This is a genomic window from Dictyobacter kobayashii, assembly GCF_003967555.1.
GTDB lineage: Bacteria > Chloroflexota > Ktedonobacteria > Ktedonobacterales > Ktedonobacteraceae > Dictyobacter > Dictyobacter kobayashii.
The window spans coordinates 2,133,067-2,190,737 of record NZ_BIFS01000001.1 but is presented as its reverse complement, the minus strand read 5'-3'; the positions used below and the strand labels follow the sequence as shown (position 1 = coordinate 2,190,737).

Annotated in this window: 48 protein-coding genes (2 of these 48 only partly in view); 22 read left to right on the top strand and 26 right to left on the bottom strand. The window is 49.7% G+C overall.

The features are described from left to right. Positions 1-654 carry the 5' portion of an AAA family ATPase gene (locus EL645_RS09585; RefSeq protein WP_126549815.1) on the bottom strand. It extends 1,281 nt beyond the left edge of the window, so the window shows 654 of its 1,935 coding nt (coding positions 1-654); the start codon lies at positions 652-654; the stop codon falls past the left edge of the window. A gap of 125 nt (positions 655-779) precedes the next feature. Continuing rightward, a complete protein-coding gene (locus EL645_RS09580) occupies positions 780-1,478 on the bottom strand; it encodes a hypothetical protein (RefSeq protein WP_126549814.1) in 699 nt (232 codons plus the stop codon). A 351-nt stretch (positions 1,479-1,829) separates the two neighbouring features. On the opposite strand from EL645_RS09580, the gene EL645_RS09575 reads away from it, so the two are divergent. The 3 genes from EL645_RS09575 to EL645_RS09565 all read left to right on the top strand — a co-directional run bounded on the left by EL645_RS09575 (position 1,830) and on the right by EL645_RS09565 (position 3,656). Then, entirely contained in the window at positions 1,830-2,207 is a 378-nt protein-coding gene (locus EL645_RS09575) for a hypothetical protein (RefSeq protein ID WP_126549813.1), read from the top strand. 79 nt (positions 2,208-2,286) lie between these two features. Next, positions 2,287-3,027, top strand: a complete 741-nt coding sequence (locus tag EL645_RS09570) for a hypothetical protein (protein WP_126549812.1) — start codon at positions 2,287-2,289, stop codon at positions 3,025-3,027. Then, positions 3,027-3,656: an RsmD family RNA methyltransferase gene (locus EL645_RS09565; RefSeq protein ID WP_126549811.1), complete on the top strand. Its 630-nt coding sequence runs from the start codon at positions 3,027-3,029 to the stop codon at positions 3,654-3,656. Before EL645_RS09570 ends, EL645_RS09565 begins: the two co-directional genes overlap by 1 nt. On the opposite strand, the gene EL645_RS09560 is transcribed toward EL645_RS09565, so the two are convergent. Further along, complete coding sequence (locus EL645_RS09560; RefSeq protein ID WP_126549810.1) at positions 3,644-4,843, bottom strand: sensor histidine kinase; 1,200 nt, start codon at positions 4,841-4,843, stop codon at positions 3,644-3,646. The genes EL645_RS09565 and EL645_RS09560 overlap by 13 nt on opposite strands. 233 nt (positions 4,844-5,076) lie before the next feature. Here EL645_RS09560 and EL645_RS09555 point away from each other — a divergent pair, with 233 nt between their 5' ends. Then, complete coding sequence (locus tag EL645_RS09555) at positions 5,077-5,562, top strand: helix-turn-helix domain-containing protein (RefSeq protein WP_126549809.1); 486 nt, start codon at positions 5,077-5,079, stop codon at positions 5,560-5,562. A gap of 18 nt (positions 5,563-5,580) precedes the next feature. Here EL645_RS09555 and EL645_RS09550 read toward each other — a convergent pair whose 3' ends face one another. Then, positions 5,581-5,898, bottom strand: coding sequence for a type II toxin-antitoxin system Phd/YefM family antitoxin (locus EL645_RS09550; protein ID WP_161977266.1), 318 nt, complete (start codon positions 5,896-5,898; stop codon positions 5,581-5,583). Positions 5,899-6,474: 576 nt separating this feature from the next. Between EL645_RS09550 and EL645_RS09545 the strand changes: the two genes are divergently transcribed. Continuing rightward, positions 6,475-6,789, top strand: coding sequence for a hypothetical protein (locus tag EL645_RS09545; RefSeq protein ID WP_126549807.1), 315 nt, complete (start codon positions 6,475-6,477; stop codon positions 6,787-6,789). 123 nt (positions 6,790-6,912) lie between these two features. On the opposite strand, the gene EL645_RS09540 is transcribed toward EL645_RS09545, so the two are convergent. Beyond that, the gene (locus EL645_RS09540) at positions 6,913-8,571 is read right to left on the bottom strand and encodes a peptide ABC transporter substrate-binding protein (protein WP_246035323.1); all 1,659 of its coding nucleotides are present in this window, start codon (positions 8,569-8,571) and stop codon (positions 6,913-6,915) included. Positions 8,572-8,980: 409 nt separating this feature from the next. Here EL645_RS09540 and EL645_RS09535 point away from each other — a divergent pair, with 409 nt between their 5' ends. Next, a complete protein-coding gene (locus tag EL645_RS09535; protein ID WP_126549805.1) occupies positions 8,981-10,468 on the top strand; it encodes an aldehyde dehydrogenase family protein in 1,488 nt (495 codons plus the stop codon). Positions 10,469-10,827: 359 nt separating this feature from the next. Further along, entirely contained in the window at positions 10,828-12,615 is a 1,788-nt protein-coding gene (locus EL645_RS09530) for an erythromycin esterase family protein (RefSeq protein ID WP_126549804.1), read from the top strand. 13 nt (positions 12,616-12,628) lie between these two features. Here the strand turns inward: EL645_RS09530 and EL645_RS09525 are convergent, their stop codons facing one another. The 3 genes from EL645_RS09525 to EL645_RS09515 form a co-directional block, all read right to left on the bottom strand. Next, positions 12,629-13,891: a DUF4388 domain-containing protein gene (locus EL645_RS09525; protein WP_161977265.1), complete on the bottom strand. Its 1,263-nt coding sequence runs from the start codon at positions 13,889-13,891 to the stop codon at positions 12,629-12,631. A 133-nt stretch (positions 13,892-14,024) separates the two neighbouring features. Continuing rightward, positions 14,025-15,524, bottom strand: a complete 1,500-nt coding sequence (locus EL645_RS09520) for a sensor histidine kinase (protein ID WP_126549802.1) — start codon at positions 15,522-15,524, stop codon at positions 14,025-14,027. Then, complete coding sequence (locus EL645_RS09515; RefSeq protein WP_126549801.1) at positions 15,521-16,198, bottom strand: response regulator transcription factor; 678 nt, start codon at positions 16,196-16,198, stop codon at positions 15,521-15,523. Before EL645_RS09515 ends, EL645_RS09520 begins: the two co-directional genes overlap by 4 nt. Positions 16,199-16,445: 247 nt before the next feature. Between EL645_RS09515 and EL645_RS09510 the strand changes: the two genes are divergently transcribed. The 6 genes from EL645_RS09510 (at position 16,446) to EL645_RS09485 (ending at position 20,534) form a co-directional block, all read left to right on the top strand. Then, positions 16,446-16,694, top strand: a complete 249-nt coding sequence (locus EL645_RS09510) for a hypothetical protein (protein WP_126549800.1) — start codon at positions 16,446-16,448, stop codon at positions 16,692-16,694. Next, complete coding sequence (locus EL645_RS09505; RefSeq protein WP_126549799.1) at positions 16,691-17,566, top strand: undecaprenyl-diphosphate phosphatase; 876 nt, start codon at positions 16,691-16,693, stop codon at positions 17,564-17,566. The genes EL645_RS09510 and EL645_RS09505 overlap by 4 nt, the downstream gene beginning before the upstream one ends. 126 nt (positions 17,567-17,692) lie before the next feature. Beyond that, complete coding sequence (locus EL645_RS09500; RefSeq protein ID WP_161977264.1) at positions 17,693-18,400, top strand: SDR family NAD(P)-dependent oxidoreductase; 708 nt, start codon at positions 17,693-17,695, stop codon at positions 18,398-18,400. A 603-nt stretch (positions 18,401-19,003) separates the two neighbouring features. Next, positions 19,004-19,441 (top strand): 6-carboxytetrahydropterin synthase, encoded by a 438-nt coding sequence (locus EL645_RS09495; RefSeq protein ID WP_126549797.1) that lies wholly within the window; start codon positions 19,004-19,006, stop codon positions 19,439-19,441. Continuing rightward, positions 19,438-19,800, top strand: a complete 363-nt coding sequence (locus EL645_RS09490; RefSeq protein WP_126549796.1) for a glycosyltransferase — start codon at positions 19,438-19,440, stop codon at positions 19,798-19,800. The genes EL645_RS09495 and EL645_RS09490 overlap by 4 nt, the downstream gene beginning before the upstream one ends. 14 nt (positions 19,801-19,814) lie before the next feature. After that, complete coding sequence (locus tag EL645_RS09485) at positions 19,815-20,534, top strand: glycosyltransferase (protein ID WP_161977263.1); 720 nt, start codon at positions 19,815-19,817, stop codon at positions 20,532-20,534. 473 nt (positions 20,535-21,007) lie between these two features. Here EL645_RS09485 and EL645_RS09480 read toward each other — a convergent pair whose 3' ends face one another. The 9 genes from EL645_RS09480 to EL645_RS09440 all read right to left on the bottom strand — a co-directional run bounded on the left by EL645_RS09480 (position 21,008) and on the right by EL645_RS09440 (position 34,611). Then, on the bottom strand, positions 21,008-22,408 hold the full coding sequence (locus tag EL645_RS09480; RefSeq protein WP_126549794.1) for a glutamine synthetase family protein: 1,401 nt from the start codon (positions 22,406-22,408) through the stop codon (positions 21,008-21,010). A gap of 408 nt (positions 22,409-22,816) precedes the next feature. After that, the gene (locus tag EL645_RS09475; RefSeq protein ID WP_126549793.1) at positions 22,817-23,719 is read right to left on the bottom strand and encodes an aldo/keto reductase; all 903 of its coding nucleotides are present in this window, start codon (positions 23,717-23,719) and stop codon (positions 22,817-22,819) included. A gap of 431 nt (positions 23,720-24,150) precedes the next feature. Beyond that, complete coding sequence (locus EL645_RS09470) at positions 24,151-25,431, bottom strand: M16 family metallopeptidase (protein ID WP_126549792.1); 1,281 nt, start codon at positions 25,429-25,431, stop codon at positions 24,151-24,153. 186 nt (positions 25,432-25,617) lie between these two features. Then, a complete protein-coding gene (locus EL645_RS09465) occupies positions 25,618-26,313 on the bottom strand; it encodes a fused MFS/spermidine synthase (protein ID WP_126549791.1) in 696 nt (231 codons plus the stop codon). 49 nt (positions 26,314-26,362) lie between these two features. After that, positions 26,363-28,564: a tetratricopeptide repeat protein gene (locus EL645_RS09460; protein WP_161977262.1), complete on the bottom strand. Its 2,202-nt coding sequence runs from the start codon at positions 28,562-28,564 to the stop codon at positions 26,363-26,365. A gap of 334 nt (positions 28,565-28,898) precedes the next feature. Beyond that, positions 28,899-29,483 (bottom strand): DUF4388 domain-containing protein, encoded by a 585-nt coding sequence (locus EL645_RS09455; protein ID WP_126549789.1) that lies wholly within the window; start codon positions 29,481-29,483, stop codon positions 28,899-28,901. Between the two features lie 234 nt (positions 29,484-29,717). Next, on the bottom strand, positions 29,718-31,907 hold the full coding sequence (locus EL645_RS09450) for a HAMP domain-containing methyl-accepting chemotaxis protein (protein ID WP_126549788.1): 2,190 nt from the start codon (positions 31,905-31,907) through the stop codon (positions 29,718-29,720). Positions 31,908-32,054: 147 nt separating this feature from the next. Next, the gene (locus EL645_RS09445; protein WP_161977261.1) at positions 32,055-33,296 is read right to left on the bottom strand and encodes an amino acid ABC transporter substrate-binding protein; all 1,242 of its coding nucleotides are present in this window, start codon (positions 33,294-33,296) and stop codon (positions 32,055-32,057) included. 253 nt (positions 33,297-33,549) lie between these two features. Next, the gene (locus EL645_RS09440) at positions 33,550-34,611 is read right to left on the bottom strand and encodes an ABC transporter substrate-binding protein (RefSeq protein WP_161977260.1); all 1,062 of its coding nucleotides are present in this window, start codon (positions 34,609-34,611) and stop codon (positions 33,550-33,552) included. A gap of 604 nt (positions 34,612-35,215) precedes the next feature. On the opposite strand from EL645_RS09440, the gene fmt reads away from it, so the two are divergent. Together fmt and EL645_RS09430 are read left to right on the top strand one after the other, a co-directional pair. Next, positions 35,216-36,190 (top strand): methionyl-tRNA formyltransferase, encoded by a 975-nt coding sequence (gene fmt / locus EL645_RS09435; protein WP_126549785.1) that lies wholly within the window; start codon positions 35,216-35,218, stop codon positions 36,188-36,190. 454 nt (positions 36,191-36,644) lie between these two features. Further along, complete coding sequence (locus tag EL645_RS09430; protein WP_161977259.1) at positions 36,645-37,925, top strand: MFS transporter; 1,281 nt, start codon at positions 36,645-36,647, stop codon at positions 37,923-37,925. Positions 37,926-38,138: 213 nt separating this feature from the next. Here EL645_RS09430 and EL645_RS09425 read toward each other — a convergent pair whose 3' ends face one another. From EL645_RS09425 to EL645_RS42505, 8 genes are all read right to left on the bottom strand, one after another. Then, positions 38,139-39,044 (bottom strand): undecaprenyl-diphosphate phosphatase, encoded by a 906-nt coding sequence (locus EL645_RS09425; protein ID WP_126549783.1) that lies wholly within the window; start codon positions 39,042-39,044, stop codon positions 38,139-38,141. Between the two features lie 34 nt (positions 39,045-39,078). Then, positions 39,079-40,176, bottom strand: a complete 1,098-nt coding sequence (gene mltG, locus EL645_RS09420; protein ID WP_126549782.1) for an endolytic transglycosylase MltG — start codon at positions 40,174-40,176, stop codon at positions 39,079-39,081. Between the two features lie 20 nt (positions 40,177-40,196). Next, on the bottom strand, positions 40,197-40,676 hold the full coding sequence (gene ruvX, locus EL645_RS09415; protein WP_126549781.1) for a Holliday junction resolvase RuvX: 480 nt from the start codon (positions 40,674-40,676) through the stop codon (positions 40,197-40,199). A 477-nt stretch (positions 40,677-41,153) separates the two neighbouring features. After that, positions 41,154-43,751, bottom strand: coding sequence for a baseplate J/gp47 family protein (locus EL645_RS09410; RefSeq protein ID WP_126549780.1), 2,598 nt, complete (start codon positions 43,749-43,751; stop codon positions 41,154-41,156). Positions 43,752-44,129: 378 nt separating this feature from the next. Then, positions 44,130-45,485 (bottom strand): cell division FtsA domain-containing protein, encoded by a 1,356-nt coding sequence (locus EL645_RS09405; RefSeq protein WP_126549779.1) that lies wholly within the window; start codon positions 45,483-45,485, stop codon positions 44,130-44,132. Positions 45,486-45,836: 351 nt separating this feature from the next. Continuing rightward, complete coding sequence (alaS, locus tag EL645_RS09400; RefSeq protein WP_126549778.1) at positions 45,837-48,485, bottom strand: alanine--tRNA ligase; 2,649 nt, start codon at positions 48,483-48,485, stop codon at positions 45,837-45,839. Between the two features lie 348 nt (positions 48,486-48,833). Then, entirely contained in the window at positions 48,834-49,388 is a 555-nt protein-coding gene (locus tag EL645_RS09395; RefSeq protein ID WP_126549777.1) for a C39 family peptidase, read from the bottom strand. Continuing rightward, positions 49,271-50,221, bottom strand: a complete 951-nt coding sequence (locus EL645_RS42505) for a hypothetical protein (RefSeq protein ID WP_246035322.1) — start codon at positions 50,219-50,221, stop codon at positions 49,271-49,273. Before EL645_RS42505 ends, EL645_RS09395 begins: the two co-directional genes overlap by 118 nt. Positions 50,222-50,537: 316 nt before the next feature. Between EL645_RS42505 and EL645_RS09385 the strand changes: the two genes are divergently transcribed. From EL645_RS09385 to EL645_RS09355, 7 genes are all read left to right on the top strand, one after another. Further along, positions 50,538-51,113, top strand: coding sequence for an AAA family ATPase (locus tag EL645_RS09385; protein ID WP_161977258.1), 576 nt, complete (start codon positions 50,538-50,540; stop codon positions 51,111-51,113). Positions 51,114-51,322: 209 nt separating this feature from the next. After that, positions 51,323-52,222, top strand: coding sequence for an ABC transporter substrate-binding protein (locus EL645_RS09380; RefSeq protein ID WP_126549774.1), 900 nt, complete (start codon positions 51,323-51,325; stop codon positions 52,220-52,222). A 183-nt stretch (positions 52,223-52,405) separates the two neighbouring features. Next, positions 52,406-53,290, top strand: a complete 885-nt coding sequence (locus tag EL645_RS09375; RefSeq protein ID WP_126549773.1) for an ABC transporter substrate-binding protein — start codon at positions 52,406-52,408, stop codon at positions 53,288-53,290. Positions 53,291-53,613: 323 nt separating this feature from the next. Then, a complete protein-coding gene (locus EL645_RS09370) occupies positions 53,614-54,528 on the top strand; it encodes an ABC transporter substrate-binding protein (protein WP_126549772.1) in 915 nt (304 codons plus the stop codon). Between the two features lie 108 nt (positions 54,529-54,636). Next, positions 54,637-55,389 carry an amino acid ABC transporter permease gene (locus EL645_RS09365; protein WP_126549771.1) on the top strand — a complete coding sequence of 251 codons (753 nt, stop codon included), beginning with the start codon at positions 54,637-54,639 and terminating at the stop codon, positions 55,387-55,389. Between the two features lie 17 nt (positions 55,390-55,406). Then, positions 55,407-56,210 carry an amino acid ABC transporter ATP-binding protein gene (locus tag EL645_RS09360; protein WP_307720556.1) on the top strand — a complete coding sequence of 268 codons (804 nt, stop codon included), beginning with the start codon at positions 55,407-55,409 and terminating at the stop codon, positions 56,208-56,210. A gap of 225 nt (positions 56,211-56,435) precedes the next feature. Then, positions 56,436-57,410 carry an HAD family hydrolase gene (locus EL645_RS09355; RefSeq protein ID WP_126549770.1) on the top strand — a complete coding sequence of 325 codons (975 nt, stop codon included), beginning with the start codon at positions 56,436-56,438 and terminating at the stop codon, positions 57,408-57,410. Positions 57,411-57,517: 107 nt separating this feature from the next. On the opposite strand, the gene EL645_RS09350 is transcribed toward EL645_RS09355, so the two are convergent. After that, positions 57,518-57,671: the final stretch of a sensor histidine kinase gene (locus EL645_RS09350; RefSeq protein WP_126549769.1), read on the bottom strand. 689 nt of this gene lie beyond the right edge of the window; the window shows 154 of its 843 coding nt (coding positions 690-843); its start codon lies off the right edge, out of view; it ends in the stop codon at positions 57,518-57,520.

Here is a 57,671-nt window from a genome sequence, read left to right as displayed (position 1 = left end):
ATTACCACGCGATCCACCGATGGCGTCGACTTCATCCATAAATATGACGCAGCCGCCGTACTCACGGGCCAGGCGGCGAGCTTTGCGGTAGAGATTGCTGATCATCAGGACATCGATACCCATGAACATGGCGCGGAAACTGGCGGCACTGGCATAGGCGAAGGGGACACCCGCCTCGGTACTCATACACTGTGCCAGATAACTCTTACCGGTTCCGGGAGGTCCTGAGAGAAGAAGACCACGTACAGGATTGCCGCCCATGGCCTGGAATTCTTTAACTCCGCGCAGCAGGGCTACAATACGGCGTGCGGCTTCCAATACCTCTGGATTACCTTTGTAATCGTCAAAGGTGACGCCAGTCTCACCCGGCATGACCCAGTAGAGGCGCGGGCGGGCCAGGAACCAGAAGAGGGCGACGAACTGAATCAAGATGTAACAGATGGCAAAGGTAATCTGGATGATGCCGCTCAATGCTGTGCCACCATCCAGGCCCGCGATAGTGACGCCGGAAGTAAAGAACCAGATGGCGAAGATGGTCAGGGCAATCCACCACCAGGCTCGTCGAATAAAACGTCCAAACTGATCCAGGCCCAGATCTATGGACTTATCGAGGTCGCTCCGCGGCCGCTTGGTTCTGGTTGTATTTGTTGACACTGCTTCTATCCCTTCAGCATGTTGTAGTATGCGTTATGTGAACGTCTTTATTGGTGAGTATCGGACGTTCATGCTACTGGAATACTTTATCGAAATCTTGCCATCTACTATGTGGAGAGAGGACGCTATGCTGTGCGCCCTGATACATAGTCAATCAGAAAAATTTGGCCCGTTGGTGTAGTGGTAAAATGCCAGAGTACGATGCTGTTGCTGGTACCTGTAGTTGTGCTGGTACTGGTACTGGTCGAACTCATATCCACCTCGATAAACATATCCAACATACCGTCCGGGGCCTTATTGATGCTGGTGACAGTGATGCCCGTCCATTTTACCTGGGCGTATTTCTCGCTAAACTGCAAAACATACAGAGCACTATCAGGTGGCCTGGTTGAAGCGCTCATAGATTTTTGGATTGAGAGCATCGTATTGAGATCGCCTGAGCGTAAGGCCAGCAGCCAATTCTGGACATCAGGGCTGATTTGTGCGTTGTTTTGTACTGATTGTTGCACTGTGCTGGATGAACTGGCACCTAACGGCGTCTGTCCAGCGAATAGATAGTTAGTGGCAAAGACGCTGGCCAGGATAAGGAGGATGGCCAGGAGGGTTGCAAGCTTGTGTGAGCGTATCCAACGAATAACGTAGTAAAGTAGTTTAAAGATGGGGCGCAAGACGGCTTTTATCGCCAGGGCCACTGGAGATTGTCCCGCTCTTCTACGCGCCGGCGTCAGCGCAACTTTAGCTGGTGCGGTCTGAGCCTGTTCTTCCGGTGTCGCCGGTGGAGGCGCGACCCGGGTTGGCGGCGGCTGAGTCGGTGCTGGTATCATAGATAGCTTATCTCGACTTTCTGGCATAGAAGCAAACTATCAGGTACGAACATACAACATGTATCATCGTCAAGAAGCACCATTGTTGGGTAGCGATTTGGCTATTGTTCCCACGATACGGGGTTTATTATAGTACCATACATTATATCTTAGTATTTATCAAGACATTTCACTATGCTGATCTTATCTCGTCGATGAGCATTTAGCCCGGCTTGTCAATAAGCAGGCTGAAAAATTGGGATGATACAGGATGTGTCTGCAGGACGTTTTTGATATAATGTACGTACACTGTTTATGATCGACAGAGAGTCCCTGGAATTGCAATTAGAGCAGCATTGTAGGAGAAAGTAGGTGAGCACGTCCATGGACGGCAATAGAAAAAAACAGGAAGAGAGCGGGCCGTATATCTGGTTACGCTATGCGTCCCAATATACAAAAGATGGCCGTACCCATACCGTTGAGATGAGTGTCCCTGTGCCCCTTGGTGCCAGTGTGGAGGAGCGGGAACAACTATTTAATGAGGCTGAGGCTGGTATGCAGCAGCTGACGACACATATGGATCAACGTCTGCCCAAGGTGCGGCACGCTCTCAGGTTGGGCGCTCGGCTCCTCAACCTGCGGCAAAAACCAAAACTGCACCTGCTCAACCCGCTGCTAGTCCACGGGCGAATACACCAGGCAATCGGCCCGCCGCCGTGTATGCCCCCCAACAGCAACGCAGACGAATGAGGGGCGTAGCAGCGCTCAAGCAGAGGTCCCGACCAGTCGGGGTTCCGAAGGTACAGGTACGCGCACAGGTAATTTAACCGTGCCAGGTGGCGAGCCCGGTAGTAATATGCCGCTACCTCAGTTTATTCAATATATTAAAGATAATCTAGATTTAACGCCCAAGCAGGCGATGGAAATGCTCAATGTACGCTCCCTGACCACGGGCATTAATCTACGTGAAGCGCTGGAGCAGCTTAAAGGAATCGTGGGCCAGAGTGGGCCGGATCCCACACCCCTGCCTAAGCGACGTGAGAGTGATAATAGCGCACTCTCTGACTATGGACAGGCTGTGCCTGAAGCCAGGCGCCCACAATCCTCGGGACCATTGCCCCGTATTTCGCGGGGAGACCACGATTCATCTATTATTGAGATGCGTATTCCTCGGGCAGGGGTTGGTTTTGACGAAGAGATTGGTCCCGAGGATCTAATTGATGAAAGTAGACCAGGTGAAGACCTGGAGGAATTGGAAGATTTGCCTTTGTCACCTGATGAGTTTAGTGAGCAAGAGCTAGAGCGCGCGCGGGTCAAGATTAGCTCCTTACGGGAGTCTCAAGGCGCCACAACTGCTAGCCCTCAGCGTTTGCAGGTGTTGACCAATGTCGTATCTTCCCAGATCTCTGATGATCAATTGCGTGAATTAATTTCAGGCGTCTGGAATATTATGACGACCAAGAAGTTGAAAGTAGACCAGGTAGAAGCGTTGATCTCCTGGGCGAAGCTGGAAGATGATTTTATTGAGCAGGTGGAAGCTGTTCTGGCAGTGTTAGAGGAGGGACGCTAATGCGCGTGGTGACCGGTGAGGCGAAGGGCAAAAAACTGAAGTCTCCCAAAACAATTGGTACCCGGCCGATTATGGATCGGGTGAAGACGGCCTTGTTTGATATTCTTTCGGATGAGGTGACGGATGCCCGCTTTCTGGATCTTTTTGCGGGCACCGGTGGCGTGGGCATCGAAGCGTTGAGTCGCGGTGCCGCACGCGCCACCTTTATCGAGATGAATCCCAAAATTGTCAAACTGGTACGCGAAAATCTGCAGATTACTGGCCTGACGGCCCATGCAGAGACATTGCAAGGAGATTCTTTCAAGTTTTTATTGGCCCACCAGTCACAACCTTTGCCGCCAGCACATGGAGGCGAGAAGCGCGCCTATTTTCCCGCGCCTCAGCCGGGCCAGCAGCGGGTCTACGATATTATCTATGTGGCTCCGCCTCAATATGAAGAGATGGCGGCTCGCGCACTGGGATTAGTGGACAGCTCAAAACTCTGGACCGATGATACGGTTATTATTGTCCAGATTCACCCGAAAGAGCGCCCCGGCGTAGCTGCGGTTGAGTGTCAGAATTTTGTTCTGACCGATGAGCGCCGTTATGGCAGCACGCTGCTGATGTTTTATCGCCATCAAAATGTTTGAGCTGACTTTGGTGATAATTGAGTGTGAGACGTTGGTACTGCGATAGCTCGTGGCAGTGTAAAGCGAAAACAACTGCCTCTCCCCTGTAGTCCCGAGCTTTCGACCCAGATCTGTCCTTGCATGCGCTCAACCAGGTGTTTGCAGATGTAGAGCCCTAATCCGGCACCTCGCATCGTTCCAGCTACATCGCGCGGGAGACGCGCGAACTGATCAAAAATATGGGCCTGATCGCGCAGGGGGATACCAGGTCCCATATCTTTGATACTGATACAGACCACATCTGCTTCGCCGGGATCCACTTCGGCGCGAATGGTGATAGGCGAGCCGGGTGGGGTGTATTTAAAGGCATTGGTTAGTAACTGGTGCAGAATATGACGCAGATAATGTACATTAGCCTGTACATGCAGGTCTTCCGCTACTTGTAGGTGAATACGATTTTGTTCGTTCTGCACTATATCGACATTGCCACAAGTTTCTAAAATGACCTGCCCCACATTGCAGCGCTCGTTGATTTGGACAGGTTGAATATTATCGATATCCATTGTATCTAAAATGTTGTTTACAATCGAGCACAAATCCTCGCAGTAGTGCAGTGCATCTTGCAAGTAAGCACCGTGGGTCTTGTAATCGAGCTGGCCTTTCTGCTCAAACAACATTTTTAGCAACTCAAAATAGCCATAGGTTGCTGTAAGGGGGGTGCGCAATTCATGATTGACATTGATCAAAAACTGCGTTTTAATTTGTTCAAGCTGACGAACCTGTTCTAGCGCTAATTGATGTTGCCGTTTCTGTTCCTCTTTTAAAATATATAATGGCTCGGTATCTCTATGTGTCTGCTTTTTTCTAAATGATAGTATGACCCCACCTACTATAATCATTATTGGTATATCTATGAATATGGATATCGGGATATTTGGCAGGCTATCTCCGCTTCTCTGATATAGCAGGTAGTATATCCCTAATCCTGTCAGGAAACACAAAAGATAGGTGCCCGCCCCTTTTTTATCAAAACACCAGGCCCAGATAGCCATTGGTATAATCAGAACCCTGCTATCATAGAATTTCGTGAATGTGAGCCAATAAATGAGCGCGCAGATGGGCAAGCTGGTCACACAGGCCAGCAGCCGAAAAGCAAAAGGTATGTTTGACGGTGAAAATAGCCAGGACCAGCGCTGCTTCTCATACATCTCTCTATCCCCTTGTCAACTCCAATGAAAATACAATAAATAAAACTTGTTTTAACTTTGTTAAATCAAGTTTTATTTATTTGTTAGCATAGCATACTTTTGCGTAAATATACAAGCATTTTCTTGTATAAAAAGTATTAAATTCCTAATTTTTGTGCTTCACATAGCTGCGCTTGTGTGGGCTATAATACAGACAAACATTATATTGTAAGAATTGTAAGGAGGATTATAAGATGGTTAGTAAGCCAGGTGGTGGACGGTTTGCGTTTGTGGATGCGGGTGAGGCGGCTCGGCGTCTGGGGATCGACCGTGTGACGTTGGATCTCTGGGTGAAAGAGGGGCGTCTAAGGACGCATCGTGGCGTTGGGCGCGATGTGTTTTTCCGGTCGGGTGATGTCGAGGCACTCTATAATGAGTTGCATCCAGCCGCTGATATAGCGGAGGCGCTGGCTGAAGATGAGCAAGAGACTAATGGTGAAGCTGTTGCTACAAAGCCTGCGCGTAAGAAGCAAGATCCACAGATGCGAGTCTACTTACGCTTGCAGGCTGATGCCAAGTGGTACGACATTTCTGAAGAGGATATCCGTTTTTGGTTTCAGCAATTAGCTCCTGATGGCTACGAACGCAATAAACGCAATGCGGAGCATACAATTAAGAAGCTACAGTTATTAGTCAACTTGATTGAAGATGCGCAAAAGCGCGAGGCTGAACAGGCGTGATGGGCACTGCAGTGCCCATCATTTTGATTCTGAGTTCTCATCTTCCCAACCCAGCTCATTTTTGAGCTGCTCCAGCGAAATCAGGGTATCTGCCTTCATACCGCGTTCGGCCAGGCGAAAGGATGCCATAAACTTTTCATCATGAAGAATCTGCAAGGTCTGATTGAGTGAGGCGATTGTTTCCAGTATTTGCATGTATTTATTCATAGATAAAATAGCCATGACATTCTCATCGTCTTTGGTGACAATAACTGGTTCTTCAAGCTGCTGCAATAATTGTGGTAAATCTGCCAGTTGTTTCTGGACTTCGGTTAATGATAAATGATGTTCTGTCATGGGACTCCTCTTCGTGTAATTGCCTTGCATTGGCGATAAGTACCTGCTCAATCCCATAGGACTCCGTTGTCGTTCTTTAAAACTATGAAACTACCCCTACAAGTGTCTGCATGTTGGGATAAAACGTTGTATCTTATCTATGATAGACGCTTTTTTTCAGGAGATCGTAACGCATCTGGTGAAAGTGTCTCTGTTCATCTAGTACCTGTAGAAATAGACAGGTATCAAGCAGGTAATTTTTCCGGCATAAAAGACTGGCGGAAATAGCGGTGCTGGTGGCTTCTCAGCCGGGTATACTACGACTGTGCAGAGGAACCATTAGTATGGTACCCAGTGAGAAATAGAGTGCTGATTGTGGAACCCGGTGCTTTATGATCGTTCGGTTAAACTGCCTGATATGTGTATGCTATATGTCTGCGGGCGAGGCGTGACGAGGTAGCACTAAGCAGAAAAAGCAGTGGCCGAGGGTACTATCGGATATAGTGCCAATGGAGCCATACCAATGGGAGACTCAAGCCACCCTGATGAGTGGAGTGTTTATAGTAAGGAAACTTTTTTCCTGGAAAGGAGTATGCTATGGGACAGTGGGCATATAAGGTTGTATACGTTGATTATCGAGGACGTATCTCCTGTGAAGGCGTAGAGACATTGATTGGTGACGAGCGTCGCAGTGCTTTTGTACGGCGTTACTTTGATAGCATTGGTCGCGATGGCTGGGAACTGGCTAGTAATCAGCCCCTGACAGCTAACTCCGCATATTATGTATTTAAGCGTGCGGCCCAGGAAGGCAATTATGCCGATCAAACACCGCCAGCTGCTGCGCAGGAGGCGCCAACAACTCCTCCACCTACCACAACCGAGGGCAGTGGTCCTACCATCGAAAACGTCTAAAGCGTCTTAAGATACTGAAAGTGCACGCTGCGAGGCGTTCCCCTCAAAAAGCACTATCCGTATGGCTACTATGGCAGCCATACGGATAGTGCTTTTTATCGTCTATCTACGCGAGTAATGTAGTTAGTGTTGCAGGATATAAATGTTCGACCAATCTCCAAAGTAGAGACCATTGCCGTTCAGGGTCAGTCCATGAATCCAGGATGGAATGACGGCCGCCAGAGCCTGGTGGTCAATGGGCAGCCAACCTACATCGCTGACCGCGATCTGTTCTGCCTGATTATAGAGTTGGAGGCGAGTATTCTGGTCAGTGACCTGCTCCGCTTTTTTGACCGTCTGATCAAACTGGGCATTGCTCCATTGGCCATTGTTATTCGAGGCATTGCTGGTCAGATTTAAGGTCAGCCAATCATAGGGATCCGGGAAGTCGGCTCCCCATTGGGTGAAGCCAAATTGCACTTCGTGCTTAGAGGTGCGATCATTATAGGCGCTCAATTCCACTGGTTCCAGCTTCACCTGAATACCCAATGCATTCTGCCACATGCTTTGCAGCACCGATGCCTCGTTGGCTGATACCTGAGAACTGGGATAGGAAAAAGTTATTCTGGGTATCTTGTTGAGGTCTGGATAAGCTGATTTGAGCAGCGCTTTAGCTTTATTGGCATCATAAGCCAGGCCTGCATAGCCAGGTTGATAGCCAGGCATACCTGGAGGGATGATGGTGGGCGCAACCGTCACGGTGTCTTTGAAAACGTCTTTTACCAGTGTCTCTTTGTCGGTGGCGTAGGCAAAAGCCTGGCGGACAGCTACTTTATTGAATGGCTCTTTGGTATTGTCAAAAAAGAGTAGATCACTTTGCAAGAGGGGTTTACGCACAAACCCTGGTTTATCTTTGACCAGCACTTGCTGCTCGCTAGAGATATTCCAGACAAAGTCATATTGTCCGGCCAGATAGGTTTGCAGGGCCGTCGCTGGATTAACGACAAACAGCATATTGACCTGAGTCAGTCTGGTCTTTTTTCCATAGTAATGTGGATTGGGGACCAGCACCAGTTTTTTGCTATGCTGCCAATCTTTCACCATGAAGGGACCTGTACCTACACCATTGCTTGCCACATTTTGCGTCCATAGTTTGCCATATTTTTCAATGACTTTCTGGTTCAGCGGGAAGAAGAGTGAATTACTGAGCTCGCTCAGGAAGTATGGTGTAGGTTTTGTCAGGGTTACCTGCAGAGTATGGTCATCAATGGCTTTAACGCCAGTCAGCGTCTGTGCCTTATTGTTAGCCATTGCATCGGCGCCTACAATGGGGGCCATAAAGAAAGATGCAATTGGAGAAGCGGTAGCCTGTTGTAGCGCCCGTGTCCATGTGTAAACATAGGATTGAGCTGTAACCTGTGTTCCGTCCGAAAATGTAACATTGGGATTGAGCTTGAAGGTATAGACCTTCTGGTCGCTGGAGATCTGCCAGGTAGCTTGATCTGGAACTGTTTTTAGATTCTGGTCGTTTTTGACCAGCCCGCTATATATCATATTGACAGCCTGGGCCGAATTGCCGTCTGGTCCCTGAGCTGGATCAAACACTGCCAGATCGTTAATGCCGACATTGGGGAAATTCAATACCTGTTGCTGAGCCAGATTAGTGCTTTGTGGGGCTGACGTTGTGCCAGTATTGCTTCCACCACAGGCCGCTAACACGGTCAGGAATAGGCTAAAAAAGGTGAATGCCAGGGTTGCTCGTCGCGCATACCCCGAATAAGGATGCGTAGGGCGATTGACCATGCTGTGAACTCTCTTTCTGGATGAGACCTGCATATTCTCTGCAATAATTGAAATAAATTCCTCGCCTAAATGTAACAATGGATACTCAGCAAAATATTCCTTGTCTGTTCCCCTGGCAGGGCTTTTTCATTTCCCTCTTTGGTGCCTGCGGCGCCGGGTTGGGAGTGTGGGGTGTGTATGGTGGGCGGACGCAGCCGCCCACCATACACACCCCACACAGGAATGAAGGTCCATCGTATCGCTTGCTCGTGATCTCCCTGCACTCTCTGGACGAACATGAAAAAGCCCAGATGGCCTGGAGGAGAGCTTCTGTAGATTGCCCTTGCTCTGATATAATGGCTTTGAAAATATAGCATAATCATTATCCCGTTCAATGAAGAGCATCATATATAGCTGACAGGAGATAAGTATGGTACACACATCCTCAACCGCATCCCCCGTCTATCAGAATTTTATTGCCGGCCAATGGCGTAATTCACATAGTGGTGAAACCTTTGCCAGCACCAATCCCGCTCATACACAGGAGGTGATCGGACACTATCAGCTGTCTGATACAACTGATCTGGAAGAAGCGGTTACGGCGGCTGTAAAGGCACAGCGTGGCTGGGCCGCGCTGCCTGCGCCTGCGCGTGGTGAAATCCTCTTACGTACCGCCCTGTTATTAGAGAAAAGCCATGAAGAGCTGGCCACTTTGATGACACGTGAGATGGGCAAAATTTTAAGAGAGACGCGGGGCGATGTCCAGACGGCCATTGATGTGGCTAAATTTGTCGCGGGCGAGGGGCGCCGCGCCGAAGGCGAGACCGTTCCTTCCGGCCTTCCCGATAAGTTCTGCCTGACCATTCGCCAGCCAATCGGAATTGTGGGCATTATTACACCCTGGAATTTTCCGCTGGCTATCCCGGCCTGGAAAACCTTCCCGGCCCTTCTGGCTGGTAACGCCGTGATCCTCAAGCCTGCCAGCGATACTCCTTTGCTTACTTTAAAACTGGCCGAAATTTTGCAAGAGGCGGGATTGCCAGATGGCGTCTTTAACGTTATCACTGGTCCGGGAGGTACCCTGGGGGATGCTCTGGCCAGCCATAAGAAGATCAATATGATTTCACTCACCGGATCAAATGAGGTCGGACGGCGGGTGGCGGAACTGTGTGGCCGCGATTTACGGCGCTGCGCCCTGGAACTGGGTGGCAAAAACGCCGTTATTATTATGGATGATGCCGATCTGGATCTTGCCGCCAACAATATTACCCTGGGCGCTTTTGGGACCACTGGACAGCGTTGTACCGCGACCAGTCGTGTCATTATCCATCGCGCAGCTTATAACGCGTTTGTGGATCGTCTGGTGGCTGCTGCTGAGCAACTGCGTATTGGCGATGGCCTGGAAGCTCAGACTGAGGTTGGTCCGCTGGTTAATCGTGGCCGCGTCAAAGCTGTGGATGCCTATGCACAGATTGGTAAACAGGAAGGAGCACGCCTGCTCACAGGTGGCGCACCACTCATTGAGGAGGCCTACCAGGAAGGTGCCTATTACCAACCGACTATCTTTGGCGATGTCTCACCCGATATGCGTATCGCGCAGGAAGAAGTCTTTGGCCCATTCCTCTCCCTCATTCCAGTTAATTCATATGAAGAGGCCATTACAGTAGCCAACTCGACTGAATATGGACTCTCGACTGGCATCTTTACTGAAGATGCTCGCCTGGCCTTCAGAGCCATGCGCGATATCGAATCGGGCCTTGTCTACATCAACGCAGGCACCACTGGTTCAGAGATTCATCTGCCATTTGGTGGCATGAAAAATAGTGGCAATGGGCACCGTGAACTGGGTCCCGACTCTGTAAATGAGTTCTGCGAGCTGAAGAGCGTCTTTATTTCTTATCCACCTCGCAAGCACTAAAATTCACCTTGAGATCTGAGGTTGCGCGCCTTCGGCGCTCAAGGAATCTTCTTATGTGGTGCTAGAAAGTGCGCCCAGCGCACTTTTTAGCACCACATAAGGAAAAAAGTGCGGGCGCGCCAGCTCACGCCCGCACAAGAGCGGCAAGCTTCCCATGAGGATGGGAGTAAGGCACATTATAAGAAAAAGGGGATAGCCACCTGATGGCTATCCCCTTTTTCTTATATTATGATTTATATTCCATATTTCTTGTATAATTTAACTTAAAAATATACCCAAAAGTATAAATATAACAAATAACCCCCTTTGCTCGTATATAATAGAGGAACCTGTTGATGTGAAGGTTCAGGGAGGGGTATATGCAAGAGCAGCACGTTACAAAGTTGGAAGATGTGATTATGTGGTTGAAAGAGTATGCGATTGCTTTTGGGAGCACGTTGCCGGGTGGTGATAATCGCGACCTTCAACCATTCGCGGATATTGTAGGTAGTGCTCGTATTGTGGCTTGTGGTGAAGCAACTCATGGTACACATGAGTTTTTTACGTTAAAACATCGACTTCTGGAATTTCTGGTCAAGGAGAAGGGATTTACCCTGTTCGCTATCGAGGAAGGCTGGGTAGAGGCCCAACGCATCAATGAGTTCGTTTGTCATGGGCATGGTGATCCACTTAGCCTGCTGGATGGTTTGCGCTTCTGGACCTGGAAGACGCAGGAGATGTTAGATATTATCTATTGGATGCGATTATACAATGAGCGGCGTGGATCGGCTCCGGCTATACAGTTCTGTGGCATCGATATGCAATCATATGATCTGGCCATGCAGAATGTACTGGCATTTGTACTGCAGGTTGATCCCGCGGCTGCTGAAGAGTTGACGGAGCTTTACGGAACTTTCCTGGAGTTTGCGGATCATCCCAGCCTCTATTGTAATGAGCCAGTACAGGTGAAGCAAACCTGTCAGTTACAGATTCAGCGTGCCTATTCTCTACTCAGCCAGCGCCGCCCCATCTATGAAAGACTCTCTTCCTCCAGTGAGTTCGAATATGCGCTACATAGTGCCCGCATTGTCATTCAGGCTGAAGAGATGTTTTCCTCTTTTAACTATGAGTTACGGGATTGTTTTATGGCTGAGAACGCCATCTGGCACGTTGACCAGGCTACTCCTGGCGCGAAGATGTTTATCTGGACCCATAATGGGCATGCAGCGGCTCCCCTCGGGAATGAGCAGCGTAGATTTATGGGAACCTATCTGAGTGAGCATTATGAGGAAGCCTTCCTATCGATTGGGATGCTCTTTTACCAGGGGAGCTGCAATGCACTGCATCGCCAGCATCCAAAGGAGCCGCAACCCCAACAGGTGGCATTGCCGCCACAAGATAGTTATGAATATGCCTTTCACGCGACTGGTCTGCCGCGTATGATGATTGATCTGCAGGGGTTTTCCGATGACGAAGCAAGAAGTGCCTGGCTCTTACAGCCCCATCAATATCGTGTGATCGGTGCCATGTACTCACCGGAGCACGATCCTCTTTACTGGTCTATGATCGAGCTGGCCTACGAATTTGATCTTGTCTTCTACATCAATGACTCGACCCCATCGCGACTCATCCATAGCAGCCATTTGCGGGCAGAGGAGCCACGCCAGGCCGCTGCGCTAACCTCGGCTCAGCCTAGAAATGCCAATTTCGCCTCTGGCCTGGCATACTGGTTATATACTACTCCGCCAGGACATGAATGTGGGGTGGAAACTACCATGGCTCATAGCGGCGAGGCCTGCGCTTATCTAAAATCCTCTGAAGAGGATTCGCTTGTTTTTAGCACTGTGCACCAGATGATCGGGTCAAGCGCCTATAGTAATCAGAGACTTCGTTTCTCTGCATACGTTAAGGCTAAACAAGTACAGAAAGCAGCGGGCTTGTGGATGCGTATTGAAGGTCCTCGGGGTCCACTGCGGTTTGATGGCATGTATAATCGATCTATCACAGGTACCAGTGATTGGACGCGCTATGAGATCGTATTAGATGTGCCAGAGGATTGCACACAGATTGTCTTTGGTCTTCATCTTTCGGGTCGTGGCCAGGTCTGGCTCGACGATGTAGAGTTAGCAAGTGTTTCTTCTGAGGTGCCTACCACGGATATCTCCTGATAGCCAGGTGCCGCTAGGCATCGCCACGCTGGAGGGCAAATTGATCAAACATGGCCTCCCAGACTTCTTGATTCTCGATTCGCTCACGTGGATTAGCAACGCGCCCATTAATCATTTCAAAGATGCAACTGAGTAAGCGTTGGAGAACCATTGAGGCCTCGTCATAGAAACCAGCCGCTTTTTTAATGTCGCCGTTGAGGATTTCATAGCAGAGTGCTGTGAAGTTCTCAACGTCGATATGATTCTGGTCGACGCGGAACTCATAACTTCCCATGTGCCAGAGATTCTCATTAACCATCAAGGTATGCAGGGTCCTGGCATCCAGATCGACCCCATTGACGCGGCAGGTTTCAGCCAGCGCATCCATGGTCCAGTTGATAAAGGTCACCAGTGTCGAAAGTTGCTCGGTTGGTGTGTGTTTGGTTTCCCACTCCTGCTCCATACGGCTAATCAAATTGAGTAGCTCGAAGTTCTCCAGGCGCAGTTTCTCGGCGGGATCGGGTAGGCGAACTTTATGCCCATTGAGGTGTTGAGCCTCTTGATAGACAGGGAGGAGGAAGCGCTGCTGAGCCAGTTGACCCAGTTCGCGGGCCACATCCAGCTCAGGCCGACGTAGGGCACTGGCGATGCGCCGCACACGCCGATATAGATTGACATGGGTGAATAGTTCCAGGCTGCGAATATCAAAGCGCATCGCATAGGGAATGGCCGGTGCCAGTTGTAACATGGTACGCATACCCTGTGGGAGTACATTTGTCAATTCCTGCCATTCATCACTGTAACGCACCATTTCCATTGTGGCGCGCACTACCTCGATATCCAGGGATGCCTCACCGTAGGGGAGCAATTTCTGTACATTAGGGCTGGCAATAAACTCGTAATAGCCATCGCCCCACATGGAAAGCTCACGAGCAGTCCAGAGCGTTTTAATGCGCAGGGCTTCACGCAACTGTTGCTCGGTGATTACATTCATCATGACGAGGCGTTCACCAATGCGCTTGCCCAGTGGATCTTGCAGCTGTTGGGCATAGGCCTCTTCGATATGGTGATAGGTCGTCATACCCAGTTGTTGCAATACATCGCCCAGAGCCAGAGCACCTGGATCTAACTCTGTCGCATTCGCCAATTTTCCTTCATTAAAATAAAGGATACCCATGCGCCCCGTACTCTGTTTGAGATGAATCGCACCCGTCATGCCTCCAAGCTCTACAATTTGTAGGATTTCGACGAGGCCAAAATCTTTCAGATTACCAGACAAGACGGTGCCTGTATTCATTCTCTCCCCCATGTGCTAGCAGTGCGCCTGGTTATATGGATCGTTATGCAAATATATTTAAGGCGTATTTAGAAAAAATCTGCAATTTCCGCATTAAACCTTCTCAGTACATAAGCCTATGCTCTGCATTATATCAGAGCTTTACCTCATTCAACAAGTTGCTGATCTCTGTTTCGTTGTTTCTGTATCGCGGTAACTGGATCGTGAAGCAGGACCCTTGCCCGGGCTGGCTTTCAACCTGGATTGATCCACCATGGGTGCGCACAATCCAATCCACGATGGCAAGTCCCAGGCCATTACTATTGTTACTGGTTCTTTCGCGTGCCGGGTCAACACGATAGAAGCGCTCGAAGATCCGGGCGCTATGTTCTGGCGTCATACCGATGCCCGTATCGCGCACTGTCAGGCTGGCGGTTGAGGCTGTTTGATCCACTGCTATCCAGATATGGCCTCCCGGATTGGTATAGCGGATGGCGTTGTCGAGCAGGTTCATAACGACTTGAATCAGGCGGGCCTCGTCACCAATCAAGGTGACCGGTTGGGGAGCCTGCACCTCGACCTGAATATTGCGTTCCTGGGCCAGGACCTCGGTGGTGGCGGCCACTGTTTCTACCAATACATCCAGCTGGACGACCTCATGCTCAAAACGGGCCTGCCCCTCGTCACCTTTAGCCAGGGTTAGGAGGTCGTTGAGGAGCAGGCTCAGGCGCTCCGTCTCACTATGTATTTCCTGTAGTACAGTGACTGCTTCATCTAGTTGAGGGGTGTCCAGCAGGGCGATACCTGCTTTATTACGGATCACTGCTACCGGTGTACGTAATTCATGAGAAGCATCGGCGACGAAGCGGCGCTGGCGGGAAAATGACTCTTCTAGCGATTCCAACATCTCATTGAGTGTAATGGCCAGGTATTGCATTTCGTCACGCACCGGAGGTACCTGGATGCGCTGATGAAGGTCGCCCGCCTGGATTTTCCTGGCCGTCGCGGCTAGCCGCTGCATCGGCGCAAATGAGCGCGCCGCCAACCAGTAGCTACCGGCTGCAGCAATCAGTAAAACCAGGAAGCCAACCGCCAGCAATGCAGCTACCAGACGATGAAGTAAGCTGTGTAAGTGTTCTAGTGATTGCCCGACTTGAATTACAGCCAGCGGTTTTCCCTGACTGGTTAATGTTCGACTGTAGAGGCGTACCTCTGTATCTTTCTCCGCTATCACGGTTCCTTGCCATGGCTCTCCATGCAAAGGTTGTGTGATACTGATGCCCGGCACGTGCAAAGTGTGAAAGGCTGAGGTCTCGCCCAATATTTTCCCCTGGGCATCTGCCAGGCGCACCAGGGCACCCGCATTGACATCGACAGCCTGCGGTGCAGACTGCTGTAGCGGCGTCCCAAATCCAGGTAGATCACCAACAACATCGTGGAAGCGTAGCGTTCCATTCTGGATAACGAGATCGCTGGCAATCTGCTGCGCGCGAATCTGCAGGTCAGTATCTACACTGGCCTCCAAAGAGCTCTCCAGATATTTATAAAATAGTGCTCCCGTGAGTAGCAAGAGGATGGCAAAGGCGATTGTATACCAGGCTGCTACTTGCAGACGTAAACTGAAAGGAAAAGAGCGACGTAGCAAGGCGATCATTGGATAGGCTCCTTTAGTTGATAACCGGAGCCCCGCACAGTCTGAATGAGATTGGGTTCGCCAGCCGCGCAAAGCTTATTGCGCAGATAGCGGACATAGACCTCAATCACATTTGAAAACTGTTCGGCATCATAGTCCCAGACGTGCTCGGCTATTGTGGTGCGACTCAAAATTTCACGGGGATGGCTCATAAAAAAATGCAGCAAGGTGTATTCTTTGCTTGAAAGCGCGATCAGCCGCTCGCCCCTCCGTGCTTCGTGGGTACGGGTATCCAGGGTAATATCCTGGAAGCTCAGAACCGGCGTTCTGGTGGAGCTGTTACGGCGCAGGAGAGCGCGTACCCGAGCTTCGAGTTCACGAAAATCAAAGGGCTTGCTCAGATAGTCATCCGCACCCAGGTCAAGTCCCTGGATACGATCGTCAACTGTGCCAAGCGCGGTGAGAAATAGGATCGGCACCTGCTGGTGCATCTCACGTAAACGCCGGCAGACCTCGCGACCATCCAGACCGGGAAGTAGGATATCGAGAATAATCAGATCATAGGGAACGTCGCTTTCGCGAGCCAGCGCATCCTCGCCATTGGTGACCAGATCTACCAGATAATGGCAACGCTCCAGCCCTTTCTTGAGATCAGGACCCAGTGCAGGATGATCTTCCACGACTAATAGACGCACAATAGCTCCTTTCAACAGATCAACACATGCTCATCTTTTCCCTATCATAGCAAGGGTCGATGAGATAAATATGAGCAACCCCCCATTTGTCCTGTCGATTTTTACTCTCATATTCATCTCATATGAAGTTACTAGAGTAGAGGAGTAAATATAAAAAGTAATGTTTGCTTAACGCAGGGTACATTATTTCTACTCATCTTACAAAGGTCAAATGTGTTCGCATAACGAAGAAAGGAACATACGTATAATGAACAATAAACGGACCCTCTTTTGGGGGGCGATTGTCGCCGCTATCATTTGTATTGGCGTGAGCATCTACTATATCGTTCCTGGCTATAACCATATACTTGTGACACACGATGCTACCCACTCCCATCCTACCCATGCCTTCGCCTTTTTTGCCCTGGCTGTAATCTGTGTCATTGTGGCCCTGGTGACGCGACCCAGGTCTGCTAGTGCGATACAAGCGGCTACTCAAGAGGAGAAGCGTGCATGAACCTATCGTTCTGGCAAACCCTCTTTTTAGCTTTGTTGCAAGGGGTCACAGAACTGTTTCCCATCAGTAGCCTGGGACATACAGTGATTATCCCGGGATTGCTCCACTGGGGTGACCTGGTACGTGATAAGCACTTCTTGCCGCTGATCGTGGCCCTTCATCTGGGGACCAGTATCGCGCTGGTGATCTACTTCTGGCGCGATTGGCTGGGCGTTGTGCTGACATTGGTGGATAGCATCAAAAAGGGCGAAGTGCAGACCGGGACAGATTCATGGGTTAGCTGGCTGATCATTATTGGCTGTATTCCTGCGGGTCTGCTGGGCGTCTTTCTGGAAAATCCACTGAAGGAGCTGTTTGCCTCACCAATTATCGCGGCCACGTTTTTGTTTGTTAACGGCCTGATCTTGTTCGGGGGTGAAATCCTGCGCCGCCGAGCCGAGACCAGAAAAAGCTCCCTTCCATTGCAGCAGCAAGGAGCCAGTCGACCACTCTCTTCATTGACCTGGAAAGAGGCTGTGCTGGTTGGCCTGGCCCAATCGCTGGCGCTGATTCCTGGCATCTCGCGCTCAGGATCTACCATCGTCGCCGGTTTAGGTGTACGCCTCAATCACGAAGATGCAGCGCGCTATTCTTTCCTGCTTGGCACGCCTTTGATCGGGGCCGCCGCGCTCCTGGAAGTGCCGCAGCTCTTTGGGCAATCGGCCTCAGTACTGGGACTGGTGCTGTTAGGCATGGTCGTGGCAGGTATTGCTGCTTTCCTGAGCACAAAATTTTTGCTGAAATACTTTGAAAACGGCCGCCTCTATCCCTTTGCTGTCTACTGCTGTGTGGCTGGCCTGTTCGCCTTACTCTTCTTCATCTTTGTGCACTAGCCTGCTTAATGATCAGTGACCCCTGCTTACGTAATGTGGAGCAGAGCGATCACTGACCATTTTTTTCAACAGTTGTCTCAATCTCTCCTCTTCTGGCATCCCGGGCTGCTATAATCAAGTATGAATATGAACAATAAAGTCGCTTTAATTACTGGTGCTGGACGTGGAGTTGGGCGTGCGACCGCCCGTTTGCTGGCACAGGCTGGTGCCCGGGTTATCCTGTTCAGCCGCACCCGCGCGCAGCTAGACGAAGCCGTGGCCGAGATTACCCATAATGGTGGTCAGGCCGTGGCCTTTGTCGGTGATGTTTCCCATGAGGAGGATGTGCAGGTCCTTTTCCAGCATATCAAAGACACCTATGGTCGTCTGGATATCTTGATCAACTGCGCCGCTATTGTGGCCGTGAAGCCATTTGCCGAAATGGAGACCGCTACCTGGGACCAGGTGATCAACATCAATCTACGCGGCACATTCTTGTGTTGCCGCGAGGCTTTCCGCCTGATGATGGAGCAGCAGCAAGGTGTCATCATTAATATCTCCTCCCTCTCAGGCGTCAAAGGCGTTGAGAAGTTTCCTGGCATGAGCGCCTACAATGTCTCCAAGTCGGGTATCGCAGGGTTGACCGAGATCCTGGCCGTCGAGGGCAAGCCGCACAACATTCGCGTTTGCGCCGTCAGTCCGGGAGCGGTCGATACCGAAATGCTACGCCAGGCTGCCCCCCACCTGAAGGCAGGTATGAGCGCCGATGAACTGGCCGAGATCCTGGTCTACCTGGCCTCGGATAGCGGGCGCATGTTCAGCGGCAGCAACATCGAGCTCTTCACCAACGCATAAGATCCACCAAACCACATACACTCCCGGTGCTTGCTACACGAGGATAGCTGGCACCGGTCTATTTTATTGGGCCGGTTAAACGTAATAAAGTAAAGATAACCCCTGCTGAGTATCCTGAACATGCCTGCTAAACGTCAATAGTAGAGAGTATTAAAAAAACATTCTGGCTCTCTGGCAGAGGTGGAAGAGGCACGATACGCCAAAGTAGAGAGATATTGGGAATAAATAGACGCTTTGCAATCTTGTAGATTGTAGCAACAAATTTTGCCGAAGGACACCTGACAGGGAGTGCCGGGGGACGACAGTCTCAAGGCCGGGTTTTTGGGTATCCCGACTGCCCTTTTGAAGCTTGCCGGCCACGTCAGATCAGAGGGAGTGCCGGGGGACGTCAGTCCCAAGGCCGGGGTTTGGGATATTCCCAATGCCCTTTTGAAGCTTGCCGGCCACGCCAGATCAGAGGGGGTGCCGGGGGACGTCAGTCCCATGGCCGGGGTTTGGGGTGCCCCCAACAAAATCCTCTTCCCCTCTCGCCGCCGCAGGCGGCGCGAGAAAAGTACCGGAATGAATACAAAGGCCTTAAGATAGAGAGAAAGAAGGAACCATATGGTCTATCTGACCCGGCGCGTCACTTTTAGCGCGGCACATCGCCTATGGAGCAATCATCTCACTGAAGAAGAAAACTATCAAATTTACGATAAATGCGCGAACCCAAATGGACATGGACATAACTATATTCTAGAAGTTACAGTGCATGGGCAGCCAGATCCAAAGACCGGCATGGTCATGAACCTGACCGATATGAAAAAGATTACCAATGAGCAGGTAGTGGATTGGGTGGATCATAAGCATCTCAATTATGATGTGCCCTGGTTAGAAGGCGTGATCCCAACCGCCGAGATGCTGGCCATTAAATTCTGGGAGCGCCTGGAACGTGGCTTTCCAACTGGCTTACTCTATGAGGTCACGCTCCACGAGACAGAGAATAATAGCGCTAGCTATCGTGGTGAGCATACTGATGCGCTGGAAGCAGGGATAGCATGAGAATAGCTCTGGTGGCACCACTGGTGACGCCCATTGTGCAGCCGTTCACCGGTGGTTCGCAGGCCGTCGTTGCCGACCTGGCCCTGGGGATGGTAGAGCGCGGACACCAGGTGACCCTGTTCGCTCGTGAAGGCTCACATGTGCCGGGTATTCATATTGAACCCATAGCAGTGCCCGAACATGTGTCGCCATCCAGTTTTGCTGAACCGGGTAAAGAGCAAGCGCTCGATCCAGGTTTTATGGCTCAGGCCAATATTTTTCTGGAGCTTTTCCTGCAATTGCGGCAGCGAGCACATGAATTTGATGTTATTCATGCCCATCCTTTGACTGGCCCAGTTTTGCCTGTAGCACCCTGGTAACGACCATTCCGGTTTTGCACACTGTCCACCTGCCCGCCATCTCGCCCGAGGTCAATAACGTTCTAAGCGTTCTGGAGCGCCAGCAACATCCAGTGGGCCTGATTACCGTTTCTGAGGCCTGTGCCCAGGATTATGCCGCCTATTGTTCCTTTGATCATGTTATTTATAATGGGCTGGATATCGAAGCGATTCCTTTTTCTCCTATAGTGTCCTCGGACGCGCCCCTCTTATTCGCCGGGCGCATCACACCTGAGAAAGGTGTGGAGCAGGCGATTGATATCGCGGAACAGGCTGGGCGGCGTTTGATCTTAGCCGGCGGGATCTACGATCGCAGTTACCACGAAGAGCGTATCCTGCCTCGCATTGCGCGCAATCAGGATCAGCTTACCTACCTGGGTCAATTGGATCATGCCACTCTCTGGAAACTAATGGGCGAAGTGCAGGGCCTGCTATTCCCAATTGCCTGGGACGAGCCCTTTGGACTGACCCCTGTGGAAGCTATGGCGACCGGCACCCCGGTAATCGCTTTCCGGCGTGGTGCCACTCCCGAAGTAATCGAGGATGGGAAGACGGGCTTTTTAGTTCCGCCTGGTGATTGTGTTCAGGCGGCTCTGACGGTGCAGCAGCTCTCTTCTCTCTCCCGTGAGTATTGCCGTGCCTATGCCGAGGCTAATTTTTCGCTGCAGCGTATGCTGGATGCGCATGAAAAGGTTTATTTGCGTTCTGTGCGTTGATGGGTGCGTGCGCATGCGCGCCCGAATCCAAATTTAATATGAAGTGCAAAAAATGTGCATTCGCACATTTTTTGCACTTCATATTAAATTTAAGGGAAAGCACTACTTTTTTATAGTGTTGTGGAAAAAGCACTACTATAAATTTATGGAAAGGTGCCCTTTTAGATTGTTATGGAAAGGTGCCCCTTTTAGATTGTTATGGAAAGGTGCCCCTTTTAGATTGTTATGGAAAGGCGCCCCTTTTAGATTATTGTGGAAAAGGCGCCCCTTTTAGATTGTTATGGAAAGGCGCCCCTTTTAGATTATTGTGGAAAAGGCGCCCCTTTTAGATTGTTGTGGAAAGGCGCCCCTTTTAGATTATTGTGGAAAAGCGCCCCTTTTAGATTATTGTGGAAAAGGCGCCACAGCGCCTTTTCCACAACAATCTAAAACCAGTTCGGGCGCGCATGCGCACGCACGCAGGGAAATGCTTCTTAGAAGACTGGCAGGTAACGCTCAATCTCCCAATTGTGAACCTGTTGGCGATACTCCGTCCACTCAATACTTTTAGCATCGATAAAACCTTCATAGATTGTATCGCCCAGCACATCACGGATCAACGCGTCTTCACGCATGCTATCCAGCGCCTCGCCCAGGGTGGCTGGCAGCAGACGAGCCCGGGGACGTAAGCGCTCACTCTCGTCTTGCAGGAAAATATTTTCATCCATCGCTGGCGGCAAAGTCATTTTGCGTTGAATACCATCCAGGCCGGCACGTAGCATGACGGCCAGAGCCAGGTGAGGATTACAACTGGGATCGCTGCAGCGCAGCTCGATGCGCATTGAAGCTTGCGGATCTGTCCCGGGGCGTGGTACACGAATTAGCGCCTGGCGATTCACACGGCCCCAGTTTACAAACACTGGTGCCTCATAGCCTCGTACCAGACGCTTATATGAATTTACTAATGGAGCCAGGATTGCGCACATTGAGCGTGCATGTGCCAGCTGGCCGGCGATAAAGCCACGGCCAAGCTCGGAAAGCCCATATTCACCGCGCTCATCGACAAAAACATTCTTGCCTGTCTCTATACTCATCAATTGCTGATGGATGTGTAAGCCAGAGCCATTGGTGCGATAGAAAGGCTTGGGCAAAAACGTTGCGTAGAGATTATGCTGCGAGGCAATCGCTTTGATCACATATTTAGCGGTCATCAAGCTATCGGCCATGCGCAGGGCATCACCACTTTCAAAATCAATCTCATGTTGACCAGGGGCCACTTCATGATGGCTACCCTCGATTTTTATGCCCATACTTTGCAGCGCATGCACCATCTCACTACGAATGGTGACAGTAAATTTGGTGGAGAGGTCAAAGTAGCTACCCGGATCATCATGCAGCGGTACCGGCTTCTTATCTTCAAATTGGAGCAAGAAAAATTCTAACTCAGGGGCGACCTGGTATTTGAAGCCCATGGCCCGGGCCTCCTCAATTGCTCCCAGCAGCGCGGCACGAGGATCGCCTTCGAAGCGTTCCCCATCGGGCTCACGCACATCACAAATGACCCGTGCCACCACCTCATCGTCGCTCTGCATGTCTTGTTGGCGCGTACTAATGATTGGAGCAGGGCGCACCGTACCAGGCAGCGTGGTAAAGGTGGTCAGGTCAGGATACAGATACATATCGCTCTCAGCCACACGCGCTATATTCTCAAGTGCGGAACCGTCAAACCACTTGCCGTGTCGCACACAATCAGGGAACTGCTCTACTGGAATAGTTACACATTTGGCAACACCCACCACATCGGTGAATTCCAGGTTCACAAAACGAATCCGCTCGTTTTTAATGGTGGCCATTACCTGCTCGAAGCTGGTATGGTCACTGCGTTTGTCTGCCATGCTCTTTGCTCCTTTGCGCCTTTGCTGTTCTATATTTTATTGTCTACTTCGACAGATTGTTGGTCACCTTATGTTTTTTTCTTTATCACAAAAAGAGAAGAGTAGCCCTCAACAGAAAGCTTGTACTACTGTAACTATCTATCCTATTGTATAGCATCAACGCTGTGAAAAGAGGCATTTTAGTAAAAATTTGTAAAAAATTTTCAGCTTGGCTCGTATTCTCATGGATACATTTGCCAGGATAGGGGTTCGAGATATGTTTACTGTATGAGGAAGTATATCACTAAATTCAAGAGGTGAATATATTGCGTGATAATAGCAATGAAGAGGGGTGCTATGCTTCGCTTCACGGTTGTCCCCTCTCCAATTTTTGAGGGAGAAGGGATACCGTAGAATGAAAGAAAAAATTTATTCTTGACCCAGCCAATGCTGGTCGGCCCGCTGCTCCCAGATAGCTCGGATCTCCTGGTACTCTTCATCTGAAAGATTGCCCGCTGCAATCAGAGCCGCATTTTTAGCGTAGCGCTCAGGATGGGTGGTTCCCACGATCGCGGTATGTACACCAGGCACGCTCAAGGTAAAGCGTAGCGCAGTCGCGAAGGCGGTGGCGGGTCCGCTCTGCAGGAAGTCATACTTAAGGTGCTGAAGTCGTTCCCAGTATGGATATCCATAATCATTTTTAGCGATATCGGGATTATTCCAGGCGGCGTTGGCGATCGGTCGCTTGGCGATAACACCCATATTGCGCTCAATGGCCATCGGAAGTGTAAAATCGATGGTCTGCTGATCCGCGATATTCAATGAGGTCTGCAGAGTATCAAAGGCATCGGTACGAATGGCATAGCGCGCGTTTTCATTTGTGCCGCTATAGCCAATGTAGCGTGTTTTGCCCATGCGTTTGGCCTTTTGTAGCACATTAATGACATCTCCCTGGCGCAACACTTCCAGCGGGCAGGTATGTAGTTGCAGCAGATCTAGATGGTCAGTGCGTAGCCGCCTCAGGCTTCTATCAATACTGGCCTCTAGCAGACGCGGGTCCCAGTCAGGGTAATCTGGTAACTCTTCGCCAGCGGCATGCCCACATTTAGTGAACAGGTAATAATCATCTCGGCGTGTAGAGACTGCACGGCCGATCAACTCCTCACTATCACCATAGCATTCGGCAGTGTCGATGACATTTAAACCGGCATCCAGTGCACTGCTTAAGATCCGTTCAACATCTGCCGGAGTCGTATTCGATCCAATTTCGGCACCACCGAATCCAAGCACACTGACCTGCATATCGGTTTTACCAAATTGACGCCGTTCCATGTGAAACTCTCCTTTGCTTTCCAATTATGGGACAAGAATGCCGCAAGTGCCCCCGAGGAGTGAGTCTGTGGCACAATTGTTTCTATTATTTCTAAGGGAAAAGCAATCAGTAAATGATAAAAGTAAGAGCACTCCCTGTATGATGGGGTGCTCTTACTTTTTTTTCATGCTTATAGTGTGTTAACGAACTTGTGGGGTTAAGAGTTTCAAATGGTGGCTCTTGTATACGTGCGCTGGCGCGCCTGAACTGTTTTATGATGTGATGCGGGAAATATGCTTTGCATATTTCCCGCATCACATCATAAAACATATTGTAGCGCTATAATATGTTTTAAGGGATGGTGTGGCAATGTGCTCCGCACATTGCCACACCATCCCTTAAAACCAGTTCGGGCGCTTCAGCGCACGTATGCAAAGGTGCGATAAAACTCTTAAGACAGTGTGTCACCAATCAGTTCTTCTTGGGAGAGGGGGCCGATGGCCGCTATGGTCAAAGGATGGACCGGCGAGTAGCGATGCAGCATGCTCAGAACCTGCTCCTGAGTTACAGCATCAATAGCATCTTTGATCTCCTGAATGGTTTTCAGTTCACGCTCGTACCACCAGGAGCGTAGTATAGCGCTCATGCGGGCACCAGAACCTTCACCGCGCATGACATTTTCGCTTTTCAACTGTACTTTAGCGCGCTCCAGCTCATCCGCGGTAATGCCATCTTGTTCTAATTTGCGCAGTTCACTTATGATAACCTGTAAGCATTCACGTCCCTGCTCAGGCGTCGTACCTGCATAGACGCGTAAGGCCCCGATATGTTTATTGCCCGCCAGGCCAGCCGATACGCTATAGACCAGGCCACGCTTCTCACGAACCTCCACGAAGAGGCGAGAAGCCATCGAGCCGCCCAACACTTCCGCCGCCACCATCGCTGCATAGTAGTCTGGATCAGTATAGTTGGGGAAAGGGACCATCATGCCGATATGCTCTTGTTTGCCCTCGCGGAATTCTAGGGAGATGCTTTGCTGGGGAGCTGGCGTCTGTTCTGGTGATGGAGCAGCCTCACCCTGCCAGTTGCCAAACAACTCCTGCATCCGTTCCACTACGTGTTCCCAGTCAAATCTGCCCGCGATTGAGAAGAGTACATTATTGGGCTGATAACGAGCCTGCCAGAAATTTCTTAGATCCTGGCGTTTGATCTGGCGTACCTGTTCATCAGTACCCAATACTAGTCGGCTTAGTGCGGTGCCTTTATAGAAATTTGCGCGCACCAGTTCAAAGATACGGCTCATTGGCTCATCATCGCGGCGGCGAATTTCTTGCAAGACCAGATTGCGCATTTGATCTAATTCACTGCTGGGAAAGGTAGGATTGAGCAGAATATCATGGAAAAGATCCAGGGTCGCATCAAACTTTGTATTGACGATCTGTCCCCAGACCATGGCAGTTTCCAGACTGGTGCTGGCCCCTTTGCGTGCGCCTAATGATTCAAAGGCTTCGTTGAGTGCGCGAGCATCTTTGGTTTTTGTGCCCTGGAAGAGCATATACTCAAAGAGATGAGCAAGTCCTTGCTTATCTTCTGGCTCGTGGACAACGGCTGCATCTAATTGGAAACCAAAGCTTATAGAGCTCAGGCTGGGCATATATTGCCCGATAAGCTCGATGCCATTTGGCAATTTATGGTAGAAATAGTTGGGTGGTAACCCCTGTTGGTCACTCATCTATTGGGACATCCTTTCTTAGACAGGAGTGGAGCCGCACATGGAAACATGGTTAGTATACCACAAGGAAAAGACAGAATGCTTAAAATGCTCTGTTGCATGTAGTGCCCTGGGCAGGGCGAGGCGCTGCGGTTTCTATACGCACGTAGCTCATTTCGCCCTGCTGAGTATAGAAAGTATCTGTTGCTATGCCGGTAGTAGTGCAGCTTGTTTGCGTGTGCTGATAATACCTATGACTGATAAAAGCAGTAGAGCCAATCCCGTGACCAGGAAAGTAAGCCTGGTTCCCAGGTAGGGCAACAATACCAGCACTGGCAAAAATGTGCCCAGGATACTGCCTGCCGTCGAGATAGCATAGAGCATTCCTGTTACCCGGCCAGCACTGCCTAACTGCTGGATACGGATACGGATAGAATACGGTGAGACGCAACCTAGCAACATGGTTGGAAGGGCGAAGAGCAGGATAACAGTAATCAACGATCCATAGAGGACGCCCACATCATACGAGGCAAAGGTCAATTGGGTCCAACTCAAGATTGGCCCTGCGATGAGTGGAATTAATAAAATCAAGAGCGAGGCCGCGGCAGTAATATAGTATAGATAGACCGGCCGTGGATAGCGGTCGGATAACAGGCCTCCTACATAGTAGCCAACGGTGAGGTAGAGCAGGATAAGACCAATAATACTGGCCCATACAAATAACGAATCGCCAAAGTAAGGTGAAAGCAGCCGTGACGCCGCCATCTCTACTGAAAGCGAGGCCGCTCCAGCAATAAATACCAGCAGGAGAAGCAGCCAGCCCTGGAATGATGAGGAGCCCCTTGCTGCCTCATTGGTTTCCGCAGCGGCTTGCGTTTTCTGTGAGCCTGTAGTCGTGGCCATACGATGAAATCCTCTTTCGTGTCCAATGGATAGTTCGAATTGTCTGGTTTTATTGTCGCATATCTGATGCTACAAAGCGAGAGAGCACCTGTGGTTGGATCTCTAGCGCTTCCCTACATAGCTGTGTATATTTTTCCGAGCCCATTTTCTGTTCGATTGCCACCAGAAAGCGCTCTAAGAGCGACGCGGTGGGATCTTGCAGCGACTGCCGAATCTGTAAAGCTGCGAACAGCACCGCCAGCGCCTCCTGGTGCTGCCGCTGTTCATAGAGCAGCATGCCCAGATTAGTCAGGATCATGCCTGTATAATGCTGCTGACGTAACTGTGCCGCCAGTTTAAGGGCATCAATATAATAGTTATAAGCCTTGCTATAATCCCGCTCCTGTTGCGCCAGCAAGCCTAGATTATGGAAGACAACGCTTTGCAATTGTAAATCCGGTTGTTGTGCTATCAACGTGAGGGTCGTTTCGAAGTTCTGTTTGGCCTGTTGATGCTCACCCCGAATACGCAACAATTCCCCCTGGTTGGTCAGGGTAATTGCCTGTCCATGTTGATCACCGATGCGCCTTTGTAAAGCTACCGCTTGATCAAAATATACTTTGCTCTGCTGCTGTTCGCCAATGCGTCCATAAAGCATACCCACATGGCTGGCTACCACTCCTTCATCGTGTGGCTTCAGTGTACCAAATGGTGGCAACATCGCTGTGTATAAACCAATCAATGTATTCCAGGCTCCCAATTGTATCATAGTTTCATGCAGCCCCTCCCGGAATAACAGATCGCAGGCGTGTTGCCAGCGATGACCCAGACAAAGGTGACGTAGTGCTGTAATGATGGGGGCGATATCTTGTAGACTTGTACGTTGTTCGCGCGGAGGACATAGTACATGTATCATATATTCATAGTAGGCCGCTACCTGGACATGGCCAGCAATTAACGCACTTTGCTGCTGTTCTAATTTCTCCGTACTGGCCCCTTTGGCGTGCTTGTCTGGCCAGGGGGGAATATTGCCTGCCTGACCACGCTGGCTCATATCTTCCATGAAATGTTCCAGTGTATACTGGCGCAAGAGGGGATGCAGCGTATAGGCTAACATATTATCTGCATTCATCACAATCTGGATTACGCCAATCTGGGTTAACAGCTTGAGCTCATGTTCAAAAGCTGTCAGTACATCCTCTTGCCCCCGCTCCTGTTGAGACTCGATAGTGTCACCTGTGATAGTCATAAAGATGCCAGCCTGTGTGACCGGCTCATGAAAGAGACTGAGTGCATGGATCACGGCATTCTGGGTTGGATTCAGAAAATAATGGATGGCTATAATGAGATTCGCCGTCACGTCGCCCGACCACAGAGGTCGGTAATCAGGTGAATTCAAAAGATGGCTGAGGGACATCCCGCTCAAATGAATCAACGCACTGCACAGAACCAGCGCATATACATGTCCGGCACAGCGTTGCCAGACAAATGAGATCTCTTCAGGAGTGCCATGCACGCCACGTTGTTGTAGCAGGGCGACCCCTTCGGGCAGGCTGATACGCGTGACCAGGTAGGAGCGCACACGTGGGTTAGTGATTTTATTTTCATCATAGGGGGAATGGTAACTGGTCAACAAAATGCGGCTAGCACCTAGATCGGTTTGCAGCATATCCAGGAAGAGAGGGAGTACGCCACGTCCAGCTACGCCTTGATTGGTTTCAGGATGGAGGAGCAGTTCAAATTGATCTAAAACGACCAATGCATTTTCAGAAGTCCGCCGTAAGGCGCGCAGCAGTGCCGAGATTTGTTGCTCTGGTTTCAGCAAGAAAAGCCCATTATCGGGCATTCCCACCCCGGCCAGAATTGCCGAAATAATATCAGGTAGCGTTGTATAGGTGCCAATGGTTAGCCAGACCATATACTTTGGCGCCGCCATGCCAGTATTCTTGGCTAACTGTAAACGGCGAAAGAGTAAGGCGGCCAGGGTCGATTTACCTGTGCCGGGTGTTCCAATTAATATAACTGCACTGGTTTGTGCATCACCAAACATGCGTTGTACGGTATTGATCTCGTCAGCACGCTGCATCGTCGTCTGGGGATCAGTTAGTGGTGGTGTCGTCGCATTCATCCCAAAAGCTACCGGCACTGGTTTTTCATGGGTGGACTCGACAGGTATCGGTGTCTGTGAAAACACCGTATTATAATTAGTTGAAGGCAATGGGGCCAGAGATTGGCTACCGCTATAATTGCCTTGTTGATCCCCCCGTTGCATAAAACAACTCCTTCTCATAAACACATAAATGCAACTATAGCATAACTGAATTACGCTCAGAGATAACAAAATAGCCTGAAAGTACGTCCTCAACAAAATCAGGCTCCTAAAATCTCTCTCTGGAAACGGGTATTTGCTGAAGTTGTAGATCCAGTTTGATGAGCTGTTTGACTGCCATGATCTGCCTGACAGAGGCAGCATCGCAAATGATCTTTGATAAGGGAGGAGATGTAGGGGAGAGGGACACAGGTAACATGCTTGCAAGCAGATGATGATATGGGGTGTGGTTCCAATCTTGCTCAGTAATAAATAAACAACTGAGCGTAGTTCTGTTTCATCTTGCCATGCGAATAATTTTGAGCCGTTCCAGCATTTGGAGCATCTGGGAGACCTCTCCTGGTTCCAGTCCCAATGTTACAATAAGCTCCTCAACTGAACGCTGGCCATCGATAAGCAAAATAAGTTGGCGATATGGACGTGGCAATCCAGCTCTCTCAATTACTCCGATTGCCTTGACTACTGACATGGTCGCGCATGGTATAGCTGTCAATGAAAGCAAGGGACCTGAGTGCGCTTCACTGACCCTTTCCTGTGAAGGCAGGGTGCCGCTTCCAGGTGATAGCGGTGTCCTGAGAGGACCAGTTACAGGATTTTGAGTCTGTTGGAACGGTGGGGGAGTAGTGGCAATGAAAACAAAAAGGCATTGACCCCAGGCACTGAGCATATTGAATGCCTGTGGTCCCTGGTATGATCCCAGACGAGCAGAAACGATTTGTCCATAGATAAATGTGATAGAACCTACTTCAGTGTTGGTATTGTTCCCACGCCAAACCCGTAGCTCTCCTGACATACGTTCTGTCTGAGCCTTTCTAATTACATTGGCCAGATTATTTGTTACTATTCCTTGTTGCTGCGACACATACTTCTCCACATAATCGTAAATTTATTTTTATTTTTGTCCTTATTAATGTATTACTTTATTCTTTTGTGATAGTTTGTCTTTTGAAGGGTATCACCTATATGATCATTGTTGAATTGATATATAACGATAATATAGGTGAAAACCCTGGCTTTGCCCTAAGCGCTGATATTATATTTCACGCGTGAAATACATATTTCGCAGACAAATCACTATAGCGTTATGACTTTCAGGCTATAAACGAGTAAGGCGTGAACTTGATACTCTTCTAGCTTGTCTGCCTGTCAATGGCTGGCTATTGGTGTGTGTTTCATTCCAGCTTGTATCTCCTTCCAGATTCTGGCCAGCGATTGGTGGCAGAGGGATGCTACCCATAGATGGGTTTATTTGAGACGGATACATCCCGTGGGGTAGTGGTCCAGAGTTAGCGCCCGCGTAGAATGCCTGTGGGAATGTATTTTGCTCGGTCATACCAGTTGCCTGCGCGAAGATATCCTGATCTTCACTCAGTTTGAAGACTTCCGCTGAACCTAGTAGCTGCTCCGCCAGTTGTGCCACGCGTTCCATGCGGGTAGACTCCTCACGGATACTATGGCCACTGCGCAATGTGGACGTATAAACGTCCTGCATGATCTGGGCCACAGTGCTCGAGGCCGACAACTGTTGCATAGCTGCCTGGTTAATGGTATTGATTTCACTACTTTGCTGTTCAATCGCATTAACAATAGCTGCAAAGGCAGTGCCAGCATCTTGAGAGGATTGTATGCCAGTCCCTGCCTCTAACTCTGTTTCCTGGATAGAGTGGGTTACTGCTTCAATATCCTGGAAGACCTGTTGCACGATCTTCTCAATCATGTTCGCCTGGGTTTTGGCTGTCTCTGCTGAACGGCGGATATCGTCTGCGACGGCTCTAAATGCCCTGCCATTTTCGCCGGCCATAGCTGCTTGTATCGATGCGTCCAGTGCCAGGCGATTTGTTTGATAAGCAATACCAGAAATGATGCGCACGATATTGTTGATTTCCTGTGAGTGCTCTTCGAGTGCCTGGACTCTAGATGCGCTGAGATGGACCTGATTATTGATGCGTCCCATTCCCTCAACCGTGCGCTGCAGGGCGTTTCGTCCGGATTGTGTTGTGTGATACACATGATTTCCGACTTGCGAAAGTGATTGTGCGCGCTGAGCAACATCGCGACTGGCGTTGGCCATCTCTTCTATGTTACCTCTGGCGACTGCAATTTTCTGGATCTGATTATCCGTTTCATCCACAAGTTGTATGGTCTCATCGTAGGTCTGCAGGGTTGCGCGCTCTACTTCGTTGGCCAGCGTTTTGAAGGTGATGACCAGGGAACCCAGTTCTGAAATTACATGGTTAATGAATGATGCCAGGACACCCAGACTATCGGAGCTTGTTTCCGCCTGGACACGCAGGTCACCTTCACCAGCCGGGCTGACTTCTCGGATCAGTTTTTCAACCTGTTGTTGTAAGGTTCTGTGCCGCGCTTCTGACTCGCCGATGAGTTGCACAATGTGTTCAAGCATATTGTTCATGGACGTGGCAACCATATTGATTTCGTCGCGTCCAGGTACGTGCGCGCGTTCGCTCATATCCCCTGCGGCGATACGGCCGGTGAGCGACGCTAATCGTCTGAGTGGCCTTGAAATGGTTGCGTTCACGATAATCGCAGTGAGTGCGATCACCAGCAGAATGAGCGCGATCGCAATCGCGGTCGCGATTTGCAGTGGAACGATCTCAGAGTTGCTAATGTCTGTGACGGCCTGACCAACGGTCGTGGCGGTAGTAACCACCGTTTGCCAGCTTTTCTGAAGATCAAGAAATTTAAGGTTTGCCTGATAAAGTTGCGCGTAGGCTGGCTCGTATTGTGGCATAGGCTGGCGCAGTTGCGCCAGGACTTGATCCTGGAGGCTCTGGTAGGCCTTCCATTGCGTCTGCCTTACGTTACTGAGTGCAGTTTGTTGATCCGTAATGAGATATTTATTGGCGCTGTTATTTTGTAGGATATTGCGAATCGTGTTCATGTCAGCCGAAGACCCGATATTATAGGTCTTATCATAAGAAGCAATAGTCTGGTCGAAGTTGATCTCGCGAGCTGTAATATCGTTTTCGATCAATCCTCCAGATGCCGCCAGTGATGGATCACCCTTAAGAGCAACATTCTCGTTCGCAAAGATCTGTGCAAAACGTGCCTGCAGCAAGGCATTCATACGCTGCAGATTAATTTGTTCGGTTGTTGCGATCTGTTGTGCATTAAAACTGGTTTTAACAGCTTGCGCGTGTGTTTGTTCCGCGTTCAAATAGAAATAACCCAGTGAAACCATAGCCACACTTGAAATAATGACAAGTGTCGCAAAGAGAATAATGAGCCTGGGAAATATGCGTATATTACTGATCGATGTAAACATGTCCCTGTTTGTCCTCTCTCCTGTTAAGACTCATAAGTAAGTTATTCCCTTGTATGAGCCATAACAGTGATCGATGCTTTCGCCGTGTCTTCTGAGCTAGGAGAATAGAAAAGAAAAAAGAATGGCCTTGTCCTCCCTTTGGCACGACTAAAAATTCTTCTTTGGATATTCCGGGTTTTCCTGTGCATTATTAACGGGATACACCAGAACCAATTTCCCGTTCATCCATTGGAACATGTTGAGGATGCCAATCTGATTGGCACCATCGGCGGTAAATCTAATGGGTCCCTGTACACTATCAAATGTGCCCGAGTGCAGCAATTGTGTGAGTTTGGCATCATCCAGGCTGTTAGCCTGTGTGACTGCCTGTTCCAGAACCTGGGCGGCTCCAAATGCTTTGGCTGTAGTTGAACTGATATCTCGGACTCCACCGCCATATTTCGCGAGGTATGCCTGTGTGAAGGTATCGCTCTGGTAGGTAGTTGCGCCAGGATACCACCCGGTATCAGGTACAAATATACCTTCGGCTACGGCTGATCCACCCACGGCATTGAGATACTGGGTACCTTCACCTGGGCCAGATGTTTCTACAATAGCTTTGGGATTATAATGGAGCGCTTTAAATGCCTTTGTGAATGAGACACTATCGCCGAGCCCACTGGTTCCAAGTATCACGACATCTGCCTGTGTACGAGCTATCTGTTGCGCAATCGGAGTGATATTCGAATTGGCTGGATATGGAGCAGGTGCATAGACAGTTTGCATGTAACCGCCGAGTAACTGTTTCGCTTCGGCTACCTGAGGAACTGCGAAGGGACTATCCACCGAGACATACGCTACTGTTTGCGGCCGTATATCCTGTGGCAAGGATAAAATAAAGTATGCAAAGGTGCGTAGATATTCTTGCGACGGCGGGACCGTGACAAAATAACTGTGGTAATGTTTTTTGAAAACACCGGCTGCATTGCCTGTTGGGGCAAAGAGCACACGATGTTTGGCGTTGGTTAAAGCCGCGGCTGGCATCGTCAGCAGACTGGAATAAGGCCCGAGCAGCAGATCGACATGATCTTTGTTCATCAATGTCAGATAATCAGCTTTCACCTGTACCGGGTCACTTTTATCATCGAGTCCAACCAATTCAACCTGGCGGCCAAGCAGACCCCCACGTTGGTTGACCAGGTCGCGCCACAATTGGAAGCCTTGTTGGAGAGCTTTTCCATCGTTGGCAAAGGAACCAGTAAGAGACGCGGAATAACCGATTTTTATTGGTGGCTGTTGGTTGGCGGTCGCGCCTGAACTTGTACAGGCACTTAAGCTGCCAAGGAGGAGAACGAGAATGACAAAGCATTCTAGCGTTTTCCTGTACCCTCGAAAAGGATGTGTGGTCACTCTATTTCTCCTTGAAATGAATATGATTACATAGAAATATTTAGATGATAATAAGCTGTTTGTGCCCAGATAAATGATTTCAATGGAGACAAAGCAACATACCTGTGATTAAAGCAAAACAGAAGATTTAGGTGTGATTTATTTATTTATATAAATAGGATAGATTAATTAAGTTGAAAATATTTCTAATTATTGCCAGTAAGCATGTAGTATCCTCTGGAGGGTACTACATGCTTACTCTGAGAAACAAGGATTATTTGCCTGCTACCTGTTTGACGGCAGCATTCCAGTACTCGTCGTCGTAGAGCGAGTTTTTACCTGGTTTGACCAGATCCTTGCTATTGACTGGCGCTGTGAAGCCACCAAACTGCTGGCGCAGGTTGATTGTGTTGGTCAGCCCCTTAGGATCTAAGGCGCCCTCACCTCTTACCTGGTCCTGGATAGAGTCGTGGTAGACATCGGTCGCGACCTGGGTCGAGACTTTGTCGACGGTGGCGATATCAGCAATAACGGTGCTTTGATTGGCTGGATTCGCAGCAAAGGCGTAACCCTGAATCATGGCCGCGATGAAATTGGTGATTGTCTGTGGGTTGGCCTGAGCGTAGGCGCGTGTAGTTACCAATGAGGCACCCTGATAAGGGGCCACATAGGATGAGAACTGGGCTACATCGCTAAGTGTAGAGACGTAGTGTGCCTGCTCAGAAAATGGTGTGCCCAGGATGGTCGCGTAGACTGGATCGCCGGTGCTGGTATGACCGGCTGAGATAGCCTGGAAGCGCTGCAGGGAGCCACCAATAATCTGTAGCGAGTAGTCTCCGTTTTGTAAGCTGAGGCCGTTGGCAGCCAGGATCTTCTCCATGGCGAACACATAACCGCTGTCTGGTGCATCAACTGCCACTGTTTTGCCTTTGAGATCAGAGATGCTGTGAATGCCATTGGCGGTATTGACGATCAGGTCAAGGCCAGCGCCCTTATCAATTCCAGACTCGATTTGCACCGGGATCTGAGAATTGACATAGCGATTGACAGCGTTATCAGCGGTGGTCTCAAGGATGTTATATTGACCTGAGAGCAGGCTGTCGAACTGTTGAGTTGAACTGGACACCTGATTGTAACAAACGTTGAGACCCTCTTGGGTAAAGAAGCCCTGTTGCTGCGCCTCGATGAATGAGACGTTATGCATAAAGGCTCCGTATTGGATGCAGGTTGCATCAGCATGTGATGCCGTTGGCTTGTTGAATACAAAGAATGATGTTACGACGACAATGCCTGCGAGGATAATTGCAGCACCAGAAATAAGTTTGATGCGCTTCATGCTTGTCTTCCATGCCTTTCTCGCAACGCGCATCCATATGCTATATAGTGCGTTGCGACAGCCTTTTGCAGGACTGTATGGTTAGATAACTTTTTAACATATATTACTTTTGAAGTGCGACTTATTCTTCTCTACCTGAATGTTTCATTTAGAAGATACTAGATACATCGCAATGAAATAATAGTAGTACATTTGCTAATAGGGATCAACCGATTAACGTTGATACACGTGACTATTTTGCTATATTTTGAGAATATTTTGATGTAATACTTCTGTTCTGTATTTCGATTTATTGAAGAGTTTGAAGTATTGCTGTGTTTATTTTGCCAGCGCTATGGGGGGAGCGCTTTCTTCACTATTATTCATACTCATCTATTCGTTAACAAGACATCAATAAATGAGTTGAAGTACATTTGTTGATACGTATCTATAAAATCTCTGGAATGGTGGTATCTAATTTAGCCAGAATATACTAACATGAATTTTGCCGTGGAGGCTAGAAATTGCTTCGTAAGGGGTGTTCTTTCCCGTCAAAAAAGGTATACTCGTAAAAGATTGCGTGTATCATATGCGAAGCTGTTTATTAACGTAGAGGGGATAGTGTATGCTACGGATTATTTACATGGGGACGCCGCACTTTGCGGTTCCGGCGTTGGAGGCCCTGATCAAAGGATCTGCGCCCGGGGCAATTCTGCCTGAGGGCTATGAAATTGCTACAGTTATTACACGTCCAGATAAGCCTGCGGGCCGAGGGCGTGGGGTGGTTCATTCACCTGTAAAACAGACGGCCCTGGCACACGAGATCCCTGTCTGGCAACCTGGCTCTTTTAAGAAGGTTGCCAATAGCGATGCGCTGGCAGAGTACAAAGCGGATCTCTATATTGTGGCGGCTTTTGGACAGATTTTGCCACAGAAGGTGTTGGATCAACCACGCTATGGCACACTAAATATTCATGCGTCACTCCTACCCAAATATAGAGGCCCCGATCCCATTGCTGAATCTATTGTGCAGGGAGATCGTGAGAGTGGTGTCTCTATCATGTTATTGGATGCGGGCATTGATACCGGACCTGTGCTGGCCAAATACCCTATCCCGATTAGTGCCGATGATACGACCGGCAGCCTGACCAGTAAACTGGCTGAACTCGGTGCCCAGGCATTAGTTGAGACCCTGCCACAATGGATTGCGGGTACGATTACTCCTGAGCCTCAGGAGGAAGAGCGAGCGACCCATACCCACATGCTCAATAAAGAAGATGGTAAGATCGACTGGTCGCGACCCGCGGCCGTACTTGCTCGCAAGGTACGTGCCTATCAGCCCTGGCCTGGCGCCTATACCCACTGGCGCGGCAAGCTTTTAAAGATTATCAATGCCCATCATCTGAGTGTGGAACTGTCGGAGCCCAGTGTACCTGGTACCGTTAGCATCCGTGAAGAGGCTGGACATAAAGTTCTCGCCGTCATAACAGGCTCGGGACTCTTGCTCGTCAAGCAACTCCAACTGGAAGGCAAAAAAGCCCTCGGTGTCGATGAATTTCTGCGCGGCTATGCCCAGATCTCCGGCGATGTCTTAGAATAATATTCACGAGCAAGCGATAAGATGTCCATTCTTTCATGTGTAGAGTGTGTTTGGTGGGCGGCCGCGGCCGCCCACCAAACACACTCTACACCCCCGACCCGGCGCTGCAGGCGCCACAGAGGAATATGAAAAAGCCCTGTGAAAGCGTATCCACCTATTGCTTGCAAAGGGCTCTATCTGCTTGTAGAATATACAGAGAAACAAAAAGACTGGAGGTGCCCCGATGGGTACCAGCTTCATCCATCTCGCATAAGTGCCGCTGCACTCGTGTGAGATACATATCTCCTCTTACTTAATTGAATGGACCCTTATATAGCGCAGGAAGCAACTCATTATCCTGTGGTATATTGCGTTCCCCAGTAGAAACGTGCGGCCAGCGGCACAATTCCCCTTTTTTTTTATCCTCCTGGGATCTCTTTTTATTGTGCTCAAAAATGCTGTTATGGAGAATGAAATGGATCAAAAGAAGCTGGCTATTCTGCCTGATGCTCCCGCACCAGCCATCAAGGCACGTTCGTTTTTTCGCCGCCAGCCACAATTTACTTTGCTATGGACCGGGCAAACCCTCTCAAAGTTTGGCTCATACATTTCTGGTTCAGGCCTGCCCATCGTGGCCATCCAGTTTCTACAGGCGAAGCCGCTGCAATTGGGGCTCCTGGTTGCCTGTAATTCGCTTCCCGTTTTATTGATTAGCCTGCTGGCAGGAGTATGGGTGGATCGTCTACCACGCCGGACGATCATGCTGGCGGCTGATCTACTACGTGCCAGCCTGTTATGCATCATTCCGCTGCTTTACTTGTCGGCTGGACTGCAGATTGGATGGTTGTACCTGGTTACGTTATTGATCAGTGTCTGCACGATTTTCTTTGAGGTCGCGCAACGCTCTCTCATACCAATCCTGCTACATACTGAGGAGGACCTGGTGATTGGCAATAGCCGCCTGGGGATCAGTGATGCCCTGGCTGAGATTGCCGGGCCGCCGTTTGCTTCCTGGTTACTGCAGCTACTCAGGGCTCCCCTGGCGCTGTTCATTGATGCAGGCTCATTCTTAATATCAGCCGTTTGTATCTGGCGCATACGGCTTCCTGCACGCACTACAGCGTCCAGAGATAGTTCTACGACTATCTGGCAGGATCTTACGGCTGGTGTACAATTACTGGTCCGTCAGCCTTATCTGAGGGCGATTGCGGCCTATACCGCTATCTTTAATTTCTGTGGTGGCACCTTTGCAACCCTCTACATGCTTTATCTCTTACGCACGTTGCGACTGCCGTTGTTAGATTACGGCCTGGTGGTGATGATGGGAGGTATTGGCAACCTGCTAGGAGCCGCCCTGGCAGTCAATATAGCGCGCCGCTTTGGCCCGGGCCGCACCATGATTGGCTCTACGCTACTGTTTGGCTTGCTGGCTTTGGGAACCCCGCTGGCGGCAGGGCCTACCTGGTTGATCGTCAGCATATTGATGGTCACCCAATTAATTGGCGATTGCGCGCTAACCATCTATATTATCAATGAGATCAGCTGGCGGCAACGAACGGTACCGGAGGCTTTTCAAGGGCGTATCAATTCCTGCATGCACCTGCTGCAGGAAGGAATTGGTCCGCTGGGCGCAATCGCCGCGGCCCTATTCAGCCAGGCCATCAACGACATTCGCTTGACCCTTATCTATGGCGCCATAGGTATGACCCTGGCAGCATTTTGCCTGCTGGCATCTCCCTTGCGTAAGCAAGCCTGACGCCCTTCATCCTTTTTATGTGCTGTTGCAATCTACGTGTTATGGCACTTTCCGTGTTGTTGCAATTTGAGTATTGTCGCAGCAATTTCCGCAATAACATATATTTTGAGCGCTGATGGCGCGAACCGTCAGGGAACGCAGACGCAAAATAGCAGCCAGACAAAAGCCGCCGAGCCATAATGCTCGGCGGCTTTTGTCTGGCTGCTATTTTGATTAGACATGCAATACAAATGCAAAGAGAGCTAATGAGACCAGCCCAACGATCCAGCAATAATAAGCAAAAGGATCCAGGCGCCCCTTTTCAAAATATTTAGTCAAGAAAGCCGTACTTAAATAAGCGGCTATACCTGAGAGCACCATACCAAAGATAATCATCCAGAATGGAAACTGGTTTTGGTGGAAGAGGGCGGGCACCTCAACTGCGGCGGCTGCCAGAATAATGGGTGTACCGAGCAGGAATGAGAAGCGGGCCGCATCTTCGTGGGTCAAACGTACGCCCAGGCCAGCGACGATGGTCGTGCCAGAACGCGAGAAGCCAGGGATTAACGCCAGCGACTGCGCCAGGCCAACCAGAACAGCCTCTTTGAGCGAGAGCGTTTTTAGCGAACGGAAATGGGCTTCACGCTCAGGGGCCGACAGATTTTTGAGACTGGCTTCGGAACGGCGGCGCAAAGCCTCACCAATGAAAAGTACTGAACCATTCAAGAAGAGGAAGGCCGCCACAATCTGTGGCTCCGAAAATAAAGCTTCCAATTTATTTTTCAGCACGATTCCCAGCAGACCGGTTGGAATCGTGCCAACGATGATCAGCCAGCTGACCCATTCTTCTGTGCCACGAGTGATCTTGCGGGTGACAACCGTATTGCCCAGGGTCTTAACGACCTGCAGCCAGTCGCGCCAGAAATAAATAAGCAAAGCGATACTGGTGCCCAGGTGGAGGGCCACCACGACAGGTAAGAAGCAGCTTTTGCCACCACAGGCCGTGCCACCAGCCAGATCGCCCCAGCCAACCAGGTTAGGAACAATGACGGTGTGTCCAAGGCTACTGATGGGGAAGAGCTCTGTTACACCCTGTATCAGAGCCAGGACAACCGTCTGAATAAACTTGAGTAGATCCATGGTATATTAATACTTTCTTTTATAAAAGTGATCTCTAGGAAAGGGGATGTTGTTGTAATTCTTTATTGAATTCATCCAGGTTTGGCTGATAATAAGTCTTCCCATCTTTAGCAGTGAAGAAGAAAACATAATCAGTATTAGCCGGGTTAGCAGCAGCTTTCAGACTGGCCAGCCCCGGGCTACAGATTGGTGTAGGGGGCAACCCAATGATCGAATAGGTATTCCATTGACTATTAGGGGCGATCTTGCTGCCACTATCGGCTAACGGCTGCCAGTAAGTGGTGGGTGGCTGATCGGTATCACGCGCATACTGAACAGTTGGATCGGCCTGTAGCTTGCCGCCAGTCTGATCCTTACCATTTGCTGTATAGAGCCGGTTCCAATAGACGCTGGCGATTTTGCTTTTATCGTCGTGAAGACCAGCCTCGCGCTCGACGATAGAGGCGAGCGTAAGAAAACTATACAGATTCATATTATGCTTTTGGGCGGCCTGGTCGAGATGATTGGTGGCGATAGAGGTAGTCATCTCTGTCAGCATGGCATCGATGATATCCCGCGCCGTGGCTTTGGGCGAGAGCTCATAAGTATCTGGGAAGAGGAGCCCTTCCATACTACCATTTTCGGGCACGCTCTTGAGAATAGGAAACTTACCAGCATCGGGAAATTTGTTGATATGTTTGGTATAGGTTAAGAACTGTTGCTTATCGAAATTGGGCAGATTGGCATTAGCCGCCACATTGGCGATCTCTTCGAGACGCTTGCCTTCTTTCACCAGCACTAAAATTGCATCCGGGCGGCCATTTTGAAGATTATCAATAATGTCGCTGATGGTCATGTTAGGATTAAGCTGTTTGTAGACGCCAGCCTGTAGCTTGGTATCCAAACCTTTTATGCGAGCCCAGATGGTAAAGGCAATAGCATTGCGGATAAGGCCTTTTTGTTGCAAATCGTTGGCGATCTCACCCGTGGTTTCACCAGGTTGAATGTTAACTGTCACATTGCCCTTATTGGTACTGGCAGGTTTTAGGAAAATATCGGTAACGTTGCTCCAGACAAAGAGCACCCCCAAAAAGATTAGTACTCCTACAACGAGAACCGAGAGTATAGCTGCTCGTGATCTAGGTCGTCTCATGCGTTTGTTCCCCTCATGGGTTATTTACCCAGATGATCCAGGTAATCCTGAAGAATAACTGCCGCGGCTAGCGCATCAATTTCGTGCCCACGTCGGCGTTTCTTATTAGCTGCCTGGGTATGTTGCCGCCCCCCGTCCCGCCTCTGCCGCTTGTCCCCCCCATCCTGACCACGCTGCGTAAGAAGGCGTTGGGCCTCTACTGTTGAAAGGCGTTCATCCCAGAAGGTAACCGGGAGCGTGATATGGTGCTTCATGCGCTCAACAAAGGCCTGTATCCTTTGTCCCTGGCCATGGATCTGCCCATCTAAACTGATGGGTAGCCCTACCACAAGCCCTTCTGCTTCAAGTTCGTTGATGAGCTCCTGGATGGCTTCCCAGGTGTGCTGCTCGTTGCGAGTAACATGGATGGTTTTATAAGGTGAAGCTAAAAAACCGTTGGTATCGCAGGTTGCAACCCCTATGCGAGCATCTCCGACATCCAGAGCTATCAATCGGGTCATATATGTTTTCCTGACATTCTTGGAATATTTAAAAGCAAAACGATGCGATAATCTTTTATATAGAATTATCGGTTGTATAATGTTTGTCCCGAAGCTTATTTTCGGGATGCTGATGATGTACATAATCCATCCAACATACTGCATTGTATCTAAGCATGGTTTATTCTGTCCAGTTGCCCCTCCGATTGTAGTAGATTCTGGTAGGTTTTAGGAATGGAGATGCACGGGGAAACAAGCCTCCCCTGTTGATCTGTGTTTCTCTTGTATGCGCCTTTACTATGATCGAAAGCTGGAAAGCGGTTATGAGGAACGAACAAGTATAAATCGTACACAGGGCCTGAAACTATTGGAATCGCATTCCTTATTGCTTTTTTCAGCGGCAAGAGAAAAAAGCGGGGACAAGCCCCGCACGTACTTTTCTTCTTTTTTGTTGCATCCATTCTTCTCTGTATTAAATGAAAAATATTGACATATCTATCAGCCCTTAAGTGGGACAGTTCCCGGAACAACCTTGATATCTATATGATTTGAATAAAATGGTAACCAGGGAAAGAAACCGGGTTGAATATCAATATGAGTATTCTGAATCCCTTTATTATTCAACTTAAGTAGATGATTGGCTGAATCCGCGGTCTGGCCAGCAATTTGTTGGCGTAAGGCATTCTCATCAAATGCTCCACCTATCATGGCCGTGGCCGTATAGTTTAGTTTGAGCTCATTTTTGCCTGCTGGCTGCTGCTTGAGCTTGCTAATACTAATGGGTTGTTTGGCGTCGCTCAAGATAACATCTTTGGCAAAGGCTTTATCTTTTTGCATGGCGCTGGTGAGCTGTGTTCTGGCTGCGTTCTGCAAGTCAGTATTGTTGACAAATAGCACGGTCGCTTTGACACTGATTTGAGCCGGGAAGGTCTTGCCATCCTGTATAATAGTGTCTTTTGTTGGTGGATTGACCAATGTATCTGTAGTGGTAACAGGGCCGAGCGCCCCATTCTGCGGCAGGCTCTTAACCCAGGCATCTATCTCACCTTGCAGTTGTTTGTGCAGATCGTTGCGTGCATTGGTCAGATCTTTGTCCGCTACCGCTGCTACAGGCTCCATGCCACCGCCTTTGATATCATCTGTATTAATGACGCTCAACTTGAGCTGGGCAGTAGTGGTGTTGTTGGCTTTGGCGATACTATCCAGGGTGGTGTCCGGAATGATAGTAACGCTGCCAGCCTGTACGTTTCCGCTCTCACCCGGTTGGACCGCCTCGACCGGAACAGGCAATGGTACATTAGTGCAGAGGGTCTGCTTTGGAATTGAGACCTCAGCCGTGGTTTTAAAGAGCACGCCATTAGCGCCAGGAGTTGAGACATCGCTTCCGGTTGGAATGATGATATCGATGCCACCATTATTGCTGAAGCAGACGTTGCCGCTGGCCTTCGCCGTGCCGACTAATCTGTTACCGGTAACAGGTTCCGCACTTGTTTTTGTGAATTCATGGACTAGCTGGTGGGCTGGAATAGCGCCTTGAACGGTGTCAGGACTGGCCAGCACACTGATGGGTTGTGAATAATTCTGGGCCGCGATAGTGATGGTTGCTGTGGCTGTAGGCAAGAGATAGGCGCCTAACCCCACGGCGAGCACCAGGCAGATAAAGATAGCTGCGATGATCCAGACCAGGGCATTTCCGCGTTTCTTGCCAGGTTTTCTGAGTGGCTGTGGTTTACGAGAGCGTAAATCCTGCGATGGCCGTCCTGTTGGTAACTGCTTTGATGGTCTGAGAACCCCCGAAGGACGCAGGCTGGTTGCTTGAGCCTGGCGTGGTTCGGCGGCTGGACGCTGCATCTGACCGCTACGGGCTCCATAGCTTCGTGGTCGCCCGCCTGGTAGCGCAATCGAATCGGGACTTTTGTGGCTGGTACGCGAGGGGGACTCATAAATAAAAGCGTCACGATCTTGAATTTGCGTAGGTCGATCCTGGACGGGAGGCAGATCATCATCGTCTAGATCTTCTGCGCGCAAACGTTGCGACGGCGTCATGGCAGCCGGCGGTACCATTTTCCCAGAACGCCTCTGACGGGTAGCTTCCCCAGACTGGCGTGGCAGCTCACGTATATTGGATTCTTTATTAGCTGGCTGGCGAGCTTCTTTGCTGGTCGCCTGGCGATCACGATTTTTCGCTCCCTTTGACCTGGGTGGCGGGAGAACATCATCCTCATCAGCATCAAAATCGAACTGATTGCCAATAATACTGGTTGGCGCTTCCGACACATCCTGGATCACATGATCATAATGAGATGGACCTTCGATGACCGCCCCACCGCGCTGTTCAACGATTGGTGGCGGCTGTTTATCCTCCATCGCCAGGAAAGGATCGCCATCCTCAGCGTCTAGTGACTGATGGGAGGCCTGCGACTTAGAGGTGGGTCGTGCTTCTTTTTTTGAGCGTGCCTGGGATGCTGGTGCCTCAAAGCCAGGATCGCTATTAGCCTCGCCTGCGGCCATGCGAATATTCTGGGTCAAGGCATAGTCTTCTAGTAGCAGATCGGGTTCTTCAATCTGGTCGGGAGATAGCGGCCTGATGGGAGGTGTTGCATGCATCTGATAATCGTAGGGCTGCTCATAATCCTCCTCGGGCAGCTGAAAGGTAGATGATGGATCGCTGTGCGGAGCTGATGGTGGTTGCTGGCGTAGTTGCTCGCGTTCGCTATTCTGGTTTTCCAGGTTAGCAGAATTGCGGCTACCTGCCTGACGTGGGCGGAGTGTATTGGTGCTCCGTGCCGCGCGTCCACCGGTGGGGCGCTGACTGGTCCCGCCGGGTCGAGCGCGATTAGTTGGCGACCCATTACGCACCGGCCGACCTGTCGGGCGTGAGCGCCCTTGCTGAGATGTCTCAAGTGAATGGGCAACATTGAACTTTACGGCATGCGCAACAGAACGTACCTGGGGATCTGAACTGACAATCAGGACGTCCTTGCCCAATTCGCGCGCACGAGCATATAAGAGTTTCCAGGCCACATGACTGCGCAGTTGTGTCTGGGCTGGCACTACTAATGTAACTTTCCGTGTCTGTAACTGTTCGACGTTCACGCACAGTGGTCAGATCATCATCCGGGCTAATATAGATTGTTTGCTCATCACTCATAATAAGCCCTTTCACCCCCTAATGGCATACTTCCTCGAAACTACAATTAGCAGTGTTCTTCATCCAGCACCACTAATTGAGCGGTAGTTAGTACCCTCAGCTGTAAGCAGCCAAAGTACGCCATATTGTTTTCTCTGCTTACAGCACGTTCAGTCTTTTCGCGTGCCTGCTTCTGCCAGACGAATGTGCGTGTTTAACGGCCTGGCAGAACAATTAATTTCTATTCTCCTGGCCGATGCGTTCTATTTTATCGATCTGCAAGGAGCAGTGCTGTACTTGATGCTTCACCACATTGTGCAGGATGGCCCTTGCTGGTATCTTCACTAAATGTGCATGTTGTTAATAACGCGATCCAGCGCTCTTTCTAAAACATTATTATCATTATTTAATTCAACCGCTTGATAGGCCAGTGCCATCGGTGTAATATCTTGTCCGCTTTCAAGCATACCTTCATTATCCAGGATACTACCAACCATTTCTGGTTGTACGGCGCGAATAATCGGCTGACGCGAGAAAGGTAGACGCTCGGTCCAGGGAAAAGATTCCAGGCGTTGATGCAGGTCTATCAGGGCTGATCCGCCTCCCACAATATAGATTGCCGGGGGAAGTAGCTCACCTTTTGAGAGCTCCTCGATCAGTAGCTCGACGCTATCCATCCAGGTCTGGCATTCTGGAGCCAGGATAGCTTGAATTTCATCGTGGCTACTCCCTTTGAGTTCACCATTACTATAGCTGATTTTGAGCCGTTCAGCTTCTTTGATTGGGATACCTTTACTGGTGGCGATGCGGCGTGTAAAAGCACGGCCACCCAGTGCAAAGACCCGGGTCTCTTCGATGCCGCCCTGGCGTACCAGGGCAATGTCGGTGGTGCCGCCACCAACATCGATAAAGATTGCACCACTATCGGCGCTGGCATTACTACTTAAGCAACGGGCCAGCGCATACGGCTCAGCCACAATCGTTACCAGCGTTAAATCGAGGCCCTGGGCCACGGTTTCGATCGCTCCCAATTGTGTCAGCGGGGCGAAAGCACTAAAGAGCGTCAATGCAAAGTGTCGGCCACGAAAACCAATCGGATTTGTCACCAGTTGACCATCAATACGGACCGAGATGACGGCGGCATTGGTCAAACGAACATCGATATTACCATAGCCCGTTTCAGCGGCAATACGCTCTTTGGCCATTTTTAGCAAGCGCTCCTGGGCCGCAGTGATCAGTGATTCTAATTCTTCTGCGGTAATCTGTTTGGTTGGTTGCGCCCGTTGTTTACTGACCGTCGTTGAACTGCCCTTTACCAGCTCGCCAGCAATGCCGATAACAGCCGAGGGGGCAATGACACCGCCAGCCGCCTGCTCCGCTTTAAGTAAAGCCTCATTACAATTAGCGATCACCCCTGGAATATCAGTAACGATACCATCCGACATATGTGCATAGCTTTGTGGGTGGCGCCCAACACCCAATACCTCTGCATGATCACCGCGTACTTCAACGATCATAGCTTTAGCGAAAGCAGTCCCGATATCGAGTGCTGTAAAGAGCTGACGCTGGCTGCCTATGTCACCTGGATCTTCATCATCTTCATATTCATCTTCATATGCATAGTCCTGCTCCAGGTCTGCATAGTCATCTGCCCGTGGTCCCGTAAATAGATCACGCAGACGTTGCAAGAGATTTTTCATGTATCCATCCCAAAATTATTGCTCCACTCGCTGCCAGCTCTGCTTGAGCAGCTTTCTCGTGCGTTGGGCTATCTAAGGCATTCGTTTACTTTATAGCACAAAAATTGCTTTATTGGCAAAACCGATGTTACACCAGCCGGGTTTTTTCATATTTATTTAAGACGTATCTCGTCAATGCAAGGCTGCATAATTATCTCAAAGTACCCGGTGACTGGTAATTCTACCGCGATAGATTGTTTTTTCTCTTTGTATATCAGTAGAAATGTCTCTATATTTTTGCTTGAAAACCCCGTTACTCCAACAGCGAGAGAGGAGGCGATGGCGAACATCGCCTCCCGGTTAGCAGCAAGCCTACTTGAGATTATCACGCACAAAGGCTTTTGCAAGTTCCAGGGCGGGATGAATAGCCGTTTTGTCCTTACCACCGCCCTGTGCTGAGTCTGGTCGGCCGCCACCTTTGCCTCCCAGGCGCTCGCCAACCGTACCGGCCAGTTTGCCCGCATTGAGTCCGCGTTTAGTCAGGGTTGAATTAATGTTGACCTGTAACGCGATGCGTTCGCCGAGATCACTGGCCAGTACTACCACGCCTGGTTGTGATAACTTGCTGAGTATCGTCTCGCCCATGTCGCGCAGTACCTTGGCATCGGGGGCATTGACGCTGGCGGCAACGACTGGGACGCCAGCCACATCCTGTGCCTCGCGCACCAGGTTCTGGGCTTGAGCCTGAGCTTCATTGCGCTGGTACTGTGTAATCTGGCGCCGTGCGCCGGACAGATCTTGTAAGAGCTGCTCAATACGTGGCTCAACCTGTTCTGACTGTACCTGTAAGAGCGCAGCTATTCTGTCGACCGTCTCGCGTTTCTGGCGTAAGAATGCCTCTGCCGCGCGGCCTGTCAGGGCCTCGATACGACGAATGCCGGCCGCGATACTGGTCTCCTGGACCGTGATATAGGTGCCGATCTGACCGGTTGTGGCGCAGTGGGTACCACCACAGAGCTCGATACTTTTACCCATCGAAACTACGCGCACCATGTCATCATATTTTTCGCCGAAGAGAGCCATGGCTCCCGTCTGCATCGCATCCTGAATTGGCATGATGTTGGTATGGACAGGATAGTTGGCGCGAATCCACTCATTGATCTGGGTATCGATATGGGCCAGATCTGAACTGGTCAATGGGCGTGGGCTGGTGAAGTCGAAGCGCAGGCGCTCAGGCTCAACGAGAGAGCCGCGCTGCTGCACCTGGGTTCCCAGTAGATCACGCAAGGCTTTATGTAGTAAGTGTGTCGCGCTGTGATTGCGCATGGTATCGGCGCGGCGCTGCTCGATGACATCGGCCTGGACCGTATCGCCGACGCGCAGATGACCTTCATTCAATTGACCATAATGGACGATCAAGCCCTTAAGCGGACGGCGCGTATCCTGTACCTGGAAGTTACCCATCGGCCCTGTCAGGTCACCATGATCTCCAATCTGGCCACCACTTTCGGCGTAGAAGGGAGTCTTGTCCAGGATCACCAATGCCTGTTGGGGCGCACTGATCTCTGTCACCTCTTCGCCATTTACCACCATGGCGACAACTTTGCTACTGCCAACCAGGCCGGTATAGCCAAGGAACTCGGTTGTACCCTGACGCTTCAGAATCTCGGTCAGAGCCTGGTCGTCCTGGGCCTGGGCAAAGGTGTTACTGGCACCGGCGCGGCTGCGCTCCTGCTGGCGCTGCATTGACTGCTCAAAGCCAGAGGTATCGATGCTAAAGCCTTGCTCGCCTGCTATCTCCTGAGTCAACTCAACGGGGAAGCCGTGGGTATCGTAGAGACGGAACACCTCTTCGCCTGGAATGACCGTCTTATGCTGCTCTTTCAGCTCGGCCAGGAGGTCATTGAGCAGGCTCAGACCGGTATTGAGGGTCTGGCTGAATTTTTTCTCTTCCAGGCTCAATACTTCGATAATGCGTTCGCGCTGAGTCTTGAGTTCAGTATAATAATCACCCATCAGATCGATGACGGTATTGGCTGCCTCCGCCAGGAACGGCTTATCCAGTCCGAGCAGTTTGCCATGGCGTACCGCCCGGCGCAGGATGCGACGGAAGATATAGCCACGTCCCTCATTACTGGGGAGGACGCCATCGGCGGCCAGAAAGACCAGCGCGCGACCGTGATCGCCGATCACGCGCAAGGAGGTATCGCTTTTAGCGTTTTGTCCATAAGGAGTATTGGTAATCAAGGCAAAGCGATCAATAATGGTGCGCAAAAGGTCGGTATCAAAGACTGATTCTTTACCTTGCAGTACCATGGTCAGGCGTTCCAGGCCCATACCGGTATCGATATTGCGGCGGGGCAATGGTGTACGCTTGCCATCTAAGTCCTGGTAGAATTGCATAAACACCAGGTTCCAGATTTCCAGGAAGCGTTCACACTCACAGCCGGGTTTACAATCAGCGGCGCCACAGCCATACTCGACGCCCCGATCATAATAAATCTCCGAATCAGGGCCACAAGGACCAGAGGCTCCGGGAGGCCCCCACCAGTTTTCATCCAGGCGTACAATCGCCTCATCGGCGTAACCGGCGATCTCATGCCAGTAGCGGGGTGCTTCATCATCCTCCGGATGGACCGTGGGATGCAAGCGATCGGCTGGCAGATTCACAACCCTGGTCAGGAATTCCCAGGCATAGGTGATTGCTTCACGTTTAAAATAATCTCCGACTGAAAAGTTTCCGAGCATCTCAAAAAAGGTCAATGTGCGCTGGTTACCAACTTTATCGATATCGGTCGTACGGAAACATTTTTGCGCAGAGGTCATGCGTACCGCAGGAGGAGTCTCACGGCCCAGGAAGTAAGGGATCATCTGCTGCATCCCAGCGGTGGTCAACAATACTGTGGGGTCATTATGCGGCACGAGAGATGAACTAGGTATTTTTACGTGGCCTTTACTGGCATAGAAATCCAGGAAACGCGCGCGTATTTCGGTTCCTGTTAGGGTCGTATCAACAGACACAGCATCCTCCTCGGTAATCGGTGTATGATGAATGGAATGTGTTTACCTGGCAACATTCCACATTTGGTATATGGTATATAGCATAAGCTAGCTTCAGTTGTTGTGTGAGCATCCCTGAACACGCATGCGCAATTTCAGGAAAAGGGGCTACATTTGAGCATAATCCTCTAAGTGCCATACACACGGTAGTATATCAATTTCTATACCAGAATGTCTACAGTAATGAAGCGGTTCCACATGTTCTACATTTGTTGAAACGGTAGCCGCGTGCCCCATTCAAGCTGATGCGTATACTTGCATTGCAGCTATCCTCATGGACTATCGAAATAGATATTACAATGAGTCAGGTTACCAGGAACTGAAGCGATCTGTAATGGGTACAGGCCAATTTTCAGGATAAATGATATATGCCATACCCTGCGATGCGGCAAGCCAGACGTGTTGTAGGTTTGCCCGCTGGTAAATGATCTGTACCCTGGCGTTTGATTGTGCGGCTGGATCATTGGTAACTACATCGCCTCTACTGGTAAAACCGCGTATAACAATGAGGTGTCCGCTGGAACTGGGAATGGGCGAATGTATTAGTTCACCAGATTTATACTCAATACTGATAACAATCGGGACTCCTATTTTGATCCATTGCTCTACCTGACTTAATGAGTATAGCCGGGTGACAAAGGCCTTTAAACCAAATGTGCCCGCGTATGCTGTGTTGAAGGGCCAGTTGCCGGTACCATGATATGTATAGTCATAGCTGCCTTTTGCTACCTCCGCTACGGGGTGGCTCAGGTCAGATTGTCCCAGTATATTGGACCAATAAACCAGCACCATGCTGGTTGAGGTAGGACTGCACCAGGCCTCGCCGCCTCCGCCGAAGCTTTGTGTCTTATATTCAGGGAGCATCTGCGAGCGTTGTGGCACGGGTAGATTGCTACCCCAGGCAGTTGGATCAGCTGGAATAATGGGGGTGCGCTGGCGCTGCTATCATAAGAAGCCACGACACTGAAGCGTTGTAAATGTGGACTGAAGGCTGGATTGATTGTGAAGAAGGTTAGCTTCATCTGATAAGCAGTGGCAGGCAGCTTATTGGTGACAAACGTATCAGTTTCAATCGAGCCGCCAGCATCGCTCTGATTATCAATGCTATGGCGCGTAATGGTATGGGTATCGCTGGCCCAGATTGGCAGATGATACCAATGCGTCCAATTCTGGCCTTCCAATACTCGTACATGTGTCTCTATCCAGGTTCCGGGCAATGTCGTTGCATTCCAGGATGCAATCAATGTTGTAATCGGGTGCCTGGTCACCTGCACTGGTGAGGTAATGGTACCGAAATAGAACGAGCCAGCATTATAATAATTTGAGTTATTGTCATAGCTGCCCGCTGGATAAGGATCTTTACCCCGGCAGAGCCCGACCGTAGTAGCAAAAGCCACATGTCCGCCATCGATGTCTTCGCTTGCACAAATCGCCTTCAACATTGGTGCCAGCTGTACGTTCACATGAGCAAGCCAGTTCTGGGCCACCACCCCATTTGCCTGCCACTTTTGAAAATCCTGGCCGTTCTGCTGCTGCCAGAATTGATCATACTGTTGTTGAAGTAAGATAGCCTGGGAATGCTGCGAGCCCTGCAACAGGTTCGCACTGATTATTAATAGATTGATCGTACATATCCACAGCATGGAGCGTATAGGTCTATGTCGCTGTTTTGAAAAAACGTCTGGCAAAAATCTCATCAACCCAACTCCTTCTATCCATCCACATCCATTGGTGTGTCTTTATTGTAAGCCTGTTATTGATACATAGAGGAGAATATGTACGAATATAGAAATTAAATTGCCGCTAATTCTTTATACTTGAATGGAAGAGATAAAAACTTGCATTTCCTGACCTGTTTTTAATGGGGTTGAGGGCCAAAAAGAGAGATTTTGTCTGATATTCAGGTTGTATTATTGAGAATGATGACAGATGGTGTTGTTTGCCATTTGGATAGCAGGCACTAGAATTTATTATCCACTATATGTTTCGAGCAGACAAAGGAGTAGGTCTCTCATGAAAAATGCTTCTGAGCAGCAGGTGCAACATATTAGCTTACCAGAACGAACTCTGATGGTATTATGCGGGCCAGCGGGAGCAGGCAAGAGCACTTTTGCTCGTACCTTTATCGAGCAACATAAACAACAGGGATATCGAATGACCTCAATAGTTTCGTCGGATTATTGCCGGGCCTTAATTTGTGATGATGAGACAAATCAGCAGGTAAACAGAGATACATTCGATCTTTTCTACTACATCATTCATAAGAGAATGTTTCAGGGGCGTTTAACTATTGCGGACAGTACGGCTTTACAGGCTGATGCGCGCCAGCGTTTACTAGATTTAGCTGCCCGGCACCATTATTTTACCTGTTTATTTATGTTTGATATTTCACTAGAGACCTGCATGAAATATGATCAACATCAGGCACGTGGACGCATTGTGGGAGAGCAAGTTATCAAATATCATCTCTCTTTGTTGCAGCAGGCCCTGCGCGATGTGCCCCAGGAAAGCTGGCAAATGATTCATGTGCTTGATGAGCAGCATCCATTTCCAGAAATTAGCATGGGTGACACTGACCCATCATCCTGATAAGGCCGTCATTCTCTTCACATAAAATGCAGCCATAACCCTCATTGTCGTTCTCGCGCTTCATTGCTCTGACTATGCTAAAGTTTTACAGGCCAGATTTATTGTCGGGCCTTTTTTTGCTTGCCCCGGACCCCATGTGTGACCACACGTATGTATAGAACGTGAATGTAAGCAGGCAATCAATGTTAATTTCATGGAGGTCCATTTTTATGCTAGTTAATTCTCATCGCTATAATCTCTGGCGCCTGTTAGCCGCTTTACTTTGTATGCTCCTGTTAGCGGCAGCTATGAGTGCCTGTGGTGGCAATCCAGGTGGAGGGTCCGCCGCGAATCCACCGACAACTACTTTTCCTAAGCCTGCGGCCACTGTTGCCCCTCCCAGCAGTCTGGTCGCAAGTGGCAATCTGACCGTAGGGACTGATCCTTCCTATATTCCGATGGAATATATAGATACCGCCACGAACAAGTTTGTCGGCTTCGACATCGACTTATCAGATGTGCTGGCACAACATATGGGTTTAAACTCCGCCGTCAAGCGTACTGGCTTTGATACCCTGCTTGATGATCTCTCCAATAAACGCTTTGATGTTGTGATCTCGGCTGTAACCATTAATGATGCTCGTAAAGCCAAATTTGATTTTGTCCCTTATTTCCGAGCGGGCGAATCCCTGCTGGTACAGAAAGGGAATCCCCTTAAATTAAAAGCGGTCACTGATCTTTGTGGACACAAAGTTGGGGTGCAGACAGGAACGGTAGAGAATACCGATCTGGTGGCGGCCAGCAAGACCTGTCAGCAAAATGGCAAGCCTGCCATCGACCAGACCGTCTTGCAGTCGCAGACCGACGTGATACAATTGCTGGCTAACAGGCGTGTGGATGCAACCTTCCAGGACTCGCCGGTGACCGATTACTATAATAAGGTCAATCCTGGCCAGTTTGAAGTGGGCGGAACTTTAACCAATGCCGCGCCTTATGGTATTGTGGTGCGCAAAGGCGATACCAACACCTTACAGGCGGTAGATGCGGCCTTCAAAGCTGTACAAAAAGATGGCACCTATAATAAATTGTTTGAGAAATGGAGCTTCTCGCCCGAGCAAAAAATCTCTTAAACCTGTGATTGTGATACATTATCGGTTGCCAGTGTATTAATCGTATCAATAATAAGTATAGTTTTTTCAGCGTCTTTGTTCAATGCAAAGACGCTGAATTTTCTATCTACATCACTGCTGTGACAAATGTAGTTTTGTATTAGTTTGCTGTAAAAAAGCATGCTATTTTTGAAAGGTGTTTTTATGCTACCAGTTACGCTTTTGTTCAAGCAGCGACTCTCATTCGCCTTATTGCTCAGCCTGAGTGCGCTCACACTCTTGTTAGCAGCCTGTGGAGGAGCGACAGGCACATCATCCTCTACCGATACAACACCAGTGAAAGCCAGTGTGGCTGCGCCCAAAGATCTGATTAGTGGCGGGAATTTTACTGTTGGCACTGATCCAACCTATTTCCCAATGGAATATATTGATCAGAAAAGCAATAGCTATGCAGGTTTTGATATCGATCTAAGCGATCAACTGGCCAGGCATATGGGATTGAAGCTCAATATTCAGAAGACCAGTTTTGATACTATCTTTAATGATCTCGACAACAAGCGTTTTGACATCGTTAATGCCAGTGTCTACATCAGTGATGAGCGCAAAGCCAAATATGATTTTGTTCCTTACATGCAGGCTGGTTCGGCTCTACTGGTCGCCAACGGCAATCCAAAGGGAGTCAAGGGGGTTGATGGCCTCTGTGATTTAACGGTAGGCGTGCAGTCTGGTACCTCGCAGTTGAAAGACCTGGGCGCACGGGACGCAGCCTGTAAAGCGGCTGGCAAGCCAGAAATCAAACAGATAGTGCTGAAGTCTGCTACCGATGTGATCCAGCTACTGGCCAATCACCGCGCGGATGTCGTCTACCTGGGCTCACTGTCCGCTGCCTATTACAATAAGATCAATCCTGGTCAATTTGCATTGGCTGGCCCCACCATCGATGCTGGCCCCAGTGGACTGGTCATTCGCAAGGGTGATAGCGAGATGCTTAACGCTGTCCAGAAAGCCTTGCAAGCCATGAAAGCTGACGGCTCATACAACCAACTCTTCGCCAAGTACGGTTTCCCCGATGACGAGAAAATAGCATAAACCAAGCTCAACACTCCCGCCGCAGGCGGGAGTGTTGAGCTTGGTTTATGCTATTGAAAAAAGCTAGCAAGGGCTTTTTTTAATAGCAAATTGTATATAGCCGTGATTTCCTGTGAGATAGAGGTTATATTTAAACGTAGATTACGTAATACGGATGTATTCATCCAAAGACTACGTAACTCGAACTTAACGGAGTATGTTCTCTCGTTCCTTAAGCAGCATTGTTGCTACGAGCGCTATGGTTGAGTGGTTGAAACTATCCTATTTTCATCGTCACTAGCACGAGAACGAACTATTTATTCGTAAAGTGGAGGTTCCCATCTATGTTCTCTCCTTCCCGCACCTATATCCAGCGCCTACCATTGGCAGGGCTCTTGCTGGCATCTTTCCTGTCGCTTTTACTGGCCGCCTGCGGCACTCCCGGCAGTGGCAGCACATCCACCAGCACGACTACCGCTGTCAAACCCAGCGTGGCAGCCCCGACAGACCTTGTCACTCCAGGAACGCTGCTGGTTGGTAGTGATACCACCTACACACCAATGGAGTTTGTGGATACCAAAACGAATAGCTACGTTGGTTTTGATATTGATCTGATCAAAGCCATTGGTGCACGCATGGGATTAAAAGTTGTTATTCAGAAGACCAGTTTTGACACTATCTTTGATGATCTGAGAAACAAGCGCTTCGACGTGGTAATCTCCTCCGTTACCATCAATGATAAGCGCAAGCAGACCTTTGATTTTGTTCCCTATTTCAATGCAGGTGAGTCCTTACTGGTTCCCAAAGGCAATCCCAAGAATCTCAAGACAGTTGCCGATCTGTGCGGCCTGAATATTGGTGTCCAGACTGGTACCGTTGAAAAAGATGACCTGGATGCCGGTAGCAAGGATTGCACAAAGGCTGGGAAGCCTACCATCAAGCAGACTGTATTGCAGTCGCAAACAGATGTGATACAATTGCTGTCAAATGGACGCGTCGATGCAACCTATCAAGATTCGCCTGTTACCGACTACTATAACAAACTCAATCCAGGTCAGTTCGAGGTCGGTGGTTCAGTGGTGAACGCGGCACCTTATGGGATTACTATTCGCAAAGGTGATACATCAATGCTGAATGGTATCCAGAAGTCGTTTGATGCCGTTAAAAGCGATGGCACATACAATAATCTCTTCAAAACCTGGGGCTTTTCCGATCAGCAAAAGGTCTCCTATATCAGACGCCAGGAGTCTGTGGCTTAAGGCCATTAACAAGATAAAATAAGCTGATCAACTTCGACCATCCCCGCTCCTTACCTCAATGATTTCTTTCGAGGTGAGGAGCATATAGTCTTTTTTAGGAGGATTGCCATGTTCAGTTGGGGCCAAGTATGGTACTATCTTTTTCAGGATCCCAACTTCTATTTCTTGCAGGCAGCCTGGATCACATTGTGGATCTCGGTCGTCGCGCAGGCAATAGGAATCATACTGGGTTTCTTTTTAGCATTGATGCGTACATCGAAATATCCATTTCTGGTGTGGCCAGCTCGTGCCTATCTCTGGTTCTTTCGAGGCAGTCCTTTGCTGGTACAGGTCTTGTTGTTATGGGCCGGCCTGCCCAAGATTTTTCCACAAGCCCTGCTGCCCGCCTATCTTTGTGTCCTGATCTCCTTCTCGCTTAATGAAGGCGCTTACATGTCCGAGATCATTCGTGCCGCCCTGGGCTCGGTAGATGCCGGTCAGATGGAAGCAGCCAAAGCGCTGGGCATGCGCTACAATCTGGCCATGCGCCGTATTATTGTGCCCCAGGCCATGCGCGTCATTATTCCTCCCTTAGGCAACGAATTCAACAACATGCTCAAAACCACCTCCATCGCCTCGGTAATTGGTGTGATGGAATTGACCGGCACAGCCCAGATTCTGGGTTCTCAGACCTTTATTACCTTTGAACTCTTGATCGTTGCTACGGTATACTATCTGGTATTAACGACGATCTGGGAATTCGTGCAGCGCTGGATTGAGAATCGCTTTGATCCCGATCGGGCCAATGTCGCAATCGCCGTAGCGCAAGAGAAAAGTACAATGAAACGCCTGACTGGTTTTGGTTCGCAGACTGCCAGATAAGGTTGAGGAGGTATAGAATGACTACAGAAATAACCCATGATGACCTTCAAAAAAACCAGACCAGTGAGATGGTGCGCACCGAGCAGCTTGTAAAGCGTTTCGGCGACAACATAGTATTGAATGGCGTGGATTTTTCGGTTAAGCGTGGCCAGGCCGTGGTGGTGATCGGTCCGAGTGGCTCTGGTAAAACAACTTTATTGCGCTGCCTCAATCATCTTGAGAAAATTGATGGTGGGCGTATCTACATTGATGGACAACTAGTTGGCTATCGTGAGCAGAATGGTCGCCTGGTTGAGGATAGCGAAGTTAATATTGCCCGCATGCGTTCACAGGTTGGTTTTGTCTTCCAACGCTTTAATCTCTTCGCCCACAAAACAGCGCTTGAAAATATCATCGAGGCACCTATCCATGTCTTGCGCCAGCCCAAGAACGAAGTGATTGAGCGCGCACGTGTATTACTGGAGAAGGTCGGACTCTCAGACAAAGAGGATTCCTATCCCCATCGACTCTCTGGTGGTCAACAGCAGCGTGTAGCGATTGCCCGTGCGCTGGCCATGAATCCCAAGCTCATGTTGTTTGACGAAGCGACTTCCGCCCTGGACCCAGAATTGGTGGGTGAGGTACTTAAAGTCATGCGACAACTGGCTGAAGAAGGCATGACGATGGTCGTGGTTACCCATGAAATGGGCTTCGCCCGCGATGTGGCCGATCACGTCGTATTCATGGATAAGGCCCAGATTGTCGAACAGGGTCCACCCGAGCAAATCTTTAACGAGAGCCAGAATGAGCGCACCCGCAACTTCTTAGGCCGGGTGCTCTAAACACAACGTTGCCAGTAAACGAGGTTACTCCCTGACCCCATCAAGCGTGTTGGTCAAGGGGGACTTCGTTTACGGTTCCCCTAAGCTGTTAAATGTTCCCCCTCTTTTTTCTCTTTTTTTTCATTCTCTTAATCTAAGCGTTATACAATAGACAGAAAGGTAGAGATTGTTATACGCATGGCCCGGTTGGGCTATGCCTTCTTTGTTGAAAGGGCCTACTGAATTATGACTACCCAGGTAATCTGGAAACGACCTGACCTGCTGGTTCCCCAGCCTTTTGATACCGTGCTCTTTGATGTGGATGGTGTGTTGATTGAGACCGTGAACTCTTTTCGCGCAGCTAATATTGCTGTGACAGAATATATTGTTGGCACTTTGAATGGTTTGCAATGGGATCGCTCGGAGCGCCAGACCCCAATGACGCAAGAAGATATTACGGTTTTTAAACAGGCCGGTGGCTTTAATAGCGATTGGGATATGTGTTATTTGCTCTCGGCGCTGGCTACTTCACGGCTGCGTGAATGGCTGGGTAGCGCACTGGCTGAGCGCAGTACTGAGGATTGGGGTGTGTTAGCCCATGAGGCTGCGCAATCTGGTCGGGGTGGTCGTGCCTGGGTTGAAGCTGTTTTCCCTGCCAGTGCCCGGACCGATTATGATGTAGTGGTAGACATATTTAATGAATGCTACTGGGGAGCCACAGAGCTCCAACGCCGCTTTGGTCGCGAGGCGCGTTATATGCCACAGGCTGAAGGATTTGTGCAGAACGAGCGCATGCTCTATGCGCCCGATTTTTTTGAGCAGTTACGCCAGGCCGGGGTGGCACATCTAGGAATGATTACCGGACGTGTGGGGGCTGAAGTCGAAAGTGCTATCGAACGCATGGAGGCCTACAGTGGCCAACGCTGGTGGGACGTGATTGTGCCAGCGGATCTCTATGCCAAGCCTGATCCTCAGGCCCTACGCCACGCTCTGAGCCAGCTAGAGGGTCGTGGCGGCCTCTATATCGGCGATACCGCCGATGATTTTGACCTGGTAAGGCGCTACAAAGCCAGCAGAACAGAGACCGAAGCGCCCGTACTGGCGGCCATGGTGGTACATAAACAAGAGATTGAACTCTATCAGCAGCGCGGAGCCGATCTGCTGGTCCACTCAGTCGAGGCACTATTGGATTTCCTGGCGCTTTCTAACCCGGTTCACTAATTAATAGAGGTTAGTAACAGAAGATGTGGTGGGGGCATACTATCAGGGGATAGAAAAGAACAGGGACTTGTGTATCGAACGTCCCTGTTCTTTGCCTCTGCGGCTGTTTAGTCCTCGCGTAAAGGAATTTCAAAACTAAAGGTTGTGCCCCGGGGCTCATCGCTACTGTTGCCCTCTTCACTATGTGGCTCCAACTGTAGCGTCCCCTGGTGGGCTTCAATAATAGATTTCGTAATAAATAGTCCTAAACCCGAACCGTGG

Excerpts from the sequence above, each read along its gene's own strand:
- EL645_RS09440 (WP_161977260.1), bottom strand. The coding sequence starts at position 34,611 with ATGAAGCGCATCAAACTTATTTCTGGTGCTGCAATTATCCTCGCAGGC.
- EL645_RS09450 (WP_126549788.1), bottom strand. The coding sequence starts at position 31,907 with ATGTTTACATCGATCAGTAATATACGCATATTTCCCAGGCTCATTATT.
- EL645_RS09475 (WP_126549793.1), bottom strand. The coding sequence starts at position 23,719 with ATGGAACGGCGTCAATTTGGTAAAACCGATATGCAGGTCAGTGTGCTT.
- EL645_RS09480 (WP_126549794.1), bottom strand. The coding sequence starts at position 22,408 with ATGGCAGACAAACGCAGTGACCATACCAGCTTCGAGCAGGTAATGGCC.
- EL645_RS09385 (WP_161977258.1), top strand. The coding sequence starts at position 50,538 with ATGAAAAATGCTTCTGAGCAGCAGGTGCAACATATTAGCTTACCAGAA.
- EL645_RS42505 (WP_246035322.1), bottom strand. The coding sequence starts at position 50,221 with ATGAGATTTTTGCCAGACGTTTTTTCAAAACAGCGACATAGACCTATA.
- EL645_RS09560 (WP_126549810.1), bottom strand. The coding sequence starts at position 4,843 with ATGTATGAGAAGCAGCGCTGGTCCTGGCTATTTTCACCGTCAAACATA.
- EL645_RS09355 (WP_126549770.1), top strand. The coding sequence starts at position 56,436 with ATGACTACCCAGGTAATCTGGAAACGACCTGACCTGCTGGTTCCCCAG.
- EL645_RS09555 (WP_126549809.1), top strand. The coding sequence starts at position 5,077 with ATGGTTAGTAAGCCAGGTGGTGGACGGTTTGCGTTTGTGGATGCGGGT.
- EL645_RS09545 (WP_126549807.1), top strand. The coding sequence starts at position 6,475 with ATGGGACAGTGGGCATATAAGGTTGTATACGTTGATTATCGAGGACGT.
- EL645_RS09365 (WP_126549771.1), top strand. The coding sequence starts at position 54,637 with ATGTTCAGTTGGGGCCAAGTATGGTACTATCTTTTTCAGGATCCCAAC.
- EL645_RS09395 (WP_126549777.1), bottom strand. The coding sequence starts at position 49,388 with ATGCTCCCTGAATATAAGACACAAAGCTTCGGCGGAGGCGGCGAGGCC.
- EL645_RS09425 (WP_126549783.1), bottom strand. The coding sequence starts at position 39,044 with ATGGATCTACTCAAGTTTATTCAGACGGTTGTCCTGGCTCTGATACAG.
- EL645_RS09465 (WP_126549791.1), bottom strand. The coding sequence starts at position 26,313 with ATGGCCACGACTACAGGCTCACAGAAAACGCAAGCCGCTGCGGAAACC.
- EL645_RS09525 (WP_161977265.1), bottom strand. The coding sequence starts at position 13,891 with ATGAATACAGGCACCGTCTTGTCTGGTAATCTGAAAGATTTTGGCCTC.
- EL645_RS09565 (WP_126549811.1), top strand. The coding sequence starts at position 3,027 with ATGCGCGTGGTGACCGGTGAGGCGAAGGGCAAAAAACTGAAGTCTCCC.
- EL645_RS09495 (WP_126549797.1), top strand. The coding sequence starts at position 19,004 with ATGGTCTATCTGACCCGGCGCGTCACTTTTAGCGCGGCACATCGCCTA.
- fmt (WP_126549785.1), top strand. The coding sequence starts at position 35,216 with ATGCTACGGATTATTTACATGGGGACGCCGCACTTTGCGGTTCCGGCG.
- EL645_RS09360 (WP_307720556.1), top strand. The coding sequence starts at position 55,407 with ATGACTACAGAAATAACCCATGATGACCTTCAAAAAAACCAGACCAGT.
- EL645_RS09405 (WP_126549779.1), bottom strand. The coding sequence starts at position 45,485 with ATGAAAAATCTCTTGCAACGTCTGCGTGATCTATTTACGGGACCACGG.
- EL645_RS09530 (WP_126549804.1), top strand. The coding sequence starts at position 10,828 with ATGCAAGAGCAGCACGTTACAAAGTTGGAAGATGTGATTATGTGGTTG.
- EL645_RS09375 (WP_126549773.1), top strand. The coding sequence starts at position 52,406 with ATGCTACCAGTTACGCTTTTGTTCAAGCAGCGACTCTCATTCGCCTTA.
- EL645_RS09550 (WP_161977266.1), bottom strand. The coding sequence starts at position 5,898 with ATGACAGAACATCATTTATCATTAACCGAAGTCCAGAAACAACTGGCA.
- EL645_RS09580 (WP_126549814.1), bottom strand. The coding sequence starts at position 1,478 with ATGATACCAGCACCGACTCAGCCGCCGCCAACCCGGGTCGCGCCTCCA.
- EL645_RS09460 (WP_161977262.1), bottom strand. The coding sequence starts at position 28,564 with ATGCAACGGGGGGATCAACAAGGCAATTATAGCGGTAGCCAATCTCTG.
- EL645_RS09500 (WP_161977264.1), top strand. The coding sequence starts at position 17,693 with ATGAACAATAAAGTCGCTTTAATTACTGGTGCTGGACGTGGAGTTGGG.
- EL645_RS09490 (WP_126549796.1), top strand. The coding sequence starts at position 19,438 with ATGAGAATAGCTCTGGTGGCACCACTGGTGACGCCCATTGTGCAGCCG.
- EL645_RS09510 (WP_126549800.1), top strand. The coding sequence starts at position 16,446 with ATGAACAATAAACGGACCCTCTTTTGGGGGGCGATTGTCGCCGCTATC.
- ruvX (WP_126549781.1), bottom strand. The coding sequence starts at position 40,676 with ATGACCCGATTGATAGCTCTGGATGTCGGAGATGCTCGCATAGGGGTT.
- EL645_RS09520 (WP_126549802.1), bottom strand. The coding sequence starts at position 15,524 with ATGATCGCCTTGCTACGTCGCTCTTTTCCTTTCAGTTTACGTCTGCAA.
- EL645_RS09505 (WP_126549799.1), top strand. The coding sequence starts at position 16,691 with ATGAACCTATCGTTCTGGCAAACCCTCTTTTTAGCTTTGTTGCAAGGG.
- EL645_RS09535 (WP_126549805.1), top strand. The coding sequence starts at position 8,981 with ATGGTACACACATCCTCAACCGCATCCCCCGTCTATCAGAATTTTATT.
- EL645_RS09370 (WP_126549772.1), top strand. The coding sequence starts at position 53,614 with ATGTTCTCTCCTTCCCGCACCTATATCCAGCGCCTACCATTGGCAGGG.
- EL645_RS09540 (WP_246035323.1), bottom strand. The coding sequence starts at position 8,571 with ATGGTCAATCGCCCTACGCATCCTTATTCGGGGTATGCGCGACGAGCA.
- EL645_RS09470 (WP_126549792.1), bottom strand. The coding sequence starts at position 25,431 with ATGAGTGACCAACAGGGGTTACCACCCAACTATTTCTACCATAAATTG.
- mltG (WP_126549782.1), bottom strand. The coding sequence starts at position 40,176 with ATGAGACGACCTAGATCACGAGCAGCTATACTCTCGGTTCTCGTTGTA.
- EL645_RS09430 (WP_161977259.1), top strand. The coding sequence starts at position 36,645 with ATGGATCAAAAGAAGCTGGCTATTCTGCCTGATGCTCCCGCACCAGCC.
- EL645_RS09380 (WP_126549774.1), top strand. The coding sequence starts at position 51,323 with ATGCTAGTTAATTCTCATCGCTATAATCTCTGGCGCCTGTTAGCCGCT.